A 55,816-nucleotide genomic window follows, 5' to 3' on the forward strand; every position below is an offset into this window, starting at 1 on the left:
GGATGCGCCGCGCGGCGGCGGCGCGGCGCCCGCGCCGGCGGGCGGGGTGGACGTGATCGGACTGGACACGGCAAGCCTCCTGAACGGGCACGGCGGCACGGGGCCGCCGGTTGGGTCACGCGGTCACTTCTTGTAGATCCGCTTGCGGGTCTGTTCGAGTTGCGCGAGCACCGTATCGAGCTGCGCGGGATTCGCGAGGAACTGCTGCATGCCCTTCATCCCCTCGTCGGCCATTTCCTTCGTCATGTCGCGGTCGTAGAACTGCGCGACGCCGCCCTTCGTGTCGGCAAGGATCCGGAAGCCGATGCGCGAGATCGGATCGGCCGGTTCCGGCGACTTGCTGTTGGCCGACAGCGAGCCGAGCCCCTCCGCGAGCTTCGCGCCCATCTCGGGCGTTTCGACGAACGCGAGGAACGTGTGCGCGTCGGCCTTGTTCTTCGCCTTCGTCGGGATGTGCAGCGATTCGACCGGGCCGTCCTCGGCGGTCGGCACCTTCGGGTCGATGATCGGGAAGCGGTAGTAGCCCATTTCCTGCTTCACGTTCGGCGGAAAGCCCGCCGCGATGAAGGTGCCCATCAGCATCATCGCGGCCTTGCCCTGGAACAGGAACGGCTGCGCGCCGTCGAGATCGTAGGACAGCGCGTTGTCGATGAAGTAGCCCGCATCGATCAGCGATTTCCACGTCGTGTAGACCTTCTTCACGCGCGGGTCGGTGTACGGCACGTCGCCGGCCATCAGCTGCTGGTGGAACACGTTGCCGTTCAGGCGCAGGTCGAGATAGTCGAACCAGCCGGCGAGGGTCCACGCATCGCGGCCGCCGATCGCGATCGGCGTGATGCCGGCCGCTTTCAGCTTCTTGCACGCGTCGAGAAACTGGTCCCACGTCTTCGGCTCGTCGGCGATGCCGACCTTGTGGAACAGGTCCTTGCGGTAGAACAGCCCCCACGAGTAGTAGACGGTCGGCGCGGCGTATTGCTTGCCGTTGTACGACGATGCGTCGCGCGTCGATGCGTACATCGTGCCCCAGCCGTTCTTCGTCCAGTCGCCGCTCAGGTCCTCGAACAGCCCGCGCTTCGCGTAGTACGCCATCCGTTCGCCGGCGTGCCAGTTCACGACGTCCGGTGCGACGGTCGTGAGCCATGCGGGGAGCTGCACCTTGTACGCTTCCTCGTCGACGAAGGTCGGCTTCACGTCGATGTCGGGATGGGCCTTGTGGAACGCTTCGATCGTCGACTGCCAGACCGCGCGCTGGCTGGCGCCCTTGAACGCGATGTTGATGGTCAGCGTGCCGGCATCGGCGGGCGCCGTCATGCCGAGCGATGCCAATGCGACAGCGGCGGCCGTGGCGAGCCGGGCGGCGGTGCGAAGGGGGCGATGGGTCATACGTGTCTCCAGTCCTGGGTGTCGTTGTGCGTGACCGGCGCGTCGTGGCGCCGGTGGCGGTTGCTACGAACGGCTTCGATACACGGCCACGTCTTGCGGCCCGACTTGCGCCGTGCCGAGCACGAACGCGGACGGCGGCACCGTGTCGATCGTGTGCGGCGCGTCGCCATAGTTGAAAACGTAGGTCAGGCCGCCGCGCCGGCTCACGCGTACGCCGTCGCCGAGCGGCGCGGGCGCGAGGCCGGCCTCGGCCGCGACGTCGGCGAGCAGCCGGGCGGTGGTCGCGTCGTCGAACAGCGCGGCCCAGTAGTGCAGCGTGCCGTGTGACACGCAGGCCGGGTGACCGTCGGCGAAGCGTGCACGCACGACGTTGCGTGCGTCGTCGCCGTTCAGCTCGACGAGGTCGCGCCAGTGACGCGCATCGCCGGTGAACGCCGCGCCGTCGCGCAGCGTGCCGTCGATCCGCTCGGTCGCGTTCGGCCGCAGCGATTCGACGCGCCACACGCGTATCGGCAGGATCGACGCGAGCGGGCCGGGCGGCAGCGCCGGCGGAATCTGCAGGTCGGCGGTCTTCGAGCCGGTGCGCGGCCCGAACACCGCGTGCGCGCCCGATGCGGCGAGCCGCGACGCGAAATCGTCCGGCACGATCGGCAGCGGCGGCACGACGACGAGCCGGTAGCCGTCGAGCGGCGCATGCGCGGAAACGATGTCGACGTCGAGGCCGAGCGAGCGCAACGCCGAGTAGTACTCGAACGCGAAGCGCGGGTAGTGGAAATCGGCGCCCTGCGGCTGCACTTCGAACAGCCACTTCGCCTCGTAGTCGAACACCAGCGCAACGGGGGCGCGTACCGCGCCGTTCGCGTCGGCATCGGCGTCGAGCACGGCGGCGATCTCCTGTGCGACGCGCTGCGCTTCGCGGCCGCCTTCGTCGAGCCGGTTGTCGGGTGTGTTCAGGCCCGCATGCATCTGTTCCTGCGCGAACGGCGCTTGCCGCCAGCGGAAGTAGGACACGCAGCCGGCGCCGTGCGCGAACGCTTCCCAGCTCCACAGCCGCACCATGCCCGGCAGCGGCGCGGGGTTCCAGTGCGCCCAGTTCACAGGCCCGGGCTGCTGCTCCATCACCCAGAACGGCAGCTTCGACATGCCGCGATAGAGGTCGTGATTGAACGACGCGAAGTCGGGATGGCCGGTGCGCAGCCAGCGCGCTTTCACGTCGGGTGCGAACCATTGCTCCTCGAGTGCGCCGAGCGGATAGCTGTCCCAGGTCGCGATGTCGAGGTCGCGCGCGACTTCGTAGTGATCGAACTCGGTGAACAGCTGCATGAAGTTGTGCGCAACCGGGCGGCCCGGCGAATGCGCGCGGATCACGTCGACCTGCATCCGGTGATAGCGCGCGAGCTCGTCGGACGCGAAGCGCCGGTAGTCGAGGCGATGCGACGGATGGGCTTCGGTCACGGTGCCGACGGGCGCGTCGACTTCGTCGAAATGGCGATACTCCATGCTCCAGAACACGGTGCCCCACGCGCGGTTCAGCGCGTCGATCGTGCCGTAGCGCGCCTTCAGCCACGCCCGGAAGCGCACGAGCGCGGCCGGCGAGTAGCTGACGACGGTCTGGTGGCACCCGAGCTCGTTGTCGGTCTGCCAGTAGCGCACGGCCGGGTGGCGGCCGTAGCGTTCGGCGACCGCGGTGCAGATCTGGCGCGATGCTTCGAGATAGGTCGGCGACGAGAAATCGTAGTGGCGGCGCGAGCCGAACTTGCGCGGCTGGCCGTCCGCGCCGATCGCGAGGATGTCGGGATGGAGGTCGACCAGCCATTTCGGCGGCGTGGCGGTGGGCGTGCACATCACGATTTCGAGGCCGGCCGCGCCGAGCACGTCGACCGCGCGGTCGAGCCAGCCCCAGTCGTATTCGCCGGGCGACGGCTCCATGCGGCTCCACGCGAATTCGGCGATCCGCACCTGCTCAATGCCGAGCGCTTTCATCCGGCGGGCGTCATCCGCCCACATCGATTCCGGCCAGTGTTCCGGGTAGTAGCAGACTCCGAGGCGCATGCCGATCCTTTAAGCGTAGTGATGGACGGGGATATCGGCGCGCGTGGGTACCGCGCGGCCGTCTTCGGTGAACAGGTGGCAGGCCGCGGCCGGCGCGTGCACGTGCACGCGTTCGCCGGTGCGCACCTGCGCGTCGCCGGGCACCTTCGCGATCAGCGGCGCGCCGCCGGGCGGGTCGAGGTGCACGTAGGTCTGCTCGCCGAGGCGTTCGACGAGCACGACGTCGCGCGCGAGCGTCGTCGCGTCGAGCGCGGCGCCGAGCGTCAGGTGTTCGGGGCGGATGCCGAGCGTCACGGCGGCGCCGGCGTTCAGCGCCGAGCCGTCGCGCGGCAGCGTGAAGGTTTCGCCGGACGGCACGAGCGTGACGCTCGTGCGCTGCGCGTCGCACGCGGTCACGGCGGCCGGCAGGAAATTCATCCGCGGCGAGCCGATGAAGCCCGCGACGAAGCGGCTGGCAGGGTGGTGATAGAGGTCGAGCGGCGCGCCGACCTGCGCGATGCTGCCGTGTTGCGCGGTGTCGGCGCCAGCGTGCAACAGCACGATCTTGTCGGCGAGCGTCATCGCCTCGGTCTGGTCGTGCGTCACATAGACGACGCTCGCGCGCTCGAACTGCCGGTGCAGTTTCGCGATCTCGACGCGGGTCTGGCCGCGCAGCGCCGCGTCGAGATTCGACAGCGGTTCGTCGAACAGGAACACGCCGGGCTCGCGCACGATCGCGCGGCCGATCGCGACGCGCTGCCGTTGCCCGCCCGACAGCGCCTTCGGCTTGCGATCGAGCAGCGTGTCGAGCTGCAGGATGCGCGCGGCGTCGCGCACCTTCCGGTCGATCTCGGCCTTCGGCACGCGGGCGAGCTTCAGCCCGAACGCCATGTTCTCGTAGACCGTCATGTGCGGAAACAGCGCGTAGCTCTGGAACACCATCGCGACGCCGCGTTCGGCGGCCGGCACGTCGTCGACACGGCGGCCGTCGATCGACAGCTCGCCCGCGCTCAGATCCTCGAGCCCGGCGATCATCCGCAGCAACGTCGACTTGCCGCATCCGGACGGCCCGAGGAACACGCAGAACTCGTGCGCGCCGATCTCCAGATCGACGTCGCGAATGACCGGCGCGTGATCGCCATAGGCTTTCTGCACGCGCCGCATCGAGATGCTCGCCATTGTCTCCGCTCCATGTTCTAATGCGCTTAAATCGTTGATTAAGCGCTTAATCATCGCGATCAAAAAAAGAGGCGATGCGATCGCGGCCGAGTCGCGCCCGTCGGTCGGGCGGCAGGGTGTGGGGCGATAGTGCGCCGCTTCGGTGAGCGAAGCAAATACTGGATAGACGTCTCATATAGTGAGCAAGCGATGGCAACCCTGGATGAAGTGGCGCGCCGCGCCGGCGTGACGGCCGCGACCGTGTCGAACGTGCTGCGCGACCGCGGCCGGGTGGGCGAGGCGACACGTGCGCGGGTGCTGGAGGCCGTGGCGGCGCTCGGGTATCGGCCGCATCTCGCCGCGCGGGCGCTGGCGGAAGGGCGCGCGCCGACGGTCGCGCTGATGGTGTCGAGCATCGCGAACCCGTTCTATCCGGAGTTCGCGCTGGCGGTCGAGCGTGCGGTGCGGCGCAACGGGCAGTTCCTGATCGTCTGCAATACGAACGAAGATCCGTTGCAAGGGCGTGCGTATCTCGACCAGATTGCTGGCACGATCTCCGAAGGGATTCTCGTGACCAATGCGAACCTGCATCTGCCGGATCTGCTCGACGTGGCGGCGCGCGGCGTGCCGGTCGTGCTGTGTCTGTGGGAGCGGCCGGAGGCGCCGCCCGACGGGTTGCCGTGCGTGGCAATCGATTTCCGCGAGGCGGGGCGGATCGCGACGCGGCATCTGCTCGAATTGGGCCATGAGCACATCGGCGTGATCGTCGGCGGGTCGGCGAGCGGCGTGCAGGCGGCGCGCTACGACGGCTTCGTCGACGTGATGCGCGAAGCGGGGCTCGATGCGTCGATCGTCGCGGCCGAGCCTGATTCGATCGAAGGCGGCGTGCGCGCGGCGGGGTGGTTGCTCGATGCGCATCCGCGGTTGACCGCGCTGGTCGCGACCAACGACCTGCCGGCGATCGGCGCGATGCATGCGGCGGCCGATCGCGGCCGGCGTGTGCCCGATGACCTGTCGATCGTCGGGATCACCGACATTCATCTGGCCAGCGACACGCGGCCCACGCTGACGACCGTTGCGATCCCGACCGCCGAGGCCGCCGGGCTCGCGGTCGAACTGCTCAATGCGCTGCGCGAGGCGGGTGGTCACAGCGACGCGGCATCGCGCGTGCGGACCGCGTCGCTGCCGAGGCTGGTGGTGAGGGGTACGACTGGTCGTGTGGCGGGCGGGGGCGCGACGCCGTCGGTTTGATGCGTGGCGGCGGCGAGTAGGTTGAGGTCGCTGTCGTGATCGTTGCGACCCGGCATCGGGTGGCGCCCGCCTTAGCAAACGGCAAACGGCAAGCGGCAAACGGCAAGCGGCAAGCGGCAAGCGGCAAGCGGCAAGCGGCAAGCGGCAAGCGGCAAGCGGCAATCGACAAACGCACCGCCGTCCTCACCCGCCTTCGACGAGCTGCATCACGATGCTTCTGGCCGATTCCAGATGCGCGACCGTCATCGACCGAGCCGCACGCGCATTGCGTTCGCGGCAGGCCTGCAGGATCTCCTCGTGCTCGACCTGGAACGACGGCGTATCGGCGAGCAGCGTGGCCTGCAGGCGCTCGTACCGTTCGACCTGGCTACGCAGCTCCGCGATCGTCTTCAACTGCCGAGCGTTGCCGCAGCATGAATACAGCAGCGCGTGGAATTCGCGGTTCAGTTCGCCCTGCCGGCGCGGGACGGCCGCATCGCCAAGTAAACGATGGACGAGCTCGGCGCGCGCGAGCGTCTCGTCGTCGAGCCGCTTCACGCTCCGGTAGATCGCGTCGCCTTCGAGCAGCGCGCGCAGATCGTAGATTTCCTGCACGTCCGATGCACTCAGCATGCGCACGACGGCGCCGCGATTCCTGAAGATGTCCAGCAAGCCTTCGCGCTCCAGGCGCTGGATTGCCTCGCGCATTGGAATCCGGCTGATGCCGAACCGGTCGGCCAGGTCGCGCTCGACGAGCCGCTCGCCGGCTTCGAACTCGCCGTTGATGATCATGTCCCGCAACGAGGCGGCGACCGCGTCCGCCGTGGAATCGAGTTTGGCTTCCATGCCTGCTTGTTCCGTCAATTTGGAATAATGGTATACCAAACGGACATCCGGTGCCAAAATGGTGATCGCAGGCGGGCTTCGTCAAACGACATCCGGCCCGGCCGAAGCAACCCACATCAATGGAGAGCGAGATGGCATCTGGCGAACACAAGTATCGCGTCGCAATAGAGTGGACGGGCAATCGCGGCACCGGCACGTCGGGGTATCGCGAGTACGGGCGGGATCATCTGATCCGCGCCGGTTCCAAGCCGGATATTCCCGGTTCGTCGGACCCGGCGTTTCGCGGCGATGCCGCGCGCTGGAATCCGGAAGACCTGCTGCTGGCGTCGGCATCGGCATGCCACAAGCTCTGGTACCTGCATCTGTGCTCGGAAGCGGGTATTCGCGTGCTTGCCTATGTCGACAACGCGGAAGGCACGATGCTCGACGGTGCCGATGAAGGCCGCTTTACGGAAATCGTGCTGCGCCCGCACGTGACGATCCGGGCCGGCGACGATCGCGAGCGGGCAGCACATCTGCATCATGATGCGCACGCGAAGTGCTATATCGCGAACTCGGTCAACTTCCCGATCCGCTGCGAACCGGTGATCGAGTTCGCCGCCGCGTGACGCCGACACCCGCCTGAGTGAAATCGACGATGAAGCTCTTCTACTACCCCAGCAATGCCAGCATGGCGCCGCACATCGTGCTGGAAGAAATCGGCAAGCCGTTCGAACTCGAATTCGTCGACCGCACGCACGACCAGCACAAGTCGCCGGACTACCTCGCGCTCAATCCGAACGGGCTCATCCCGGTGCTGATCGACGGCGACCTGGTGCTGTACGAAGCCGCCGCCATTTGCCTGCATCTCGCCGATACGCATCCCGAGCAGCGACTTGCCCCTGAACTCGGCACGCCGGAGCGCGCGCAGTTCTATAAATGGCTGATGTGGCTCACCAACACGCTCCAGACGACACTGATCGCGTATTTCTATCCGGAGCGCTGGGTCGATGTGGGCAACGCGGCGGGCGCCGCGCAGGTGAAGGCACACGCGGAGGCGAAAATCGCGGCGCTGCTGGATCAGCTCGACCGCCAGTTGGAGACGAGCGGCGGCCCCTGGCTGCTCGGTGCGCACTACACGGTGCTCGATCCGTATGCGCTGATGCTGTGCCGCTGGACGCGCGGCTTTGCCGAGCCGGCGCGGCAGCGTCCGGTACTCGGCGGCTATCTGCAGCGGGTGCTCGCGCGCCCGGCGATCCAGCGGGCGTTGCAGACCGAAGGGCTCGTGCAGCCTTGGGTGTAACGGAGCGTACGCTCTGGTTGAAGGGGTGACTTCCGACAAATCTCGGAAGACCCTTGTGCGCTGTTTATGCCGGCACCTCGCAACAAACCGCCTATGCGGAAGTGGCTAGTTATGTGCCTCTCAATGGCAAAGTGCTGGTAACCAAAGATTTTGTAGTGAACAACGTACTTGATTTGACCGATCCAACTGCTCGCCAAGCTTTAGGGGTGACGTTGGACCAGATCACTCAGTCGAGTCACGGGGGCGCTGCTTATGACGCGACGCAAGCTATTAGCAATTGGGCGAGAGATCAAGGCTATCAAGCTATCTTGGCGCCATCTGCACAGAACCGAAGTGGGGTCAATTTGATTTCATTTAAATCATTGGGTAAGAATTGACATGGAAGATATTCCGAAAGGATGGGATGGATTTGTAGAGTTCATGAGAACGGAATGGATCGACAACGATGTAACGAGAGAGTTGTCTCGTCTTGTTTCAGATTCAGATCTAGCAGTTGCTATTTGGGGGTGTCTGAAGGAAGAGTCCGTCACATGGCTGGATTACAAGGTGCCGGCGTTAAAGAAAAGAAGGCCAATTGACCTTCTAAAATCCGAAAAAGGAAGAGCCGAGATTCGATGGATATTGATCTCGAACCCATGGTGGCCGGCAATGGGAAAGCGTAACGAGCCTAATTGAACGGATGCGCTCAATTACTATGGACAAAAAATGGGCCAAACATTTTTTGCGGGCGCGCTCAAGGAGCGGGTTGATATGAGAGTTAGGTCGGTGTTGAGGGGCCTGCCGCTCGCGATGCTGGCGCTTTTCGCAGCGTGCGAGACCGTACCACCGGATGCGCCACCGCGCCCCCCGCCAAAGCCGGAAATGGAACCCGTATTGCCCTCTTGGTCGAGCACGATCTGGGTTATGGGCTTCTGGAAATGGAGCGGCACCGAATGGGTTTGGATTCCGGGACACCTTGCACCCAAGCCATAAGATCGAACTAACAACACCACATCTATGACAATCCGTACCCCGGCCGTCCTGCTGTCGGTCGCATGGCTGATACCAATGGCAGTGTCGGCGCAAGAAGCTCCCCGTCTCATCGTTCCGGGCAACGACCAACAAACCCGACAGCAGGAAGAGGCACGAGAGCGTGAACGGGTAGTCTCCGCGCCCGGGGTGCGATCGGAAGTGGTGCGAAGTGCTGAGTATCCAACGCTGCCTTCTGAAACGCCTTGCTTTCGGATCGAGCGTTTCGTACTCGAAGTACCCGATGCGCTGCCTGCTTCCCTGAAATCGCAAGGCGCATCGGCATTGCCGATGGATCGTTTCGCATTCGCGCGTGAATGGCTTGGGCACTACGCGGGCGAGTGCGTTGGCAAACAGGGTCTCGATTTGCTCGTCAAAGGCTTGTCGCAAGCGATCCTGGCGCGCGGTTATGTGACGACGCGCGTGCTGCTGCCCGAACAGGATCTGTCGACTGGCACCCTCAAGTTTTCACTGATCCCTGGCGTAATCCGCCATGTGCATTTTGCCGACGAGAAGCTCCGCGGCACGTGGAAAACCGCCTTCCCGACCCGCGACGGCGAACTGCTGAACCTGCGCGACCTCGAACAAGGCCTCGAACAGATGAAGCGCGTATCGAGCCAGGACGTATCGATGCAGATCGTCCCCGCCAACGTTCCCGGCGAAAGCGACGTGGTGCTCGACGTAAAGCGCACTAAACCCTGGACGGTCGTCGCTTCGATCGACAACTCGGGCACGCGCGCGACGGGCCGCCTTCAGGGCAACTTGTCGCTCGGTATCGACAATCCCCTTGGCCTGAACGATATCTTCAACATTGGCGTGAGCCAGGATCTGGAATTCGGCGACAAGCGACTCGGCTCGCATGGCTGGAACGGCTTCTACTCGATCCCGTGGGGCTATTGGACCGCCACACTATCGGCGTACACCAACACGTACTACCAGCAAATCGCTGGCGTGAATCAGACGTTCATCGCGAGCGGCAATTCAAAGACAGTCGATTTCAAGCTGAACCGCGTGCTGTCGCGTAGCCAGAACGACGTGTTCGGTGCGCAGTTTCGCTTGTCGCGCCGGTTCGGGCAAAGCTTCATCGAGGACACGGAAATTCCGCAGCAGCGCCGCAACAACACGTTCGTCGAGTTCGGCCTGACCGATCGCCATTATTTCGGCAATGCGCAGTTCGACGGGACGCTCGCTTACCGGCAGGGTATCGGCGCGTTCGGCGCACAGGACGACAGCCTCGCGGCAGACGGCGGCCCGACCTACCGTTACAAGATGGCCGTCCTCGATGCGAATCTGTCGGTGCCGTTCGCAATCGCGCAGCAGCCGTTCCGCTACGTGACGACGTTCCACGGACAATACACGGGCAACACGCTGTACTACATCGACGATCTGACGATCGGCAGTCGTTACACCGTCCGTGGATTCGACGGGGAGACGATGCTGGCCGCCTCCCGCGGCTTCTATTGGCGCAACGAACTGCAGGCGCCGATCGGCCAAACCGGGCAGGCGGTATACGTGGGCATCGACTACGGCCGCGTATGGGGCCCGCAGCCCGTCACCCTCGTCGGCACGCAGCTAGCGGGCGCAGTGATAGGCGTGAAGGGCAGTGTCGCGACTCGATTGGGCGCCTACGGTTACGACCTGTTTGCCGGAACGCCGATCTACAAGCCATCCGGGTTTCCTACGGCACGCGTGACGGTTGGCTTTCAGGTCACGGCACAGTTCTGATGACCCCCTACGAACTTCCCAACGGAAGAATTTCGATCGAAAGGGCAAGACGCTTCGCGGGCGTCCGGGAATCCGGCACCGTCGTCACAGCGCGACCCCATACACCTCCCGCGCAGCCGCGCGGATCGCGTCGGCCATCACCGCGACGGCCGGCGAATGCAGCCGGTCGGTGCGCGTGATGATCCCGAAATCGTCCATCCGGCAATCCATCTCCAGCGGCAGCAGCGTGACGATCCCGTGCCGCGCGTAGTAGCGCGCGACGTCCTCGGCCAGCACGGCGATCATGTCGCTCTGTTCGAGCAGTTGCGTGATGAACAGCAGCGCGGACGTCTCGACGAGGTTCGCCGGCGGCGCGAGGCTCGCGCGCTGGAACACGAGTTCGAAGCGGTGGCGCAGCACGCTGCCGGCCGGCGGCACGACCCATTCGGCGCGCTGCACGTCCGCGAGCGACAGCGGCGCCTGCGCGAGCAGCGGATGGCCGGGCCGCACGACGGCGGCGACCGATTCGCCGGTCAGTGGCTCGTAGCGCAGCCGCAGCTTGTCGTGTTCGGCGGAGAGCCGGCCGAGCACGATGTCGATCTTTTCTTGCGCGAGATGTTCGAGCAGCACGTTGCTGGTGTCGATCTCGACCGACACGTGCAGGCCCGCGTGGGTGCCCTTCACCGCGGCAACGGCGGGCGGTACGAGCCGCAGGCCCGGTGACGTGATCGCCCCCACCGCCACATGGCCGAGATGGCCGGCCTTCAGCGCGGCCAGCTCCTCGTGCGCCTGGTCGAGGCTGCCGAGCGCCGCACGCGCGTGGCGGATCAGCGCGTCGCCGTAGAGCGTCGGCCGCATCCCGCGCGGCAGGCGCTCGAACAGCACCGCGCCGATCGATTCCTCGAGTTCGCGCAGCAGCTTCGACGCGGCCGGCTGCGTCATGTTCAGCGCGGCCGCCGCGCGGTGAATGCTGCCTTCGTCGGCGAGCGCGACGACCAGCAGAAGCTGGCGCGTCTTCAGGCGGCCACGGTTTCCCCACGGGCTGGCTTCGGGCATCGTACGGGTTTATATCGATATCGGAATCGATATCGTAATCGCCAAAAACGTCATTAGCCAGTTATCAAAATTCTGCCTAGACTGCGCCGGTATCCCGTCACCACAGGACTGACGATGTCGGCAACGAAACCCAGGCTGCGCTCCACCCAATGGTTCGGCACGAACGACAAGAACGGCTTCATGTACCGGAGCTGGATGAAGAACCAGGGCATCCCCGATCACGAGTTCGACGGCCGGCCGATCATCGGCATCTGCAACACGTGGTCCGAACTGACGCCGTGCAACGCGCACTTCCGCAAGCTCGCCGAGCACGTGAAGCGCGGGATCTCCGAGGCGGGCGGCTTCCCGGTCGAGTTCCCGGTGTTCTCGAACGGCGAATCGAACTTGCGCCCGTCGGCGATGCTCACGCGCAACCTCGCGTCGATGGACGTCGAGGAGGCGATCCGCGGCAACCCGATCGACGCGGTCGTGCTGCTCGCCGGCTGCGACAAGACGACGCCCGCGTTGCTGATGGGCGCGGCGAGCTGCGACGTGCCGGCGATCGTCGTGTCCGGCGGCCCGATGCTGAACGGCAAGCTGGAGGGCAAGAACATCGGCTCCGGCACCGCCGTGTGGCAACTGCACGAAGCGCTGAAGGCCGGCGAGATCGATGTCCATCACTTCCTGTCGGCCGAAGCCGGGATGTCGCGCTCGGCCGGCACCTGCAACACGATGGGCACCGCGTCGACGATGGCGTGCATGGCCGAGGCGCTCGGCGTCGCACTGCCGCACAACGCGGCGATTCCGGCCGTCGATTCGCGCCGCTACGTGCTCGCGCACATGTCCGGCATCCGCATCGTCGAGATGGCGCTCGAAGGGCTCGTGCTGTCGAAGATCCTCACGCGGGCGGCGTTCGAGAACGCAATCCGCGCGAATGCGGCGATCGGCGGCTCGACGAATGCGGTGATTCACCTGAAGGCGATCGCCGGCCGCATCGGCGTGCCGCTCGAGCTGGAAGACTGGATGCGCATCGGCCGCGACACGCCGACGATCGTCGACCTGATGCCGTCGGGGCGCTTCCTGATGGAAGAGTTCTATTACGCGGGCGGGCTGCCGGCGGTGCTGCGCCGGCTCGGCGAAGGCGGGCTGCTGCCGAACCCGGACGCGCTGACGGTGAACGGCAAGTCGCTGTGGGACAACGTACGCGAAGCGCCGAACTATGACGACGAGGTGATCCGCCCGCTCGACCGGCCGCTGATCGCGGACGGCGGCATCCGCATCCTGCGCGGCAATCTCGCGCCGCGCGGCGCGGTGCTGAAGCCGTCGGCGGCGAGCCCCGAGCTGCTCAAGCATCGCGGCCGCGCGGTGGTGTTCGAGAACCTCGACCACTACAAGGCGACGATCAACGACGAGGCGCTCGACATCGATGCGAGCTCGGTGATGGTGCTGAAGAACTGCGGGCCGCGCGGTTATCCGGGGATGGCCGAGGTCGGCAACATGGGGCTGCCGCCGAAGCTGCTGCGCCAGGGCGTGAAGGACATGGTGCGGATTTCCGATGCGCGGATGAGCGGCACCGCGTACGGCACGGTCGTGCTGCACGTCGCGCCGGAAGCCGCCGCCGGCGGGCCGCTCGCGGCCGTGCGCAACGGCGACTGGATCGAGCTCGATTGCGAGGCCGGCACGCTGCATCTCGACATTACGGATGACGAACTGCAGCGCCGCCTGTCGGACGTCGATCCGACCGCGGCGCCGGGCGTGGCCGGCCAGCTCGGCAAGGGCGGCTACGCACGGCTGTACATCGATCACGTGCTGCAGGCCGACGAGGGGTGCGACCTCGACTTCCTGGTCGGCACGCGCGGCGCGGAAGTGCCGAGCCATTCGCATTGAGCGGCTGCGCGGCAGCCGGTTGCGGGCTTTCCGGGCCCGCGCAACGTGAAACCGTAAACGCAAGACGGCCGGTCGTCACCGAGGCCGAAGCAGGACGCGAACCATGACATCGAGCAGCACGCCGCGCTATCGCGGCATCTTCCCCGTCGTTCCGACGACGTTTACCGACACCGGCGAACTCGACCTCGCGAGCCAGAAGCGCGCGGTCGATTTCATGATCGACGCGGGCTCGGACGGGCTGTGCATCCTCGCGAACTTCTCCGAGCAGTTCGCGATCACCGACGACGAACGCGACGTGCTCACACGCACGATCCTCGAGCACGTCGCGGGCCGCGTGCCGGTGATCGTCACGACGTCGCATTACAGCACCCAGGTGTGCGCGGCGCGCAGCCTGCGTGCGCAGCAGCTCGGCGCGGCGATGGTGATGGCGATGCCGCCGTATCACGGCGCGACGTTCCGCGTGCCCGAAGCGCGGATCTTCGAGTTCTATGCCCGCGTGTCCGACGCGATCGCGATCCCGATCATGGTCCAGGACGCGCCCGCGAGCGGCACCGCGCTGTCGGCCCCGTTCCTCGCACGGATGGCACGCGAGATCGAGCAGGTCGCGTACTTCAAGATCGAGACGCCGGGCGCCGCGAACAAGTTGCGCGAGCTCATCCGGCTCGGCGGCGATGCAATCGAAGGGCCGTGGGACGGCGAGGAGGCGATCACGCTGCTCGCCGATCTGCACGCGGGCGCGACCGGCGCGATGACGGGCGGCGGGTTTCCGGACGGCATCCGGCCGATCCTCGAAGCGTGGCGCGACGGCAGGCACAACGACGCCTACGCGCGCTACCAGGCATGGCTGCCGCTGATCAACCACGAGAACCGCCAGTCCGGGATCCTCACCGCGAAGGCGCTGATGCGCGAAGGCGGCGTGATCGCGTGCGAGCGGCCGCGGCATCCGATGCCGGAACTGCATCCGGACACGCGCGCGGAACTGCTCGCGATCGCGCACCGGCTCGATCCGCTCGTGCTGCGCTGGGCGCACTGAACGGTCACCGAACGATTCGCGAAGGAGGCATGCACGATGAGTGATCAGGTTTCGCTGGGGGTCGTCGGCATCGGCAAGATTGCGCGCGACCAGCATCTGCCGGCGATCGACGCCGAACCGGGTTTCAGGCTGACCGCGTGCGCGAGCCGTCACGCGGAAGTCACCGGGGTGCGCAACTATCGCGATCTGCGCGCGCTGCTGGCCGCCGAGCGCGAGCTCGACGCCGTGTCGCTGTGCGCGCCGCCTCAGGTGCGCTATGCGCAGGCGCGCGCCGCGCTCGAAGCCGGCAAGCACGTGATGCTCGAAAAGCCGCCGGGTGCGACGCTCGGCGAAGTGGCCGTACTGGAAGCGCTCGCACGCGAGCGCGGCCTCACGCTGTTCGCGACCTGGCATTCGCGCTGCGCGAGCGCCGTGGAGCCGGCCCGCGCGTGGCTTGCGACGCGCGCGATCCGCGCGGTGCAGGTGCGCTGGAAGGAAGACGTGCGGCGCTGGCATCCGGGGCAGCAATGGATCTGGGAGCCGGGCGGCCTCGGCGTGTTCGACCCGGGCATCAACGCGCTGTCGATCGTCACGCGAATCCTGCCGCGCGAACTGGTGCTGCGCGAGGCGACGCTCATCGTGCCGAGCGACGTGCAGACACCGATTGCCGCCGAACTCGATTGCGCGGATACCGACGGCGTGCCGGTGCGCGCGGAATTCGACTGGCGGCATGGCCCGGTCGAGCAATGGGAGATCGCGGTCGATACGGCCGACGGCGTGCTCGCGATCAGCCGCGGCGGTGCGCAATTGTCGATTGCGGGCGAGCCGGTCGAGGTCGGGCCCGAGCGCGAATATCCGGCGCTGTATGCGCACTTCCATGCGCTGATCGCGCGTGGCGAAAGCGACGTCGACGTGCGGCCGCTGCGGCTCGTCGCCGATGCCTTCCTGTTCGGCCGGCGCGTGCAGACCGACGCGTTCGGCCGCTGAACATGCGCGCTTCCGCACGAAGCGCGCGACGAATGATGGATTACGGCACACATCACGGCATCAGCCGATACAAAGGAGACACGACATGAACCGCACGATTCGCCGACATACCTTGCGCGCGCTGCTGGCCGCGCTTTGCATCGCGCCGCTCGGCATGCAGGGCGCCGCGCGCGCCGACGCGCCGCTGAAGATCGGCTTCCTGGTGAAGATGCCCGAGCAGGCCTGGTTCATCAACGAGCAGAACGCGGCCTCCGCGCTCGGCCAGAAGGAGAATTTCTCGGTCGTGAAGATCGGCACGCCCGACGGCGAGAAGGTGCTGGCCGCGATCGACAACCTCGGTTCGCAGGGCGCGCAGGGCTTCGTGATCTGCGCGCCGGACGTGCGCCTCGGCCCGGCGATCGCCGCGCGTGCGAAGCGCTACAACATGAAGTTCGTGACCGTCGACGACCAGCTCGTCGATTCGACCGGCAAGCCGCTGCCGAACGTGCCGCACCTCGGGATGTCGGCGACCAAGATCGGCAACCAGGTCGGCCAGGCCATTTCCGACGAGATGAAGCGGCGCGGCTGGAAGCCTGAGGAAGTCGGCGCGCTGCGGATCACGAACTACGAGCTGCCGACCGCGAAGCTGCGCACCGACGGCGCGACGCAGGCGCTGCTCGCGAACGGTTTCCGCAAGGAGAACATCTTCGATGCGCCGCAGAAAACGACCGACGACGAAGGCGGCTTCAGCGCGGCCGCGCCCGTGCTCGCGCGCCATCCGAACGTGAAGAAGTGGGTGGTCTACGCGCTGAACGAGGAAACCGTGCTCGGCGCGGTGCGCGCGACCGAGCAGCTGCACATCCCGGCGGCCGACGTGATCGGCGTGGGCATCAACGGCGCGGGCGAGGCGTTCGCCGAATTCCAGAAGAAGGAGCCGACCGGCTTCTACGGGACGATCGCCGTCAGCTCGACGAACCACGGCAAGGACAGCACGCAGAACCTCGTCGAATGGATTCGCGACGGCAAGACGCCGCCGGCCGACACGCAGACGAGCGGCAAGCTGATGACGCGTGCGAACTGGCAGGCCGTGCGCGCCGAGCTCGGCATCTAAGGGCACGAGGCGAGAACGCGATGACGACGCAGACGATGACGGTCGTATCCGGCAATGATGGCGGCACCGGCGGCGATGCCGTCGCGTCGCCGCCGGGCGGCCCGCTGCTCGCGCTCGACGGCATCACGGTGACGTTCCCGGGCGTGCGCGCGCTCGACGCCGTGTCGCTGTCGGTGCGCGCGGGCGAAGTGCACGGCCTGATGGGCGAGAACGGCGCGGGGAAGTCGACGCTGCTGAAGGTGCTCTCCGGCGTGAACCAGCCGCAGGCCGGCACGCTGACGCTGAACGGCACGGTGCAGCGCTTCGCGTCGACGCGGGCAGCGCTGGAGGCCGGCATCGCGATCATCTACCAGGAACTGCATCTGGTGCCCGAGCTGACGGTCGCCGAAAACCTGATGCTCGGGCAATTGCCGAGCCGGCTCGGCGTGGTCGACGAACGCACGCTTGCCGCGCGCGCGCTCGATGCGCTGGAGCGGCTCGGCGAGCACATCGATCCGGGTATTCCGGTGAAGTATCTGTCGATCGGCCAGCGCCAGATGATCGAGATCGGCAAGGCGCTGATGCGCGACGCGCGTGTGATCGCGTTCGACGAACCGACGAGTTCGCTGTCCGCGCGCGAAACCACGCAGCTGTTCCGGATCATCCGCGCGCTGCGCGCGGAAGGCCGCGCGATCATCTACGTCACGCACCGGATGGAGGAAGTGTACGAACTGTGCGACCGCGTGACGGTGTTCCGCGACGGCCGCCGCATCGACACGTTCGATTCCGTGACCGATCTCGACCGCGACCGGTTGATCGGCTGCATGGTCGGCCGCTCGATCGAGGACGTGTACGGCTACCGGCCGCGCACGGCCGGCGACGTGCTGATCGAGGCGAAAGGGCTGGCGGGGCCCGGGTTGTCCGAACCCGTGTCGTTCACCGCGCGGCGCGGCGAGATCGTCGGCTTCTTCGGGCTCGTCGGCGCGGGCCGCTCGGAGCTGATGAAGCTGCTGTACGGCGCCGCGCGCCCGAGTGCGGGGCACGTCGAGCTGAACGGGAAGCGGGTTGCATTCGGCAGCCCGCGCGACGCGGTGCGCGCCGGCCTCGCGCTGTGCCCGGAAGACCGCAAACAGGAGGGCATCGTCGCGATCGCGTCGGTGGCCGACAACCTGAACATCAGCGCGCGCCGGCATTTCAGCCCGGCGCGGGTGCTGCTCGACGGGCGGCGCGAACGCGAGCTCGCGCAACGCTACATCGAGCGGCTCGCGATCAAGACCCGCGACGGCGACACGCCGATCGGCGCGCTGTCCGGCGGCAACCAGCAGAAGGTCGTGCTCGCGCGCTGGCTGGCCGAGCGCATCGACGTGTTCCTGATGGACGAGCCGACGCGCGGCATCGACGTCGGTGCGCGCGCGGAAATCTACAACCTGTTCTACGAACTCGCGGAAGCGGGCCGCACGGTGATCCTCGTGTCGAGCGACCTGGCCGAGGTGATCGGCGTGTCGGACCGGATCATCGTGATGAAGGAAGGGCGGATCGCGGGCGAGGTCGCGAAGGCGCAGGCGACGCCCGATGCGCTGATCAAGCTCGCACTGCCGCGCTAGCGCCCCGCAACGATCAACCGGATGCAAACGAAATGAGCCAGGCAATGCAACCCCAACGCACTTCCCCGTCCCCCGATGCCGCCGTCGCACCCGCGCGAGCGCGCGGCGGCGTGTGGCAGCTGATCAACCGCTCCGGCATCGTGATGGTGTTTCTCGTGCTGTTCGCGACGCTGTCGCTGACCGTGCCGGACTTCCTCACGCCGCGCAACATCCAGGGCCTGCTGCTGTCGGTCACGCTGATCGGCTCGATCGCGGTGACGATGATGTTCGTGCTCGCGCTCGGCGAAGTCGACCTGTCGGTCGCGTCGATCGTCGCGTTCTCGGGCGTCGTCGCGTCGACGCTGATCACCGCGACGCACAGCGTCGTGCTCGGCATCGCGGGCGGCGTGCTGGCGGGCGGCGCGGTCGGGCTCGTCAACGGTGTGCTGATCGCGCGCTGGCGGATCAACTCGCTGATCGTCACGCTCGCGATGATGGAAGTCGTGCGCGGGCTCGCCTTCATCACGTCGAACGGCGACGCGGTGATGATCTCCGAGGAACGCTTCTTCGATCTCGGCGGCGGATCGTTCCTCGGCATCTCGTATCCGATCTGGAGCAACATCGTCGGCTTCGTCGTGTTCGGCTTCCTGCTGCGCAAGACGGTATTCGGCAAGAACGTGCTCGCAGTGGGCGGCAACGGCGAGGCCGCGCTGCTCGCGGGGCTGCCGGTGATGCGCATCAAGATCACCGTGTTCGTGCTGCAGGGGCTCGTGACCGGTTTTGCCGGCGTGATGCTCGCGTCGCGGATGAGCCTCGGCGACCCGAAGACGTCGGTCGGCCTCGAGCTCGGCGTGATTTCCGCATGCGTGCTCGGCGGCGTGTCGCTGACGGGCGGCGTCGCGACGATCTCCGGCGTGCTGGTCGGCGTGCTGATCATGGGCTCCGTCCAGGACGCGATGAGCCTGCTGAACGTGCCGACGTTTTACCAATATCTGATACGCGGCGGAATTCTGTTGCTCGCGGTGCTGTTCGACCAGTATCGTCGCAACCAGCGGCGCGCGATGAAGATCTGATTTCGACCACGCGCGGCCGCCTGCATAAACGACGAATATCGGGAGACGGCATGCAACAGACTCATCCGGGCGCGTCGGCGACGCTGCTGGCCGACAGCCGCAACACGCTCGGCGAAGGCGCGACGTGGTGCGACAGAACGCACGCGCTGTACTGGGTTGACATCGAAGGCGCGCAGCTGTGGCGCTGCCGCGCGGACGGTTCCGATCTCATGCAGTGGGCGATGCCCGAACGGCTCGCGTGCTTCGCGCTGACCGACGACCCGGACGTGCTGCTCGTCGGGCTCGCGACGCATCTCGCGTTCTTCGATCTGCGGCGCGGCGCGTTTACTCGGATCGTCGACGTCGAGCCTGAACTGCCGACGCGGCTGAATGACGGGCGCTGCGACGGTTCCGGCGCGTTCGTGTTCGGGATGAAGGACGAAGGCAGCGAGCCGCCGCAAGCGGTCGGCGGGTTCTATCGGCTCAATGCCGATCTCACGCTCGAACGCCTTGCGTTGCCTGCGGCCGCGATTGCGAACAGCATCGGGTTCTCGCCGGACGGCACGAAGATGTACTTTTGCGATTCGCTGGTGCGCGAGATTTTCGTGTGCGATTACCGTGCGGGCGGTGATGTCGCGAACGTGCGGTCGTTCGCGCGGCTGACCGATGCGGACGGCGATCCGGACGGCTCGATCGTCGATCGCGACGGCGGCCTGTGGAACGCACAGTGGGGCGGCCGGCGTGTGGTGCGCTACGGGCCGGACGGTGTCGAGACGGATCGCGTGACCGTACCGACCGCGCAGCCGAGCTGCACGGCGCTCGACGGTGAAGGCCGCCTGTACGTGACGAGCGCGCGCATCGGGTCGAGTGACGATGCGCTGGTCGACGACCCGCATGCGGGTGGCGTGTTCGTCGCGCAGACGCGGCACGCGGGGATGGCGACGGCGCGGTTCGCGGGGACGCCGCGCGGCTGATCGCGTACGGGATGCCGTTCATGGGATGCTGCTGAAGCAGCGGGTTTCGCGTCCAGGCCGGCGGTCCGCCACGCGCGCGCGAGTGCGCAGCGGCTGTCCGGCATGCCTGGAACCGCCGTTCGCCTTCTGACGTGCTGGTAAGATGGCCCGCAATTCCATCCCGCCCGCACCATGAGTTCCGCACCGACCAAACCCGCGAACCCGAAAAACGCCACGAAGCCCGCCGCCCGCTCGACGGGCGACAAGCCGAAGGCGCGCGTGCAGCAGCGCCTGACCTACGTGATCGGCGGTCTCGACCGGCTGCTGCGCCGCCACATGACCGACGCGCTCGCGCCGCTCGGCATCACGCTCGCGCAGTACACGGCGCTGTCGGTGCTCGAGGCGCGCGGCGCATCGTCGAACGCGCAACTGGCCGAGCGCTCGTGGATCACGCCGCAATCGGCGAATGAAGTGATGAGCGTGATGGCCGCCCGCGGCTTCGTCACGCGTGAAGCCGACCCGTCGCACGGCCGCATCATCCTGCTGACGCTGACCGACGAAGGCGCGGCGATGCTGCGTGAATGTGAAGCCGTGCTGCGCCCGCTCGAGGCCCGCATGCTGGGTGACATCTCGGCCGACGACGCCGCGCACGTGCAGCGCGCGCTCGAACTGTTCTCGCGCAACCTGCGCGGCTGACCGCTTCCCCGATTTTCACGATGCGGGTCCGCCCGGCCCGCGTTCGCTTCGTCCGCGCCATCGACGGCCGCCCGACCGCTCCCTGATTTCCCCGCCGCTGTCTCCGCGTTCCGCTCCGGGTTTACACCGGCGCTCGTGCCGCTTGCAATATCAGGTAGCCTGATATTAAATGAAGTCGTCCGCAGCAGGGATGCTGCGCACCGAATCGCACTGGAAACGAACGACAGGAACAGACATGAGCAAGTACGACAACCGCTGGCAGACCGTTGAAGTGAAGGTGGAGGCCGGCATCGCGTGGGTCACGCTGAATCGTCCTGAGAAGCGCAACGCAATGAGCCCGACGCTGAACCGGGAGATGCTGGAAGTGCTCGACGCGGTCGAGTTCGACGATGAAGCGAAGGTGCTGGTGCTGACCGGCGCGGGCGCCGCGTGGACGGCCGGCATGGATCTGAAGGAATATTTCCGCGAGATCGACGGCGGCTCCGACGCGCTGCAGGAAAAAGTGCGCCGCGACGCATCGGAATGGCAATGGCGCCGCCTGCGGATGTACAACAAGCCGACGATCGCGATGGTGAACGGCTGGTGCTTCGGCGGCGGTTTCTCGCCGCTCGTCGCGTGCGACCTCGCGATCGCGGCGGACGAAGCCGTATTCGGGTTGTCGGAGATCAACTGGGGCATCCCGCCGGGCAACCTCGTCAGCAAGGCGATGGCCGACACGGTCGGGCACCGCCGCGCGCTGCACTACATCATGACCGGCGACACGTTCACCGGCGTGGAAGCCGCCGACATGGGCCTCGTGAACAGCAGCGTGCCGCTGGCCGAACTGCGTGAAGCGACGATCGCGCTCGCCGCGCGGCTGATGGACAAGAACCCGGTCGTGCTGCGCGCGGCGAAGCACGGCTTCAAGCGTTCGCGCGAACTCACGTGGGAACAGTGCGAGGATTACCTGTATGCGAAGCTCGACCAGGCGCAGCTGCGTGACCCGGAGCGCGGCCGCGAGCAGGGTCTGAAGCAGTTCCTCGACGACAAGACGATCAAGCCGGGCCTGCAGGCATACAAGCGCTGATAGAAGCGCGGACGCAGCCGCCGGCTTCCCGCCGGCGTAATCGCAAGAGACAGGCAAGGCAGGAGACGACATGACCGACAGACGAATGCTGATCGGCGGCGAGTGGTGCAACGCTCGCGACGGCCGCACTTTCGATCGCTTCAACCCCGCGACGGGCACGCTCGCGTCGCGCGCGCCGGCGGCCGGCATTGCCGACGCCGACGCGGCGATCGACGCCGCGCACCGCGCGTTTCCGGCGTGGTCGGCGCTCGCGCCGACCGAGCGGCGCCGCCGGCTGCTGAAGGCGGCCGACCTGATGGACGCGCGCATCGACGCGTTCATCGCGACCGGCGTGGCCGAAACCGGCGCGACGCCCGGCTGGATCGGCTTCAACGTGACGCTCGCGGCGAACATGCTGCGCGAGGCCGCGTCGATGACGACGCAGATCGCCGGCGACGTGATTCCGTCCGACGTACCGGGCAATCTCGCGCTCGCGATGCGCGTGCCGTGCGGCGTCGTGCTCGGCATCGCGCCGTGGAACGCGCCGGTGATCCTCGGCACGCGAGCGCTGGCGATGCCGCTTGCGTGCGGCAACACGGTCGTGCTGAAGGCGTCCGAAGCGTGCCCGGGCGTGCATGCGCTGATCGGCGCGGTGCTGGACGAAGCGGGGCTCGGCGCGGGCGTGGTCAACGTGATCACGCATGCGGCGGCCGATGCACCCGAACTCGTCGAGCGGCTGATCGCGCATCCGCACGTGAAGCGGATCAACTTCACCGGCTCGACGCATGTCGGGCGTATCATCGCGCGCCACGCGGCGGCCCACCTGAAACCGGTGCTGCTCGAACTCGGCGGCAAGGCGCCCGTGCTCGTGCTGGAGGATGCCGATCTCGACGCGGCCGTCGACGCGATCGCGTTCGGCGCGTTCTTCAACCAGGGGCAGATCTGCATGTCGACCGAGCGCGTGATCGCCGCGCGGCCGATTGCCGATGCACTCGTCGAACGTCTCGCCGCGAAGGCCCGCACGCTGGTCGCGGGCGATCCGCTGGCCGGCCATCCGCTCGGCACGATGGTCGACGCGACGGCTGCCGCTCGCGCGGCATCGCTCGTCGAGGATGCGCGGGCGCAGGGTGCGCAGCTGCCGCTCGGGTGCCGCGTGGAAGGCGCGACGATGCAGCCGGCGATCGTCGACGGCGTGACGCGCGACATGCGCCTGTATCGCGAGGAATCGTTCGCGCCGGTCGTTGCGATCCTGCGTGCGGACAACGACGACGAAGCGGTCGCGCTCGCGAACGACAGCGAGTTCGGCTTGTCGGCGAGTGTGTTCAGCCGCGACATCGCGCGCGCGATGGCGGTCGCACGACGGATCGAATCGGGGATCTGCCACATCAACGGCCCGACCGTGCACGACGAGGCGCAGATGCCGTTCGGCGGCACGAAGGCGAGCGGCTACGGCCGCTTCGGCAGCCGTGCGTCGATCGCCGAATTCACCGAGCTGCGCTGGATCACCGTGCAGACCACGCCGCGGCACTACCCCATATGAGCGAGCCGACGATGAATGATGCGACGCTCGCCAGCGCGCCGGTGAACGACACGAGCGGCGTGCGCTACCGCGCAGCGGCCGTCGCCGTTGGCGCGGCCGAGATTCGCCGCGCGGACGACGGCACCTGGTACCTGCGCTCCCGCGAGCCGCTCGGTGATTACCCGACACGCATCACCGACTGCCTCGTGCGGGGCGCGCAGGCGCATCCCGACCGCGTGCTGGCCGCGCGGCGCGGCGCCGACGGGAACTGGATCGAGATCACCTACGCGCAGATGCTCGAACGCGCCCGCGCGATCGGGCAGGGCCTCGTCGATCTCGGGCTGTCGGCCGAGCGTCCGCTCGCGGTGCTGTCCGGCAACGATCTCGAACACCTGCAGTTGATGTTCGCGGCGATGCTGGCCGGCGTGCCGTACTCGCCGATCTCGCCTGCGTATTCGCTGGTGTCGACCGACTACGGCAAGCTGCGTCACACGCTCGGCGTGCTGAAGCCGGGTGCGGTGTTCGTCGCCGAACGCGCGCCGTTCGCGCGTGCGCTCGACGCCACGTTGCCGGCCGATGTGGCGCTGATCGTCGCGCGCGATGCCGATGTCGACGCCGACGGAAAGGGCCGCGTGGTGCCGCTCTCGCACCTGCTCGCCACCGTCCCGCGCACGATCGACGCGATCCACGCGGCGGTCGGCCCCGACCATCTTGCAAAGATCCTGTTCACGTCCGGTTCGACGAAGCAGCCGAAGGCCGTGCCGACCACGCACCGGATGCTGTGCAGCAACCAGCAGATGCTGCGCCAGACGATGCCCGAACTGACGCGCGAACCGCCGGTGCTGGTCGACTGGCTGCCGTGGAATCACACGTTCGGCGGCAGCCACAACCTCGGCATCGCGCTGTACAACGGCGGCACGCTGTATATCGACGACGGCCGTCCGATGCCTGGCCGCTTCGACGAAACCGTGCGCAACCTGCGCGAGATCGCGCCGACGATCTACTTCAACGTGCCGAAGGGCTGGGAAGAGCTGACCGTCGCGCTCGAACGCGATGCCGAGTTGCGCGCGACGTTCTTCTCGCGCGTGAAGCTGTATTTCTTCGGCGGCGCGGGGCTGTCGCAGGCCGCGTGGGACCGGCTCGACCGCGTGACCGAAGCGCATTGCGGCGAGCGCATCCGGATCATGGCCGGCCTCGGGATGACGGAGGCGTCGCCGTCGTGCCTGTTCACGACCGGGCCGCTGATGCGCGCCGGCTATATCGGGCTGCCCGCGCCCGGCTGCGACGCGAAGCTCGTGCCGTGCGGCGGCAAGCACGAACTGCGCTTCAAGGGGCCCAACGTGATGCGCGGCTACTGGCATGCGGACGTCGATCCGCGCGACGTATTCGACGACGAAGGTTATTACCGCAGCGGCGACGCGGGCGTGTTCGCCGATCCCGAGCGGCCGGAACTCGGGCTGCTCTTCGACGGGCGGCTGACCGAGGATTTCAAGCTGAGCAGCGGCACGTTCGTCAGCGTCGGGCCGTTGCGCGCGAACGCGGTGTCGACCGGCGCGCCGTACGTGCAGGACGTGGTCGTCACCGGGATCAATCGTGACGACATCGGCTTGCTGGTGTTTCCGCGCGTCGATGCCTGCCGTGCGCTGGCGGGGCTGGCCGCCGATGCCTCCGTGGCCGACGTGCTGCGCGCGCCGGCGGTGCGCGCGGCGTTCGCCGCATGGCTGGCCGCGCTGAACCGGAACGCGAGCGGCGGTTCGACGTTCGTCGCGCGAGTCCGGCTGATCGACACGCCGCCGTCGCTCGATCTCGGCGAAGTGACGGACAAGGGTTCGCTGAACCAGGCGGCCGTGCAGAAGCATCGCGCGGCGACGATCGACGCGCTGTACGACCCGGCGCGGCGCGATCCTGACGTGATTTACGCGTAAGCGGCAACAAACGAAGCAAACACGCACAACGACCGGCCGGCCACGATACCGGCAGGCATTGTTGCGGTCGTTTAATCAGGCTGCCTGATAAATGCGACCGTTCGGACGACACCTCGCGCGCCGACCCGCCACTGGCTGGCGGCGCGCGGCGGCCGTTGCATGGCCGACCGATTACAAGACATGGGACTGGAGACACGATGAACACCTACGTTGCGGAAAAATCCACGGTCGCGACCACGCTCGCGCTGTGTTTCGCGATCGCACTTCTCGAAGGGCTCGACCTGCAGTCGGTCGGCGTCGCCGCGCCGCGCATGGCGCGCGAATTCGGGTTGACCGTATCGCAGATGGGCATCGCGTTCAGCGCGGGCACCTTCGGGCTGTTGCCGGGCGCGATGCTCGGCGGGCGGCTCGCCGACCGGATCGGCCGCAAGCGCGTGCTGATCGCATCGGTCGTACTGTTCGGGCTGCTGTCGATCGCCACTGCGCAGGTATCGACGTTCGCGATGCTCGTCGTCGTGCGCGTGTTGACCGGCATCGGCCTCGGCGGCGCGATGCCGAACCTGATCGCGCTGTCGTCCGAAGCGGTCGAGCCGCGCTCGCGCAGCAGCGCGGTGGCGACGATGTACTGCGGGATCCCGTTCGGCGGCGTGATCGCGTCGGTGATCGGCGTGCTGCTCGCCGGCGACACCGAATGGCGGCACATCTTCTACGTCGGCGGCGTGGGGCCGCTGCTGCTCGTGCCGCTGCTCGTGTGGTTCCTGCCGGAATCGCGTGCGTATCTCGACGTAGCGGGCACGCAGGCCGCGCGGTCCAGCGTCGCACGCACGCTGTTCGGCGACGGGCGCACCACGTCGACGGTCGCGCTGTGGGTCAGCTACTTCTGCACGCTGATCGTCCTCTACTTCCTGCTGAACTGGCTGCCGTCGCTGATGGCCTCGCGCGGCCTCGATCGCGCGCACGTCGGCCTCGTGCAGATCGCGTTCAACGTCGGCGCGGGCCTCGGCGCGCTCGGCATCGGCGCGGCGCTCGACCGGATGCGCGCGTCGCGCGTGGTGGGCGGCATGTACGTCGGGATCGTGCTGTCGCTCGCCGCGCTCGCAGCCGCGCCCGGTTTCGCGTCGCTCGCGGCGGCCGCGTTCGCGGCGGGGATGTTCGTCGTCGGCGGGCAGTCGGTGCTGTATGCGCTCGCGGCGATCTACTACCCGACCGCGATGCGCGGCACGGGTGTCGGCGCGGCGGTGGCGGTCGGCCGGCTCGGTTCCGTCGTCGGGCCGCTCGCGGCCGCGACGCTGCTGGCCGCGGGCCGCAGCGCACCGGTCGTGATCGGCGCGAGCATCCCCGTCACGCTCGTCGCGGCCTTCGCTGCATTCGTGCTGATTCGCCGCCCGCAAGCCGGCGACTGACGTTTCGTTTTTATCAATGCGCGCCGTCAGAGCGCGCTTACTCAAGGTCTGGAGACGCAACGCAATGAAGACGAAAACCAGGAACGGCCTGCTGGCCGCCGGCGCGTGCTGCGCACTCGCCGCGCCGGGCGCGCACGCGCAGTCGAGCGTGACGCTGTACGGGATCATCGACACGGGCGTCGAATTCGTGTCGCACGCGAACGCGGCAGGCGACCACGTCGTGCGGATGCCGGGCGTGACGGGCGAGCTGCCGTCGCGCTGGGGGCTGCGCGGCACCGAGGATCTCGGCGGCGGCTATCAGGCGGTGTTCACGCTCGAAAGCGGCTTCAACGTGCGCGGCGGCGATCTCGGGCAGGGCGGCCGGTTGTTCGGGCGCCAGGCGTTCGTGGGGCTGAAGAGCGGCTTCGGCACGCTTGCGTTCGGCCGCCAGTACACGATGACCTATCTCGCGCTGCAGGGCGCGGACATCATCGGTCCCGACATCTACGGGCTCGGCTCGTTCGACGCGTACGTGCCGAACGGCCGCGCCGACAACGCGGTGACCTACGTCGGCGCGTATCGCGGCGTGACGTTCGGCGCCGCGTATTCGTTCGGCCGCGACGGCGCGGGCACCGGCAACTCGCCGGGGCAGGGCACGTGCGCGGGGCAGGTGCCGGGCGACGCGGTGCAGTGTCGCAACTGGTCGGTGATGCTCAAGTACGACAGCGCGTATTTCGGTGCGGCGGCCTCGTACGAGGAACAGCGCGGCGGCACCGGCGCGGCCGCGAACTTCTTCGACGGCGTGGCGCCCGTTCCCTTCACCAGCAGTGGCGGCAAGGACGCGCGCACGCACGTGAGCGCGTATGCGCAGGCGGCCGGCGCGAAGATCGGCGCGGGCTGGATCGGGCGGCGCGTGTCGACCGGTTCGCCGGCCGCGGTGGGTGCGCATTCGGACCTGTTCTTCGTCGGCGCGTCGTATGCGGTGAAGCCCGATTTCATCGTCGACGGCGAAGGCTACCGGATCGTCAACAGCGCGCACGACACGCGCGCGACGATGGCCACGCTGCGCGCGACCTATCTGCTGACCAAGCGCACGGCCGTCTATGCGCAATCGTCGTATCTGTGGAACAGCGCGCATGCGCGCTACTCGGTCAGCGGCGGCGGGCCCGGCACGACGCCCGGCGCGGGGATGGGGCAGCTCGGCGCGATGGTCGGCGTGCGGCACATGTTCTGATTCACCGGCGTGACGAACCGAACGGGAGTTATCTTGAACAGGAAATCTGCATTCCTCTGTGTTGCGCCGCTGTCCGCCGCCGCCCTGCTCGCCGGTTGCGGCGGCGACGATTCGATCAGCGCCGCGCCCACGCACCTGAGCGCCGCGACACCGGCCGCGATGGCGCAGACGTGCGACGCGCTCGCCGCGAAGCTCGCGTATGCGAACACGTCGTTCACGTCGGTGACGACCGCGGCCGCGGGCGCACTCACGGTGGCGGGCAAACCGATCGCCGAGCATTGCGTGATCGAAGGGAAGATGAACGAGCGCGTGAGCACGGTCGACGGCAAGACCTATGCGATCGGCTTCGAGATGCGCTTGCCGAAGGCGTGGAACGGCCGCTTCTTCTACCAGGCGAACGGCGGGCTCGACGGCAACGTCGTGACGGCGACCGGCGAGATCGGTGGCGGCGGGCCGCTGACCGATGCGCTGAACCAGGGCTTCGCGGTGATCAGCTCGGATTCCGGGCACAGCGCCGCGCAGAACCCGCTGTTCGGCCTCGATCCGCAGGCGCGCATCGACTATGGCTACGGCGCGGTCGATGCGCTGACGCCGATGGCGAAGCAGGTGATCCGGCTCGCGTACGGCAAAGCGCCCGACCGCAGCTATTTCGGTGGCTGCTCGAACGGCGGCCGACATGCGATGGTCACGGCGGTGCGTAACCCGGCCGACTACGACGGCATCATCGCGGGCGATCCGGGCTTCCATCTGCCGAAGGCGGCGATCGGCGAGATGTACGGCGCGCAGCAGTTCGCGAAGATCGCATCGGCGACCGGGTCGAACGGGCTGCCGGATATCCGCAGCGGCTTCACCGACGCGGAGCGGCAGTTCGTCGGCGCGAAGATTCTCGAGAAATGCGATGCGCTCGACGGCGCGGCCGACGGGATGGTGCAGGACGTCGCCGCGTGCCAGGCGCACTTCAGCGTCGATACCGATATTCCGACCTGCGCGAACGGCACGCGGACAGGATCGTGCCTGACACCCGCGCAGAAAACCGCGCTGGAGAACGTGTTCACCGGCGCACGCAACAGCGCGGGCACGGCGCTGTACGCGAGCTTTCCGTACGATCCGGGCGTGTCGGGCCCTGGCTGGGCCGCGTGGAAGCAGTCGAATTCCGTCGTGCTCGACCCGGCCGCGATGGCGTTCACGTTCATGACGCCGCCGAAAACCGCCGCGGCGCTCGCGAACCTGCCCGGTTTCGCGCTCGGCTTCGACATGGACAACGATGCGCCGGCGATCTTCGCGACCAGCGGCGTGTACACGCAATCCGCGTGGTCGTTCATGACGCCGCCCGACGAGACCAACCTGTCCGCGCTGAAGGCGCGCGGGGCGAAGCTGCTGGTCTATCACGGCACCGGCGACCCGGTGTTCTCGTTCGACGACACGCGTGACTGGTATGCACGGGTTGCGCAGGCGAACGGCGGCGATGCGTCCGATTTCGCGCGCTTCTATCCGGTGCCGGGGATGAACCACTGCTCGGGCGGGCCGGCGGCCGACCAGTTCGACCTGCTGACGCCGCTCGTGGCCTGGGTCGAGCAGGGGCAGGCGCCCAATGCGGTGGTGGCCACCGCGCGCGATGCGACGAACGCGGTGCCGAATGCGGACGTGCCCGCGTCATGGGGCGCGGGGCGTACGCGGCCGTTGTGCCCGTACCCGCAGGTGGCGCGCTACAACGGGTCAGGCGACCTGAATTCGGCGGCGAGCTTCAGCTGCCGCTGACGTAGCCGTCGATGGGAGGCGGCCGGTGCACTATCGCGCGCCGGGTCGCCTCCTGTGTGCAACCGCTCACTCACTCGCCCGGTTCGACCGGCACCTCGAGCCCGACCTTCACGCGGCTCATGCTCACCAGCGTCTTGAACCGCTTCACGTTGTTGTTCGCGAAGAACAGCTCACGCGTGAGCGCGTTGTACTGATCCATGTTGCGCACGGCCAGGATCAGCACGAAATCCCACTCCCCCGTCACGTAGTAGCACTGCTGGATCTGCGGGCAGCGCTCGAAGGTGCGCTTCATCGCGTCGAGCTGGTCGATCTGCTCGCTTTCGACCTCGACGTTGACGACGATCGTCAGCGGGTGATCGACCTTGTCCGGTGCGACGACGGCCGTGTAGCGCTCGATCACGCCGTCGTCCGCGAGACGCTTCAGGCGCCGGTTCACGGCCGCGGTCGACAGGTTGACGCGCGCGCCGAGTTCGCTTTGCGGCGTCTGCGCGTCGCGCTGGATTTCCATCAGCAGCTTGCGATCGAACGCATCGAGTGGGGTGGTCATGATGGCGCGTGAAGCCTCGAAAGAATGAGAAATTTTTGCGTGACGGCTACCGAATTGGCGATTTTATTGACCCGTGTGCGCAATATTATTTTTCGAACCGGCGGCGCGCGCAACCCGTGCGCGCCCGACCCGAACCGACTCTTGGAGTGCTGCCCGCCATGCTGATCGCCAACCCCCGCGCCTCGCGCACCGCTTATCCCCACGCGCTGCGCCGCGTGATGAACATCGCATCGGCCGACGAAAGCGGCGCGTGGCTGTCGCACTGGCCGCTCGTCGGCAACGCGCGCACGCCGCTGCGCGCGCTGCCGGATCTTGCCGCGCGGCTCGGCGTCGCGAGCGTCAGCGTGAAGGACGAGTCGTGCCGCTCGCCGCTCGGCAGCTTCAAGGCGCTCGGCGCGCCGATCGCGCTGGTGCGGCTCGTGAAGCGCCTGCGACGCACGCAGGATCTCGATCCGCAAGGGCTCGTCACCGGCCGCTACGCGGCGGAGCTGGCCGACCTGACGGTGATCAGCGCGACCGACGGCAATCACGGCCGCGCGCTCGCCGCTGCCGCGCGTGCGATCGGCTGCGGGTGCGTGATCGTGCTGCACGCGAACGTCGACGCCGAGCGCGAACGTGCGATCTCCGCGTACGGCGCGCGGATCGTGCGCATCGAGGGGAACTACGACGAGTCGGTCGTCTGCGCGGCGCAGCTTGCGCAGGCGAACGGCTGGTATGTCGTGTCGGATACGTCGTACGACGGCTACGAAGCGATTCCGCGCGACGTGATGCAGGGCTATGGCGTGATTGCCGCCGAGGCTGCCGCGCAGGCGGCGCAGGACGACGGGCGGCCGTTCACGCACGTGCTGCTGCAGGGCGGCGTGGGCGGCCTCGCCGCGGGTGTCGCGAGTTACCTGTGGGAGCGCGACGGCGTGCAGCGGCCGCATTTCATCGTCGTCGAGCCGCGCCAGGCCGACTGCCTGTACCAGAGTGCGCTCGCGGGGCGCGCGTCCAGGGCGACCGGCAGCGTCGATTCCGTGATGGCCGGGCTCGCGTGCGGTGAGGCGTCGCCGCTCGCGTGGGATTTCCTCGAGATGTGCATCGACTACTTCATGCTGATCGACGATGAAGACGCGGTGCAGGCGATGCGCGGCCTCGCGGCCGGCAGCGTTCGCGATGTGCCGCTCGTGGCCGGCGAATCGGGTGCGGCCGGCGTCGCGGGGCTCGACGTGCTGATGCGCGACCCTGCGCTCGCGCGGCAGGTGGGGCTCGATGCGCACTCGCGCGTGCTGGCGATCAATACGGAAGGCGCGACGGCGCCCTCCGTGTACCGGAACTGCGTCGGCGAGACGGCCGACGCCGTGCTCGCGCGGCAGCGCGCCTGGCTGGACCGCGCGGCAGTGGCGGCCTGAGCGACATCCCGACTGACTACGATCGACCACGACTGACGAGGCCAACGCCATGGACGCAACCGAAGAAAGCACGCTGCAGGGGCAACTGAAGACCTGGCGCCGCCATCTGCACCAGCATCCGGAGACGGGGTTCGAAGAGGTGAACACGTCGGACTACGTTGCACGCATCCTGACGACGCTCGGGCTCGACGTGCATCGCGGGATCGGCGGCACGGGGCTCGTCGCGAACCTGACGGCCGGTACCGGCAAGCGCGCGATCGGCATCCGCGCGGACATGGACGCGCTGAACATCGCCGAGCACGCGCCCGGCCGCGAACATGCGTCGCGCACGCCCGGCAAGATGCATGCGTGCGGGCACGACGGCCACATGTCGATGGTGCTCGGCGCCGCGCGGCTGCTGGCCGAGCGCAAGGATTTCGACGGCACCGTGCGTTTCATCTTCCAGCCCGCCGAGGAGCATGGCCGTGGCGCGAAGGCGATGATGGCCGACGGGCTGTTCGAGCGCTTTCCGGTCGACGCGATCTTCGGCGCGCACAACATGCCGGGGATGCGCGCGGGCACGTTCTCGACGCGCGCGGGCGGCATCATGGCGAGCGAGGACAATTTCGTGATCCGAATCGATGGGCGCGGCACGCACGCGGCGCGCCCGCACATGGGCATCGATCCGATCGTGATCGGCGCGCAGGTCGTGCTCGCGCTGCAGACGATCGTGTCGCGCAATCTCGATCCGGGCCAGCAGGCCGTGATCTCGTGCACGGAGTTCATCACCGACGGGCTGCGCAACGTGCTGCCGTCGACGGTGACGATCAAGGGCGATACGCGCAGCTATTCGCGTGACGTGCAGGCGCTGCTGGCCACGCGGATGCGCGAGATCAGCGAAGGGATCTGCCGCACGCACGGCGCGACCTGCGCGTTCGAGTACACGCACGAGTTCGCGCCGACGGTGAATTCGCCGGAGTGGGTCGACACGGCCGTGCGGGCCGCGGCGCAGGTGGCGGGTGCGGAGAACGTGGACGCGAACGTCCAGCCGATGATGATCTCGGAAGACTTCGGCGCGTTCCTGCAGGCGGTGCCCGGCAATTTCGTCTTCATCGGCAACGGGGAGGCTGCCGGGCGCGGCGGCGTGCCGCTGCATAACGCGGGCTACGACTTCAACGACGAGATCCTGTCGATCGGCGCGCGGTATTTCGCGGAAGTGGCGCGGCAGGCGTTGCAGGTGGCATAGCGCGTCGCTGCGCGATTCGCATGCAACGTGAAACGGCTCGCAGGGCGGCGAGCCGTTTCACCGTCGAGCGACGCAAACGACACCGCCCGCAACGCATCGCGGCCATACGCGTGCGACGTGCATCCCGCCGCGCATGTCACGCCATCACACCAGTTCGCCGAGACACGCGTCGAACTGCGCGACGAGCCGATCGACATCATCGGCCGTCGTCTGCGGACACACGAGCATCATGTTGTGGAACGGCGTGATCAGCACGCCGCGATTCAGCAGGTACAGGTGCACGATGTGTTCGAGCTCGCTGTCGAGCTGCGCGCCGGCGAGCGTCCCGTTGCGCGGCGGCACGGGCGCGAACTGGAACTCGGTGCGCGCGCCGATGCGCGTCACGCACCACGGCAGCCCGTGCTTCGCGATCGCCTGTTCGAGCCCGGTCGCCAGCCGCGCGGCGAGTTCGAACATGTGCGCATACGCCGCGTCGGTCGCCACTTCGGCGAGCGTTGCACGCATCGCATGCATCGCGAGCATGTTTGCGGTGAGCGTCGTGCCGATCCCCGAATGGCCGGGCGGCGCATTCAGCTTCGCCTGCTTCGCGCGTTCGGCACATTCCGCGCTGAACCCGTACACCGCGCACGGCACGCCGCCCGCGATCGGCTTGCCGACTACCAGCATGTCCGGCTCGAGATCGTGCGCGACCGCGTAGCCGCCCGGGCCGCTGCTGATCGTGTGCGTTTCGTCGATCACGAGCAGCGTGCCGTAGCGGCGCGTCAGTTCGCGTGCCGCCTCCCAGAAGCCCGGATCGGGCAGCACCATCCCGATGTTCGTCATCGCGGGCTCGGCGAGCACGCAGGCGACATCGCCGTCTTTCAGCGCCGCTTCGAGCGCGGCGAGGTCGTTGAATTCGACGACGCGCGTGTTCGCGAGCAGGTCGTACGACTGCCCGAGCAGGCTGTCGCGCTGCACGGGGCGGCCATCGACGAGATCGACGAACACGTCGTCGACGGTGCCGTGATAGCAGCCGTTGAACACCACGATCGTCTTGCGGCCGGTGGCCGCGCGCGCCCAGCGCAGCACGAAGCGGTTCGCGTCGCTCGCGCTCAATGCGAACTGCCAGACCGGCAGCCTGAAGCGGCGCGCGAGTTCGCGCGACACCCACGTGGCGTCCTCGCTCGGCAGCATCGTCGTGTAGCCGCGCGTGGCCTGCTCGACGAGTGCACGCGCGACGGGTTCGGGCGCATGGCCGAACATCGCGCCGGTGTCGCCGAGGCAGAAGTCCACGTAGCGATGGCCGTCGACGTCGGTGAACGTCGCGCCGCGTGCTTCCTTCACGTACAGCGAGAACGGCGTCGACCAGTCCTGCATCCAGTGCAACGGCACGCCGAACAGCAAGTGCTCCGACGCTTCCGCGGACAGGGCGCGGGAGATCGGCATGGCTTCGGTGAATGCACGGCGCTCGCGATCGAACAGTGCGCGGGCGCGGATGAGGTCGACTCCGTGGCGGGAAGGCAAAGGCAACTCCTGGGCTGTGAAGGTACGGAAACGATAGCGCGGGCGGTGGGGGGATGAACAGGGGCGGAATTACGGAGGCGGATGGGCGCCCGCCGGATAGTCGAGCAATGGGCGAGCGTGCTTTATTTGATTTGGAGATGGCACTGGTAAATGGAAACCGAAAAGAATCGTGAAGGTTTCCATGGATTTTTAATGGGCTTTTCGCGACCTATCGTGATTGTGTGCCGTAGCGCGAGGGAGGCGCCCAAGCAGGCCGGAATGGGCTGACAGGCGAATCCGTTACGCGATGCGATGGCATTCGGCCGACGCGATCGCGCACGCATACGGCAGGGCATATCGAATTCCACGGGGATATTGCCGGTGAATTTCGGGATAAAGGAATTCCGGATTTTGGGGCGATGGCGGAATCGGGTGCTCGCATATCAACCATTCGAAACGCGGAACGACACCATGAAGATCGGAAAACAGCTGGCTGCACTCGTCGCGTGCGGTGCATTGGCCGGCATCGCTCACGCAGGCCCGGCGTCGCCGCAGGCGGTCGTCAAGAAGATCACGCTGACCGCGTATATCGGCGACAGCCTGTTCGTGTCGAATCCGGACAACGCCGCGTACGGCGTGGTCGAACTGAACGCGACGGACGCCCGGCAGCAGACGTTTGCCGCGGCGCTGCCGATTCGCGTCCGCACGACGAATCCCGATATCAACGTCACGCTGCTGCAGCCGCTGCGACTGTCGAACGGCCACGACGATCTGGTCAACGCGAAGGTTCTGCTGACGGGTAATGCGGGCGATGCGGAAATCGCGTCCGATGGCGCTCGTATGCTCACGCTGGCCAAGCCCGCGCACGACGGCTTTGACGGCTACGACGAAACCCGCACGCTGAAGATCAGTGCAAAAGCGCCGGCCAGCGGCGGGGCAGCGTCGGCCAACGGGCCTTATCGCGGCGATCTGGTGCTGATGTTCGAGCCGGTTGCTTCGGCGGGACGCGAGCCAGTGACGGGGGCAGTCGCGGTGGCCGGCGAGTAGGCGTTCGCCTCGGCTGACGACGTCGGCCGGGGGATTTCTAGTTGAAGTTTTTGCGCATAAACATACGACAACATATCTCAAAGACCCTCGACTCGAATGTGAGTGTGCGCACACATCTGGGCCATTGATTCAGTAAAAACAGGTAAGCGACAAATGCATGCAGGGCGTCGATCACGCCTGGACTGAGCTTGATGGTACGACGACGTATAAATCGTGATCCACGCGTCCGGCGTGTTCGATTCGCGCCCGGCGTTTCTCGCGGAGATCGACGCGTGCTGCCACGAAGGCGGCGGCCGGGTCGTCGTGCCGTCCGGCAACGGCTATTGCGCTGGGCCGATCGTGCTGCGGAGCATCGTCACGTTCCACCTGAGACGTGACGATCGCCGGGCAGGCCGTCAACACGACGATTACAGACAAGCGGTAACGTGGCGCGTGGACGAGAAGAGCGTTCGCGCTCGCTCGGTCGATGCGCGCGAACACCGGCTCGAACGCGTTAACCGAGCGTCTTGACCATGTGGTGTTCGTCGTAGAAGCGGCCATTGACGCACATCGAGCGCGGTTCCGTACCGAACCGCACGAACCCCTGCGATGCATACAGCCGCTCCGCGGTGGCGTTGACCTCGTTCACGCACAGCATCAGTTGCTTGCAGTCCCATTCCTGCGCCGCGTGCGCGGTCGCGCTTTCGAGCAGCGTTTGCGCGATGCCTTGCCCGCGATACGCGGGATCGACGAACACGCCCCAGATCGTCGCCTTGTGCGCGATCTTCACGCGCGCATCGCGGCGTACGCCCGTGATGCCGACGAGCGTATCGCCGTCGAACGCGCCGAACACTGCGCGTTCACGAGTCGGCGTGATGCGCGTCGCGAATTCGTCGACCGGCACCTGCGATTCTTCGTCGAGCGTCGGCAGGAAGGAGGTGGGAGCGGTGTCGACCGCACGCAGGCGAACGGTCTGGAAACGGGCGGCGTCGGCCGCATCGAGCAGGCGGGTGGTGATCGTCATCGGGGGCGTTCCGGTTGAAGGTCGTGCATGCCGGCGCGAGCCGCTGGGGCCGCAGGATGCATCACCCTTATCGTAATAGGAATCCCGGTGTCGCGTGGCGGCGTTCGACACCGCCGCGTGATCGAATGCAGATCGCCAGATCGTCAGATCGCGTCGCGCGGCCGCCTGCCATCGCCGTCGACGCAGCACGCGAGCACCTCGGCATCGGTGTCGCCGAGGCTCAGGTACACGTGCCCGACCGCGCTGTCGAAATACAGGCTGTCGCCGGCGCCGAGCCGGTATGCATGGCCGTTCTCGAAACGCAGCTCCAGCTCGCCGCTCAGCACGAACACGAACTCCTCGCCGCTGTGCCGGATGTAGTCGGCGAAGTCCGACAGCTTGCGCGCATGGATCCGCCCGCGCACGGGCACCATCCGCTTGCCGGTCAGGTCGTTCGCGAGCATCCCATACGCATAGTTCGGCGTGTCGTACACCATCTGCTGGCCGGCCGGCGTGAACGACGGGGTCATCGCGCCGGCCGGCGCGGGTCGGCCGAACATCGTGTCGAAGTCGAGCGCGAGCGCATGCGTAAGCGCCGCGAACTTGTCGTAGGTGAGCGCGATGTCGCCGCGCTCGGCCTTCGAAATCGTCGACACCGCGATACCGGAGCGCTCGGATAGTTGCGCGAGCGTCAGGCCGCGCGACTTGCGCGCGTCGCGCAGCCGCGCGCCGACCGTCTGGTGGTCGAGCTGCGGCGCAGCGTCGGTGGGCGGCGGAACGGGGACGGTGGATTTGGGCATGCGGATACGGGGCGCGACGGACGTGGCGTGAATACGGGTTTTGTCGTATACGAGAATAAATTTTCTCGTATATGATAATTTTCGTCGAAATCGCCGACGGTGGGCGTGACGGCCACTCTAGCATCGGACGGCGCGAAACTCGCGGGGCCGGTGCGGCCGGCGTGAACGACACGTGTGCGCATCGGCGCAGCTCGCCCGTGCGGCGGTTGCCCGACGATTCCGCACACGGCAGCGGCTTTCCCAGCCATTTATTTTCCCGGCCGGTCGCGGCCGGCCCCGCGAAGGTGCAAACCCTCATGTCCAGTGAAATCAAACGTCTGCAGACCGGCGCACGCATGAGCCAGGTCGTGATCGCGAACGGCTTCGTCCACCTGGCCGGCCAGGTGCCCGATACGGCCGGCGCGCCGATCGCCGTCCAGGCGACCGAAATCCTCACGCGCATCGATGCGTTGCTCGCATCCGCCGGCGTCGACAAGACGCGCGTGCTGACGGCTAACGTGTGGCTCAGCGATGCCGCGCACTTCGACGCGTTCAATGCGGTGTGGGACGCCTGGGTGCCGGCCGGCCACGCGCCGACCCGCGCGTGCGTGCAGGCGTTGCTGATGAAGCCCGGTCTCGACGTCGAGATCGCCGTGACCGCGCTCGCCTGACGCCGGCACCACCCGCCCGAGGAATTCCCGATGACATACGACACGCTCGTCCTGGGCGGCGGCATGATCGGCGTGTCCGTCGCCGTTCATCTGCAACAGCGCGGCCTGTCGGTCGCGCTCGTCGACCGCCAGGCGCCCGGCAACGAGACATCGCTCGGCAATGCCGGGCTGATCCAGCGCGAAGGCGTGTATCCGTATGCGTTTCCGCGCGGCTTCGGCACGCTGCTGAAATACGCGTGCAACCGCTCGCCCGACGTCCGCTATCACGTCGGCGCGCTGCCGAAACTGATTCCGTTCCTGTACCGCTACTGGCGCAACTCGCATCCGGCGCGCCATGCGGAGATCGCGCGCGCGTATGCGCCGCTGATCGAACACTGCGTGACCGAGCATCGCGCGCTGATCGACGCGGCCGGCGCCGGCGCATTGCTGCGCGAAGGCGGCTGGCTGAAGGTGTTCCGCACGGCCGCGACGCGCGATGCCGAAACGCGCGATGCCGAGCGCTGGCGCGCCGAATACGGCGTGACCTTCGACGCGCTCGATGCGGCCGCGCTGCGCGACGCCGAGCCGAACCTGAGCCGCGCGCTGGTCGGCGCGCTGCGCTACACGGGCTCCGATTCGATCAGCGATCCGAATGCACTCGTGACCGCGTATGCGCGCCACTTCGAGCAACTCGGCGGCCGCATCCTGACCGGCGATGCGCTGACGCTGTCCGCCGCGAACGGCTGGCGCGTCGACACCGCGCAAGGCCCGGTCGACGCGCGCGCGGCGGTCGTCGCGCTCGGGCCGTGGTCGGACCTGCTGTGCGAACGGCTCGGCTACACGCTGCCGCTCGCGGTCAAGCGCGGCTATCACATGCACTATGCAGCGCAGCCGGGCGCGCGGCTGAACGGGCCCGTGCTCGATGCCGACAGCGGCTTCCTGATCACGCCGATGACGCGCGGCATCCGCCTGACGACCGGTGTCGAGCTCGGGCTTTGCGATACGCCGCCGACGCCCACCCAGCTCGATGCCGTCGAACCGGTCGCGCGCGAGCTGTTTCCGCTCGGCGCACGCGTCGACGGCACGCCGTGGCTCGGCCGCCGGCCGTGCACGCCCGACATGCTGCCCGTCATTGGGCCGGCGCCGCGCCACCGCGATCTGTGGTTCGCGTTCGGGCATGCGCATCACGGCTTCACGCTCGGCCCCGTGACCGGCCGGCTGGTCGCCGACCTGATGACCGGCACGCAGCCGTTCGTCGACCCGGCGCCGTTTCGCGTCGAACGCTTTCTGCACGGCCGCTGAACCGGCGACCGTGCGCAGCAGCAGGGCGGCCGGCACACGACGCCGGCCGCTCCATCCAGCGGCCGGCCGATCCGGCTCGCCGCGACGATCAACGACTGGAGACAACATGCAACAGCACACGATGCGGCGCGAACTCGGCGCGCGCCAGATTTCGTTCATGGCCCTCGGCATGGCCATCGGCGTCGGCCTGTTCCTCGGCTCGGCGTCCGCGATCAAGGCGGCCGGGCCCGGCGCGCTCGTCGCCTACCTGATCGGCGGCGCGATGATCTTCCTGATCATGCGCGCGCTCGGCGAGATGGCCGTGCACCGGCCGGTGTCCGGCTCGTTCGGTGCGTATGCGTTCGAATACGTCGGGCCGTTCGCCGGCTACGTGGTCGGCTGGAGCTACTGGCTGCTGATGGTCGGCGTCGGCGTCGCGGAGACGACCGCCATCGGCATCTACATGGGCTTCTGGTTTCCGGATGTGCCGCAGTGGCTGTGGGTCGTATCGGCGATCGCCGCGATCTCGGCGTTCAACCTGCTCAACGTGAAGGTGTACGGCGAACTGGAATTCTGGTTCGCGATCGTGAAGGTCGTGACGATCGTGCTGATGATCGCGGGTGGCGCGCTGATCGTGTTCACCGGGATCGGCCATGGCGGCGAGCCCGTCGGCCTGTCGAACCTGTGGCGCCACGGCGGTGTGTTTCCGCATGGCGTGCTTGGGGTCGTGAGCGCGCTGCCGATCGTCGCGTATTCGTTCGCGGGCGTCGAGATGATCGGCCTCACGGCCGGCGAGGCGCGCGAGCCGCAGAAGATGATTCCGCGCGCGATCAACTCGGTGCTGTGGCGCATCCTGATCTTCTACGTCGGCGCGCTGTTCATCATCATGGCGCTGTACCCGTGGCACGAGCTTGGCGAGCATGGCAGCCCGTTCGTGACGACGTTCGAATCGCTCGGGCTGCGGCAGGCGGCCGGCATCGTCAACTTCGTGGTGGTGACGGCCGCGTTGTCGAGCTTCAACTGCATCGTGTTCAGCGGCGCGCGCATGCTGTCGAGCATGGCCGGCAATGGTCTCGCGCCCGCATCGTTCGCGGCGCTGAGCGCGAGCGGGTCGCCGTCGCGTGCGGTGCGGGCGACTGTGCTGTTCATGTCGGTCGGCGTGGTGCTGAACTATGTGATTCCCGCGCGCGTGTTCGGCTGGCTGATGTCGTTCCTGTCGTTCGACGTGGCGGTGATCTGGGCGATGATCGTGCTGACCCACATGCGGTTCCGGCGCGCGCTGGCCGCACGCGGCGAGACGGTGGCGTTCCGTATGCCGTATGCGTCGGTCACGTCGTGGATCTGCCTCGTGTTCGTCGCGTTCGTGTTCGTGATGCTCGGCGTCGATCCGTCGACGCGCGGGTCGCTGTATGCCGGCGCGGCGGTGATGGCGTTGATGGCGATCATCTACCGGCGTTCGCGGCACCTGCAGGCGGCTGCGCGGTCGACACGTGTCGGACTCGGCGTCGAACGTGTGTGACGGCGATGCGCGGGGCGCGGCTATTGGTGCGGGGCAGAGGTTGTGCGACGGGGCGCACTGAAGGCGAGTGCGTCGCGCTGCGGAAGTGTCGGCGGCGCATCATGCGCGCCGCGCGGGCACGAAGAATGAGGGGGGACGTGAAGCAGGCGCGCCGTCGCGCCGAACCGGTGCCCGACGTCGAGCGCACGACGATGCGCCCGATCAGGTCAGGCGCACCGCATCCGAATCAATAACGCGCGAGCTGATTGCCGTTGATCTGCACGCGATCGCCCGGACGCAGGTTGCCCGGCGACTGCACGTCGAACGAGCGCATCGAGCCGTCGCTGACCTGCACGTCGATCCGGTAGCTGCTCGGGCCTTGTGCGGCGCCCATCTGCTGGCCGATCTGGTTGCCGGCCACCGCACCGCCGAGCGCACCGATCACGGTGGCCGCATCGCGGCCGTGACCGCGGCCGAACTGGTTGCCCACCAGGCCGCCGACCAGCGCACCGACGACGGTGCCGGCGACGCCCGACGGGCCGACCGAGCCGTTGACCGGCTGGATGTTCGTGACCGTGCCGTACTGCGTGCCGTAGCCGTTGCCGTATTGCTGCTGATTGCCGTACTGGTCATACGGCTGCGACCCGTATTGCTGCTGGTTGCCATACTGATCGTACGGTTGCGGCGCCTGGTTCGGATACGGCTGTTGCTGCTGCACGTAGCCCGGTTGAGAATACGCGGGCTGTGCATAGCCGGGCGTTGCGTATTGCTGTTGCTGCGGATACCCCGGCTGCGTGCCGTAGTAACCCGGCGCGACGCAGGCGGTCAGCGGAAGCGCCGCGACGGCGACGAGCGAGGCGAACAGAACGGTCTTCGTGGAAGGCATGCGCATCATGATGTTTCCTGCATCGGCAACGGGTTCGCCGACGAATGCCGGGACGGGTGGCGAACTCGGCGTGAGTATAAGGAATGGCCGAAGGCGCGTCCGGTGCGGCCGGGTAACAACGTGTAAAGTCTGTTGCCGCGTAAATCGCCGCCCCGGCGGGGCGCGGAAGCGACGCCCGGCAAGGGCGCGACACGGCTTCCGGAGGCCCGTATTCCGGCGATGCAGATGCTGCGCGGCCATCGGCTTCTTCGCCAGTTTCCCCGCGATCCCGCCCCATCGCCATGCCAGGCCCGGCGGCCGCGCGCGCGGCGCATCGCGAAATCGAATGCGCGGCATCGCGACATTTAATTGGCCTCGGGCGACGGCGTCCGATATCGTGGCCGGATTCCCTGCCAACGGTCGCGCCGTGCCGGCTGCGGTGCCTTCCCCTGTCCGCGCCGGTGACGTGTCGCGACCGCCCCACATTCCGAGCCATGACCGATCGTATCTTCATCAACGCCGTCGACGCCGGCGGCCAGCCCATCCACCTCGTCGTCCGTGACGGCCGCTTTGCCGCGATCGGCGCCGATTGCGCCCCCGCACCCGGCGCGGAAACGATCGACCTCGACGGTCGCGTCGTGCTGCCCGGCTTCGTCGACGGCCACATCCATCTCGACAAGAGCTTCGTTGGCGATCGCTGGGTGCCGCACGAACCGGTCGGCACGCTGCGCGAGCGGCTCGCGGTCGAGAAGCGGCAGCTCGCGGGCGCGCCGCCAATCGTCGAGCGCGCGAATGCGCTGATCGCGCAGGCCGCCGCATTCGGCACGGTCGCGATGCGCAGCCACGTCGACGTCGATGCAACCACGGGCCTGTCGAACCTGCGGGCCGTGATGGCCGCGCGCGAGCAATGGCGCGGGATCGTCGATATCGAACTCGTCGCGTTTCCGCAGGCGGGCGTTGTGTCGTGCCCCGGCACCGCCGAGATTCTCGATGCGGCCGTGCGCGAAGGCGCGGACGTGGTCGGCGGGATCGACCCGACGACGCTCGACGGCGATGCGGACGGCCAGCTCGACATCGTGTTCGGCATCGCCGAGAAGCGCGGCGCGAAGATCGACATCCACCTGCACGAGCCCGGTGAAACGGGCATCGCGCAGCTGCTGCGGATCGCGGCGCGCACGCGCGCGGCGGGGCTCGGCGGTCGTGTGAACGTGAGCCATGCGTATGCGCTCGGCCAGGTGAGCGATGACGACGTGCAGCGCACGGCGGCGGCATTGGCCGAAGCCGGCGTGTCGATCCTGACGAATGCGCCGGGCGACTGCGCGTTTCCGCCGGTGCAAGCGCTGCGCGACGCGGGCGTGCACGTGTTCGCGGGCAACGACAACATCCGCGACGCATGGTGGCCGTACGGCAACGGCGACATGCTGCAGCGCGCGATGATGGTCGGCTACCGGTCGGGCTTCTACACCGACGCAGCGCTCGGTATCGCGCTCGACATGGCGACTCACGCCGGCGCGCGCGTGATCGGAAAGGATAACTACGGAATTGCAGTCGGCTGCGATGCGACGTTCGTCGCGGTGCGTGCGCCGAATGCGGCGGCGGCCGTCGCGGGCGTGCCGGCCGAGCGCTGGGTGTTCCGTCGCGGTGAAAGCGACACCGGCGCGCCGTTCGCTCCCGCGCTGCGCTTCACGCGCTGACCGACCCGACCGACGGCACGGCACGCGCCGTGCCCGCTTGACGCTGACCGCACTGACTGCACTGACCGACCCCATCGGAACCGACATGACGAACCTGCTGATCCGCAACGTCCGCCCGAGCGCCGACACCGCGCTCGACATCCTGATCGAAGGCGATCGCATCGCGCGCATCGGCCCGTCGCTCGACGCGCCCGCCGGCTGCGCGATCGAGGACGGCGCGGGCGCGCTCGCGCTGCCTGGCCTCGTCGAAGGCCACACGCACCTCGACAAGACGCACTGGGGGATGCCGTGGTATCGCAACCAGGTCGGGCCGCGCCTCGTCGACCGCATCGAGAACGAGCGCCACTATCGCGCGACGAGCGGCCATGACGCCGGCGCCGCGTCGCTCGCGCTGGCGCGTGCGTTCCTCGCGGCCGGCACGACGCGCATCCGTACCCACGTCGACATCGATACCGAAGCCGGGCTGCGGCATCTGCACGGCGTGCTCGCGACGCGCGAGACGCTGCGCGGGGAAGTCGAAATCCAGATCGTCGCGTTTCCGCAATCGGGCGTGCTCAAGCGGCCGGGCACCGATGCGCTGCTGTCCGACGCGCTCGCCGCCGGCGCCGATCTGCTCGGCGGGCTCGACCCGTGCGCGATCGAAGGCGATCCGGTCGAGGCGGTGGACGTGCTGTTCGCAATCGCCGAGCGCCACGGTCGCGGGCTCGACCTTCATCTGCACGAGCGCGGATCGATGGGCGCGTACTCGCTCGACCTGATCCTGCAGCGCACGGCTACGCGCGGCATGCAGGGCAAGGTGACGATCAGCCACGGGTTCTGTCTCGGCGATATCGCCGAACGCGAGCGCGATGCGCTGCTCGCGCGGATGGCCGAACTCGGCGTCGGACTCGTCACGACCGCGCCGGCGGCGGTGCCCGTGCCGCCGGTGGCCGCGTGCCGCGCGGCGGGCGTGACGGTCATCGGCGGCAACGACGGCGTGCGCGACACGTGGACGCCGTACGGGTCGCCCGACATGCTCGAACGCGCGATGCTGATCGGCATGCGCAACGATTTCCGCCGCGACGATGCGCTCGAAGTCGCGCTCGACTGCGTGACGCACGGCGCGGCGCGTGGTTGCGGCTTCGACGGTTACGGGCTGCAGCCGGGCAGCCGCGCGGACGTCGTGCTCGTCGACGCGCTGACGTTCGCCGAGGCTGTGGTCGCACGGCCGGTGCGGCGGCTCGTCGTGTCGTCGGGGAAGATCGTCGCGCGCAACGGCGCACTGGTCTGAGGGAAGCGTGAGCACAGCGTCGCCCCGGTATGATCCGGTTTTCAGCGGGATTTCCCGGGAGACGACGATGCGACGCACGACAGCGGCACGGGCCGCACGATGGATGGCGGCGGCCCTGTTCGCCGTGACCACCGCGCACGCGGTTGCGGCCGGGCCAACGGACGCGCAGCAGGAAGCCAACCGGCGGACCGTGCTCGCGTTCTACGAAAAAGGCCTGAACGAGAAGGATGCCGACGCCGCGCTCGCGTACGTCGGTGATCGCTACGTGCAGCACAACCCGAACGCAGCCGACGGCCGCGACGGCTTCCGCAAGTTCGTCGCATTCCTGCGCGACAAATATCCGCAGTCGCACAGCGAGATCAAGCGCTCGTTCGTCGACGGCGACTACGTGATCCTGCACGTGCACGCGGTGCGTGAACCCGGCACGCGCGGCAGCGCGATCATGGACATCTTCAAGCTCGAGAACGGCAAGATCGTCGAGCACTGGGACGTCAATCAACCCGTGCCCGAACAGGCCGCGAACGGGAACACGATGTTCTGACTGGGGCCCGGTGCGCGGGCGTGTCGACGCGCCCGCGATCTCGCCGCATCGGCCGTGCGGGCGGCGTCCTTCACATTCCCGCTTGCTGCCTACTCCTCCAACTCCAGCATCGTCGCGAGCGCCTTCGTCAGTTCGCTGACCATCGGGTCGGCCGTCGGCCGATGCAGGATCGCGATGTCCATGTGCTCGATCGGCGCGAAGCCCTGCTTCGCGGTCAGCACGACGTGCTCGTCCGTCACCACGCGCGCGGGCAGCACGCTGATGCCGAGCCCGTCCGCGACGGCGGCCTGGATGCCGCTCAGGCTCGACGTCGTGAAGCTGATCCGCCAGCGGCGGCCGCGCTCCTCGATCGCCTTGATCATGTCGTCGCGATAGAGCCCGCGCGGCGGAAACACGACGATCGGCACCGGGTCGAGATCGATCGTCGGATGCTTCGCGCTGTCGATCCAGCGCAGCTTCTCGGGCCAGCGCACGACGGCCTCGCGGCTGTCGCGCCGCTGCTTGATCAGCACGAGATCGAGCTCGCCGCGGTCGTATGCCGCGCTGATGTCGCGGCTCAACCCGCACGTCACTTCGAGCTTCACCTGCGGATGCGCGCGCTTGAACGCCGCGAGCGCATGCGTCGTGCGGCCTGCCGCGAAATCGTCGGGCACGCCGAGCCGGATCGTCAGCGCGACCGTCGCGCCCGACAACGCTTCGAGCATCTCGTCGTTCAGCGCGATCATGCGCCGCGCATAGCTGAGCACCGTCACGCCCGCGTCGGTCGGCCGCACGTCACGCGTGCCGCGGTCGAGCAGGCGGTGCCCGGCGATTTCCTCGAGCCGGCGCACCTTCTGGCTGACCGTCGACTGCGTCGAATGCAGGCGCGCGGACGCCGTCGTGAAGCTGCCGCAGTCGGCGACCATCACGAGTGCGCGCAGCAGGTCGAGGTCGAACAGGAGTCTATTCATTTCTGCACTTTTGCGGATTCGAACATTTCATTTCCAAATGCGTGCGACGACTTTTAACATGGCCGGACGCCGCGGGCAATCGCGGTTTCGCCGGACGCGGAGCGGCATTTCGTGGGCTGTTGAGGCGTCTGGCGCATATTCCAGTGGCGGTATAGGGCGCATTGCTGGAGCGGTCTGAACCGCGCTTGGAAAGTGCTGCGTCAATCGCCTGTGTAGACGTCGCCGTTAGCGAATATCCGGGGAAACACGCTGTATGTCGGATGCACATTGCACAGGGTAAACACGCAAAAATCACCGTTTTAGCTGTAGACCAGCCACTGCACTAGCCTTCAGGTTCGCGTCCGCCTTCACCGCCTTTCTATTCCCGCTGTACCCGCTTGCGCTCAAAAATTGAGCGGTCTAGACTGCAACGCAGTTTCATCGAAGTCCCTGTCTTTCGCGCACCGCTCCCCACCGGACGCCGGCGTTCGCCCGCCGCGTCGAGACCTACAAGGACGCACCATGAACCGCACTGCAAAGCTTCTCGTTACCGCGCTGGCGTTCGCGCCGCTCGTGTCGTTCGCGCAGGACACGTCGACGATCCGCTGGGGCATCGACCCCACCTATCCGCCGTTCGAGGCGAAGCAGCCCGACGGCTCGCTCGCCGGCTTCGACATCGACCTGCGCAATGCGATCTGCGAGCAACTGCATGCGAAGTGCGTGTGGGTCGAGCAGGGTTTCGACGGGATGATTCCGGCGCTGCGCGCGCGCAAGTTCGACGTGATCATGTCCGCGATGACGGCCACCGACGAGCGGCTCAAGCAGATCGACTTCTCGAACAAGCTGTATGCGTCGCCGGGCGCGCTCGTCGCGCCGGTCGGCTCGACGCTGCTGCCGACCGCCGCGTCGCTCGCGGGCAAGCGCGTCGGGATCGACCAGGGCACGACGCAGGAGGCGTACGCGAAGGCCGAATGGGCGACCAAGGGCGTGACGATCGTCTCGTACCAGAACCAGGACCAGGTGTACCAGGATCTCGTCAATGGCCGCCTCGACGCGACCTTCCAGGACAAGACGCAGGCCGGCTACTCGTTCCTGAAAACGCCGCGCGGCAAGGGCTACGCGTTCGCGGGCCCCGACGTGACCGACGTTCGGATCACCGGCTACGGCGTCGCGATGGGCGTGCGCAAGGGCGATGAAGCGATGAAGAAGCGGCTGAACGACGCGATCGTCGCGATCCGCGCGAACGGCACGTACCAGAAGATCGCCGCGAAATATTTCGACTTCGACATCTACGGCGCGAAGCAGCAACTGACGTCCGCACCGTGAATCAGTGATTCCGTGATTCATTCCATCGACAGGCACACCATGACGAGTATCCAGGATCGCGTCGCGCAAGCCGTGACGCCCGAACTGATCGCCGCGTTCCGCGAGGAAGGGGCGGTCTGCATCAAGGGCATCTTCTCGCCCGACGAAGTCGCCGCGCTGCGCGCCGGCATCGACGCGAATCTCGCGCAGCCCAGCGAGCGCGCGAAAGTCGCGAGCCGGCCCGATGATCCGGGCTGGTTCTTCGAGGATTTCTGCAACTGGCAGCACAACGACGCGTATCGCGACTTCATCGTGCGCTCGCCGGCGCCGTCCGTCGCGGCCGCGCTGATGGGCACCGACACCGTGCGGCTGCATCACGACCACCTGCTCGTGAAGGAGCCCGGCACGCGACAGCGCACGCCGTGGCACCAGGACCAGCCGTACTACAACATCGAAGGCGACGACAACGTCAGCATGTGGATTCCGGTCGATCCGGTGCCGCTCGAATCGACGCTGGAATTCGTCGCAGGCTCGCATCTCGGGCCGTGGCTGATGCCGCGCACGTTCATGGACAAGGAAGCGAAGTGGTTCCCGGAAGGCAGCCTCGCGGATCTGCCGGACATCGAAGGCGACCGCGCGGCGTTTCCGATCCGCCACTGGGCGCTCGAGCCCGGCGACATGGTGTGCTTCCGGATGCTCACGCTGCACGCGTCGGGCGGGACGCAGCACCGTCGGCGCGCGTTCTCGATCCGGTTCGTCGGCGACGATATCCGTCACGCGCCGCGTCGCTGGAAGACGTCACCCGATTTCCCCGGGCTCGCCGAGCAGCTGCCCGATGGCGCGCCGCTCGATCATCCGCTGTTTCCGGTCGTGTGGTCGCGTGGCGCGGGGCAGGCCCGCGCGATCTGACGCGGGCGGGTGTGCATGACGAACGCGGCGGCCGTTTCCTGACGAAACGGCCGCCGCGCGCTTTTGTACGTTGGGAAAGGGATCAGGTCGGGTGGCGTCCTGCGCCCGGCTTGAAGCGCGAGCCGAGCCGGTAGCGGTTGCCCGGATGCAGGAAGTGCACGAACGTGACGGGCTGCCCGTTCGTCCAGGTGCGGCGCGTGAGCGTGAGGCACGGCTCGTCGGCGCGCATGTCGAGCAGCCGGGCCTGTTCACCGGTCGGCAGCGACGCATCGACCACGTGCTCGATTTCCAGTTCGTAGTGCGACACGTTGTTGAACAGGTACTCGGACGGCGGCTCGACCTGGAAATCCTGGTCGATGAACCCGGGCGCGGCGGCCGGGTTCACGTAACGATCCTCGAGCTGGATCGGGCGGCCGTTTTCCTCGTGCACGCACACCACGTGAAACACTGGCGTGTTGACCGGCAGGCCGAACGCGGCCGCGACGTCGAACGACGCGGGCTCGCTCGACTGGCTCAGCACGCGGCAGCGATATTCGTGCCCGCGCGCGCGGATTTCGTCGCGGATGTGCGCGATCATCAGCAGGTTCGACTGCGGCTTTACTTCGGCGACGAACGTGCCGACGCCCGCGATGCGCTTCAGCACGCCTTCCTCGGTCAGCTCGCGCAATGCACGGTTGACCGTCATGCGCGCGACGCCGAACTGGGCGGCGAGATCGAGCTCGGACGGGATGCGATCCCCGGGGCGCCAGTCGCCCGCTTCGACGTTCTGGCGAACGAGCGTCTTGATCTGCTGGAACGGTGCGGTGGCCTTCGTGACCATCGGGGATCCTTGCGCGAAGAGGTGACGATGCTAGTCGTCGTGACTGACGATGACCAGGATCTCCGCCTGCGCGGTGCCGAGGCTGCGCGTGCGGTGGGGGATGAGTGCGTTGAAATAGACTGAATCGCCGGCCTTGAGTTGCACCGTCTCGTTCGGAAATTCGATTTCGACGCGACCCTTGTGCACGAACAGGAATTCCTCGCCTTCGTGCTCGCGGAACGTCGACGCGACGAATTCGTGCGGCGGATGCACGACGAACGGCAACATCTTCTTCGGCGCGACGCCGGCCGCGATGCTTTCGAAGCGGTGTGCCTGGCTGTCGGCTGCCGCGCCCATCGCCGTGCGCTCGCCGGCGCGCGTGACCGTGATCAGCTCGCGGTTGTGACTTTCCGAGAACAACTGCTCGACGTCGACATTCAGTGCCTTCGACAGCTTCAGCGCGACCGCGATCGACGGCACGCTCAGGCCGCGCTCGACTTTCGACAGGTAGCTCTTGGTGAGGCCCGTCTCGTCGGCCAGCACGTCGAGCGTCCAGCCCTTCTGTTTTCTGAGCAGCTTCAGGCGAATCGTCATGGGGCGCCAGGTGTCCTTCGAAAAACCGATTGTAACGCATGACACAAAGTGTCCTGTGGTGTATCGTGTGTCATGTTTCTCCGGGAAAGCGGCCGCGGACGGCGCGACCGACCCGATCCATTCAGGAGGTGAACATGGCGGAAACGCTGAATCTGACGAAGGAGGCACTGGTCGTGCTGGCGGAGCGGCGTCTGGACAACGCGGTGGGCGACAGCGGCTGGTCCGCGCGGCAGAAGCTCGCGCTTACGTGCCGGATCCTGTTCGACGCCGGTCACGATTCGGGCCTGGCCGGGCAGATCACCTGCCGCGCGGGCGACGCAGGCACGTACTACACGCAGCGGCTCGGGCTCGGTTTCGACGAGATCTCGGCGGCGAACCTGCTGCGCGTCAACGAGGATCTCGACGTCGTCGACGGCGAGGGCATTCCGAATCCGGCCAACCGGTTCCATACGTGGATCTACCGCGAGCGCCCGGACGTGAACTGCATCATCCATACCCATCCGGCGCATGTCGCGGCGCTGTCGATGCTCGAGCAGCCGCTCGTCGTGTCGCACATGGATACCTGCCCGCTGTACGACGACTGCGCGTTCCTGAAGGACTGGCCCGGCGTGCCGGTCGGCAACGAGGAGGGCGAGATCATCTCGAAGGCGCTCGGCAGCAAGCGCGCGATCCTGCTGTCGCATCACGGCCAGCTCGTGGTCGGCAAGACGATCGAGGAAGCGTGCATCCTCGCGCTGCTGATCGAGCGCGCCGCGAAGCTGCAGCTGCTCGCGATGGCGGCCGGCGAGATCAAGCCGGTGCCGCCGGCGCTGGCGCGCGAAGCGCACGACTGGATATCGAAACCGAAGCGCGATGCGGTGACGTTCGACTACTACGCACGCCGGGCATTGCGGACGCATCAGGATTGCGTCGCATGAGCGGGCAATTCGTCGTTCTCGTATCAGATCATCATTGAGGAATACCTATCGTGTCCATCCTGTTGAAAGGCATCATTGCCTACCCGGTTACGCCGTTCTCCGCTGACGGCGGCGTCGACCTTAAAACGCTTGAAGCGCTGATCGAGCGCCTGATTACCGACGGCGTCCACGCGATCGCCCCGCTGGGCAGCACCGGCGAAAGCGCGTACCTGTCCGACGCCGAATGGGAGGCGGTCGCCACCGCGTCGATTCGCGCGGTGCGCCGGCGCGTGCCGACCGTCGTCGGCATTTCCGATCTCACGACGGCGGGCGCGGTGCGCCGCGCGCGCTTTGCCGAACAGGCCGGCGCCGATGCGGTGATGGTGCTGCCGGTGTCGTACTGGAAGCTCGCCAACGACGAGATCGTCGCGCACTATCGTGCGATCGGCGCAGCCATCGGCATTCCGATCATGCTGTACAACAACCCGGCGACGAGCGGCGTCGACATGTCGCCGGACCTGATCGCAACGATCTGCCGGACCGTCGACAACGTGACGATGGTGAAGGAGAGCACCGGCGACATCGGGCGGATGCACCGGCTCGCGCAGCTGAGCGACGGCGCGATTCCGTTCTACAACGGCAGCAATCCGATGGCGCTCGCCGCGCTCGCGGCGGGCGCGGCCGGATGGTGCACGGCCGCGCCGAACCTGAATGCGGCGTTGCCGCTGGCGTTGTTCGACGCGATGCAGGCGGGCGACCTGGCGCGCGCGAGGACGGTCTTTCATGCGCAGCTGCCGCTGCTGCAGTTCATCGTCAGCGGCGGATTGCCGGTGACCGTGAAGGCCGGGTTGCGCCTGCGCGGCTTCGATGCCGGCGAACCGAGGAAGCCGCTGATGCCGCTCGGCGACGCGCGCACGCGCGAACTCGAACGCCTGCTCGCGGCGCTGCCCGACGGTGTGACGACATGAGCGAAGCGGCACGGCCGGCGATCTCGATCGCCATCGGTACGGTGCGGGTCGGCAAGCGCCGGCCGCTGGCCGGCACGCCGCACGCCAGCGCGATCGACAAGCAGCCGGTCGGCGCGCGTCTGTGGCTGGGCATGCTCGGCTTCGCCGGCGACGAGCAGGCCGATGCGCGCCATCACGGCGGGCCTGACAAGGCGGTGCACCACTATGCGCACGATCACTATGCGTGGTGGTCCGCGCAGATCGGCGTGCGCGACGTGCTTGTGCAACCGGGCGCGTTCGGCGAGAACCTGTCGACGCACGGCGTGACCGAGCGCGACGTGTGTCTCGGCGACGTGTTCACGCTGGGCGGCGCCGTGCTTCAGGTGTCGCAGTCGCGGCAGCCGTGCTGGAAGCTGAACGCGCGCTTCGATCATCCGCAGATGGCCGCGCTCGTGCAGCAAAGCGGCCGGACCGGCTGGTACTACCGCGTGCTGCAGGAAGGCTGGGTGGAGTCGGGTGACGTGCTGGCGCTGCATGAACGCCGCTACCCGCAATGGCCGCTGTCGACCGTGCTCGACGTGCTGTATCGGCGCACGCTCGACATGGCCGCGCTCGATGCGCTGTGCGACGTCCCGAACCTGCCGCCCGGCTGGCGCACGATGCTCGAACGGCGCCGGACGGAGCGGCAGGTCGAAGACTGGACGAAGCGGCTCGAAGGACGATGAAGGAGCCGCGTGCCGCGTGACTCAGTGGCTCGGCAGTTCCCGCACGTCGGCGGTGGGCACCGAGCCGAACGCATCGCTCAGCGCATAGCCGATCAGTTGTCGCGCGGCCGCCTCGGGCGTCGCGAGTGCGCCGCTCGCCTTCAGCTGGTCGAATTTCTCGCGCATCGGGAAGTTGTCTTCGCTGGTCGAGCGGATCGTCGCCTGCATGCCCGTATCGACGACGCCCGGTGCGACGCTGCAGATCCGCAGCGCGCGGTTCGCGTCCAGCGTGACTGCGCGCGCATGGTGATCGAGTGCCGCCTTGGTCGCGCAGTAGACGCTCCAGCCCGCGTACGCGTTGCGTGCCGCGCCGCTCGATACGTGCAGGATCCGGCATTCGGTCGTGGCCGATGCCGCTTGCGCGAGCGCGGCCGACAGCATCAGCGGCGCCGCGACGTTCACGCCGACCGCGCGCGCGACGATCGCAGGGTCTTGCGCAGCGAGCGGGCCGATCGGGTCGACGATGCCCGCGTTGTTGAACAGCAGCACGATCGACGCGCCGTCGACGAAACGGCGCAGCGTGTCGCCGGCCAACCAGGCCGCGACGGCCGCCGTGTCGGACAGGTCGAGTTCGATTTCGGCGAAGCGGTCGCCGGCTTGCGACGCGAGCGACGGATGGCGGCTGCGCGACACGCCGAGTACGGCGACGCCTTCCAGCAGCAGTTGTTCGGCGAGCGACGCGCCGAGGCCGCGCGTGTGTCCGGTGACGATGGCACGCACGTGCGGGGCGGGAGAGGATGCGGTCATGGTGGTGAGCGGTTCGAAGGGGTGAACGGGATGAGCGGCGTCGACGAGCGGTGCGCATGCGTGATGGCATGGCGTGCGTGACGGGCGATGCGTGACGTGGTGCGCGAAGGCGGTCGCGCGGCGCCGCGGGCGTCAGGGTGACGCATATCGTAGCGCCCACCAGCGCGTCGCGCAAACGCCGCGGTGCGCAAGAACGCGGAATCCGCGTCGCGGCACCGCATCCATCGCCTCACGGCACCGGCCAGCCGACAGGTCGGATGAAAGCCGGCTGCGGCAAGTGCGCGCGCCGGCACGCCGTGCGGCGTCGGGCCACGCGACGCGAGCTATCATATGGCTCGCCCGTGCGCGATGCCGGACGGGCAGCGACCGTTCCCTTCACCTGCTGCACGCTGCGACACCACTCATGAACACCACGCCGGTTACGCCCACGCCACGCGCCCTTCGCGAACTCACACCCCTCGAGGCCCGCATTCTCGGTGTGCTCGTCGAGAAACAGCACACGGTGCCGGACACCTATCCGCTGTCGCTGAATGCGCTGACCGCGGGCTGCAACCAGAAAACCGCGCGCTCGCCGGTGATGAACGTCAGCGAGGATGAGGTCACGACCGCGCTCGACGGGCTGAAGCACCTGAGCCTCGTGATGGAAGGCAGCAGCAGCCGTGTTCCCCGTTTCGAGCACAACGTGAACCGCGTGCTCGGCATTCCGAGCCAGGCGATCGCGCTGCTGACGATCCTGCTGCTGCGCGGCCCGCAGACGGCCGCCGAACTGCGCCTGAACAGCGCACGCCTGCACGGTTTCGCGGATATCTCGTCGGTCGAGGCGTTCCTCGACGAACTCGCGGCGCGTGCGCAGCCGCTCGTCGTCCGGCTGCCGCGTGCGCCGGGCGCGCGCGAGAACCGCTGGATGCACCTGATGTGCGGCGAAGTGAACATGGCCGACTTCGCGAGCGCGGAGGCCGGCGGCGCGGATTCCGTGCCGCCTTCCGAATTCGAAGCGCTGAAGGCCGAACAGAAGCGCCTCGCGGATGAAGTGGCGCGGCTGAATGCGCTGGTTCTGCGGATGGCCGGCGAACTGGGCATCGACGTCGACGCGCAAGGCGCGTCCTGACATCAGCGGCTGCGGTGCGTGTGCATCGCCCGGCCCCGTCGCCACGCGGCCGGGCCGGTGCGCGATGCGGGCACCGCCACGTTACTTCAGCTTGACGCCGGGCACGAGATAGTGGGAACCGCCCGGTTTCAGGATCGGCGCGAGCGCCGCAAACGGCACATCGAGTTGGGGCCCGAGACAGGCGCCCGCCGCGTGACCGATTCCGGATACGACGAACGACAGCTTGCCGGGCGCATCGAGTTCGAACGCCAGATACTCGGGGAACACGTCGGCGCACGACAGCCACTCGCCTTCGCCGTCCGTTACTTGCCGACTGTGTGTCGCCTTGTCACGTAACCGCGTAATGAAGCTCACCAGCGCGGGGCTCGTTTCCGGGTCGCCGTCCTTGCCCGCCGCAGTCGCGTCGATCACGCGATTCCAGTCGAGATACGCGCCGCGCAGCAGGTCGAACGTGACCGGATGGTAGTGATTGTTCGGATGGGCGCCGCCGCAGAACGTACTGCCCGATTCCACGATGCCGAGTGCCGCAGGTGACAGCCACGTGACCTTCACCTGTTCGTCGTCGAAGCCGCCGAGCGAACCGGCGGCCGGCCCGTCGTCGGAATAGCGGGTCGACGCGCATTCGAGCGCGGCGAGATCGATCTGCCAGTGCTGCTGTTCGAGCAGACGGTTGACCCGTGCCATGACCGCCGGATTGGGATGGCGGCTCAGACGCGGATACATGAGCTTCGTGCGCGGGTCGCGCCACATCCGGTACGCGACGGTGCCGTCGCCGATCTCGGGGCCGGCCGGCTGCGCGTGTCCGGCAAGCTTCAGCGTGGCATAAGGCGCCTGCCGCATGTCGATGGCCATGCCGCTTGCGATACCGCTGCCGACGCCGCCGGCGATGCTGTTGGTGATCGCTTCGACGGAGCCGGGCGCAACCGCGTCGGGATCGTATTCCGCAACGCGGCGCAGCGTGAAGCTGCGTGACTTGCCGGAGCGCGCATCGGTCCAGCGGCCTCGGTAGCCGGCCTTGTCCCGCGTGCCCTGCCAGGTGGCCGCGGCATGATCGAAATCGGCTTGCTGGCCGAATCCCAATGGCGTGCGGGCATCGTCCGGCAACTGCGTTCGCACGAGCGGTTCGACCAGTTGCGCGGGCGTGCCGTGCAGCGGAATATCGACGCCGTGCTGCGTATAGAAGTAGCGGCCCGAGAGTGAACCATCCGCAGCCGGGCGATTGTCGAGTTCCATCACGACGGCGCCGGCGCCTTGCAGCGTTCCTTCGTAGACCGTGCGCGGGGCGGCATCGACGAAGCCCGCGCGCAGCGCGATCAGCACCAGCACCATCTGGATCAGCGGGCGCATCACCAGCGGCACCCGGTCTGTTCGGACGCGTCGCCGTCCGACTTGAAGCAGTACACCTCGGTGGAGACCTTGGCGAACGCGGGCAGCGACGCGCAAAGCAGCAGGGCGGCAAAAGATTTTTTCATGATGGGCCGTGGAAGGATGAAATGCGGCATCAACCGAGCACGATTCGCGTCGCGCCCGCATCGACGAGCCGGAACAGCAGATCCTCGACGGCCGTCTCGGGCGCGGAGCCAAGATCCGCATTGACGCGCCACCCCTGTTCCGTGCGAACCGGTTCCGACAGGTAGTGAGCGATGCCGTGCAGGCCGTCTTCGGCCGGCGTGTTCTCGTCGTCGACGTCGAACCACGCGAAGAACCACGCCTTGAACGCCTCGGCGGCCGCGCTTTCGTCGAGACCGTCGGCCTCGATCGCGGCCCAGTCCCACACGAACGGGCGG

The 55,816-nt window shown here is 67.6% G+C and carries 54 protein-coding genes (1 of these 54 cut by a window edge); 37 read left to right on the top strand and 17 right to left on the bottom strand.

Annotation, left to right across the window (positions count from 1 at the left end; translation table 11 throughout):
* Positions 1 to 123 precede the first annotated feature (123 nt).
* The 3 genes from F3J15_RS16725 to ugpC form a co-directional block, all read right to left on the bottom strand.
* Positions 124 to 1,383, bottom strand: a complete 1,260-nt coding sequence (locus F3J15_RS16725; RefSeq protein ID WP_069252782.1) for an extracellular solute-binding protein — start codon at positions 1,381 to 1,383, stop codon at positions 124 to 126.
* A 63-nt stretch (positions 1,384 to 1,446) separates the two neighbouring features.
* Positions 1,447 to 3,435, bottom strand: a complete 1,989-nt coding sequence (locus F3J15_RS16730; RefSeq protein ID WP_166892672.1) for a beta-galactosidase — start codon at positions 3,433 to 3,435, stop codon at positions 1,447 to 1,449.
* Positions 3,436 to 3,444: 9 nt separating this feature from the next.
* A complete protein-coding gene (gene ugpC, locus F3J15_RS16735) occupies positions 3,445 to 4,593 on the bottom strand; it encodes a sn-glycerol-3-phosphate ABC transporter ATP-binding protein UgpC (protein ID WP_166892675.1) in 1,149 nt (382 codons plus the stop codon).
* A gap of 189 nt (positions 4,594 to 4,782) precedes the next feature.
* Here ugpC and F3J15_RS16740 point away from each other — a divergent pair, with 189 nt between their 5' ends.
* A complete protein-coding gene (locus tag F3J15_RS16740) occupies positions 4,783 to 5,823 on the top strand; it encodes a LacI family DNA-binding transcriptional regulator (protein WP_166892678.1) in 1,041 nt (346 codons plus the stop codon).
* Positions 5,824 to 6,006: 183 nt separating this feature from the next.
* On the opposite strand, the gene F3J15_RS16745 is transcribed toward F3J15_RS16740, so the two are convergent.
* Positions 6,007 to 6,648 (bottom strand): GntR family transcriptional regulator, encoded by a 642-nt coding sequence (locus F3J15_RS16745; protein WP_166892681.1) that lies wholly within the window; start codon positions 6,646 to 6,648, stop codon positions 6,007 to 6,009.
* 131 nt (positions 6,649 to 6,779) lie between these two features.
* On the opposite strand from F3J15_RS16745, the gene F3J15_RS16750 reads away from it, so the two are divergent.
* The 6 genes from F3J15_RS16750 to F3J15_RS16775 all read left to right on the top strand — a co-directional run bounded on the left by F3J15_RS16750 (position 6,780) and on the right by F3J15_RS16775 (position 10,663).
* Positions 6,780 to 7,256, top strand: coding sequence for an OsmC family protein (locus tag F3J15_RS16750; protein ID WP_166892684.1), 477 nt, complete (start codon positions 6,780 to 6,782; stop codon positions 7,254 to 7,256).
* 29 nt (positions 7,257 to 7,285) lie between these two features.
* Complete coding sequence (locus F3J15_RS16755) at positions 7,286 to 7,930, top strand: glutathione S-transferase family protein (RefSeq protein ID WP_166892688.1); 645 nt, start codon at positions 7,286 to 7,288, stop codon at positions 7,928 to 7,930.
* A gap of 53 nt (positions 7,931 to 7,983) precedes the next feature.
* Positions 7,984 to 8,307 carry an RES family NAD+ phosphorylase gene (locus F3J15_RS16760; RefSeq protein ID WP_166892692.1) on the top strand — a complete coding sequence of 108 codons (324 nt, stop codon included), beginning with the start codon at positions 7,984 to 7,986 and terminating at the stop codon, positions 8,305 to 8,307.
* A gap of 1 nt (position 8,308) precedes the next feature.
* Entirely contained in the window at positions 8,309 to 8,605 is a 297-nt protein-coding gene (locus F3J15_RS16765) for an antitoxin Xre/MbcA/ParS toxin-binding domain-containing protein (protein WP_166892696.1), read from the top strand.
* Positions 8,606 to 8,719: 114 nt separating this feature from the next.
* On the top strand, positions 8,720 to 8,902 hold the full coding sequence (bcpO, locus tag F3J15_RS16770; protein ID WP_240159183.1) for a CDI system lipoprotein BcpO: 183 nt from the start codon (positions 8,720 to 8,722) through the stop codon (positions 8,900 to 8,902).
* Between the two features lie 24 nt (positions 8,903 to 8,926).
* Positions 8,927 to 10,663, top strand: coding sequence for a ShlB/FhaC/HecB family hemolysin secretion/activation protein (locus tag F3J15_RS16775; RefSeq protein WP_166892699.1), 1,737 nt, complete (start codon positions 8,927 to 8,929; stop codon positions 10,661 to 10,663).
* 84 nt (positions 10,664 to 10,747) lie between these two features.
* On the opposite strand, the gene F3J15_RS16780 is transcribed toward F3J15_RS16775, so the two are convergent.
* Positions 10,748 to 11,698, bottom strand: coding sequence for a LysR substrate-binding domain-containing protein (locus F3J15_RS16780; RefSeq protein ID WP_166892702.1), 951 nt, complete (start codon positions 11,696 to 11,698; stop codon positions 10,748 to 10,750).
* A 114-nt stretch (positions 11,699 to 11,812) separates the two neighbouring features.
* Between F3J15_RS16780 and F3J15_RS16785 the strand changes: the two genes are divergently transcribed.
* From F3J15_RS16785 to F3J15_RS16850, 14 genes are all read left to right on the top strand, one after another.
* Complete coding sequence (locus F3J15_RS16785; RefSeq protein ID WP_069252773.1) at positions 11,813 to 13,564, top strand: IlvD/Edd family dehydratase; 1,752 nt, start codon at positions 11,813 to 11,815, stop codon at positions 13,562 to 13,564.
* A gap of 103 nt (positions 13,565 to 13,667) precedes the next feature.
* Complete coding sequence (locus tag F3J15_RS16790) at positions 13,668 to 14,597, top strand: dihydrodipicolinate synthase family protein (RefSeq protein ID WP_166892704.1); 930 nt, start codon at positions 13,668 to 13,670, stop codon at positions 14,595 to 14,597.
* Positions 14,598 to 14,633: 36 nt separating this feature from the next.
* Positions 14,634 to 15,563 carry a Gfo/Idh/MocA family oxidoreductase gene (locus tag F3J15_RS16795; RefSeq protein WP_069252771.1) on the top strand — a complete coding sequence of 310 codons (930 nt, stop codon included), beginning with the start codon at positions 14,634 to 14,636 and terminating at the stop codon, positions 15,561 to 15,563.
* Between the two features lie 85 nt (positions 15,564 to 15,648).
* On the top strand, positions 15,649 to 16,653 hold the full coding sequence (locus tag F3J15_RS16800) for an ABC transporter L-arabinose-binding periplasmic protein (protein WP_039340378.1): 1,005 nt from the start codon (positions 15,649 to 15,651) through the stop codon (positions 16,651 to 16,653).
* Positions 16,654 to 16,673: 20 nt separating this feature from the next.
* Positions 16,674 to 18,236, top strand: a complete 1,563-nt coding sequence (araG, locus tag F3J15_RS16805) for an L-arabinose ABC transporter ATP-binding protein AraG (protein WP_166892707.1) — start codon at positions 16,674 to 16,676, stop codon at positions 18,234 to 18,236.
* 32 nt (positions 18,237 to 18,268) lie between these two features.
* Positions 18,269 to 19,288 carry an L-arabinose ABC transporter permease AraH gene (gene araH / locus F3J15_RS16810; RefSeq protein ID WP_089475916.1) on the top strand — a complete coding sequence of 340 codons (1,020 nt, stop codon included), beginning with the start codon at positions 18,269 to 18,271 and terminating at the stop codon, positions 19,286 to 19,288.
* Positions 19,289 to 19,338: 50 nt separating this feature from the next.
* Complete coding sequence (locus tag F3J15_RS16815) at positions 19,339 to 20,241, top strand: SMP-30/gluconolactonase/LRE family protein (protein WP_166892710.1); 903 nt, start codon at positions 19,339 to 19,341, stop codon at positions 20,239 to 20,241.
* Between the two features lie 171 nt (positions 20,242 to 20,412).
* On the top strand, positions 20,413 to 20,916 hold the full coding sequence (locus F3J15_RS16820) for a MarR family winged helix-turn-helix transcriptional regulator (protein WP_166892713.1): 504 nt from the start codon (positions 20,413 to 20,415) through the stop codon (positions 20,914 to 20,916).
* Positions 20,917 to 21,151: 235 nt separating this feature from the next.
* Positions 21,152 to 21,982, top strand: a complete 831-nt coding sequence (locus F3J15_RS16825) for a p-hydroxycinnamoyl CoA hydratase/lyase (protein WP_166892715.1) — start codon at positions 21,152 to 21,154, stop codon at positions 21,980 to 21,982.
* Positions 21,983 to 22,052: 70 nt separating this feature from the next.
* Entirely contained in the window at positions 22,053 to 23,501 is a 1,449-nt protein-coding gene (locus F3J15_RS16830; RefSeq protein ID WP_166892718.1) for an aldehyde dehydrogenase, read from the top strand.
* Complete coding sequence (locus F3J15_RS16835; RefSeq protein WP_166892721.1) at positions 23,498 to 25,405, top strand: feruloyl-CoA synthase; 1,908 nt, start codon at positions 23,498 to 23,500, stop codon at positions 25,403 to 25,405. Before F3J15_RS16830 ends, F3J15_RS16835 begins: the two co-directional genes overlap by 4 nt.
* Before the next feature lie 197 nt (positions 25,406 to 25,602).
* A complete protein-coding gene (gene mhpT, locus F3J15_RS16840; protein WP_166892723.1) occupies positions 25,603 to 26,808 on the top strand; it encodes a 3-(3-hydroxy-phenyl)propionate transporter MhpT in 1,206 nt (401 codons plus the stop codon).
* 64 nt (positions 26,809 to 26,872) lie between these two features.
* Positions 26,873 to 28,021, top strand: a complete 1,149-nt coding sequence (locus F3J15_RS16845) for a porin (protein ID WP_166892726.1) — start codon at positions 26,873 to 26,875, stop codon at positions 28,019 to 28,021.
* Between the two features lie 33 nt (positions 28,022 to 28,054).
* Complete coding sequence (locus F3J15_RS16850) at positions 28,055 to 29,779, top strand: tannase/feruloyl esterase family alpha/beta hydrolase (RefSeq protein WP_166892730.1); 1,725 nt, start codon at positions 28,055 to 28,057, stop codon at positions 29,777 to 29,779.
* Positions 29,780 to 29,849: 70 nt separating this feature from the next.
* On the opposite strand, the gene F3J15_RS16855 is transcribed toward F3J15_RS16850, so the two are convergent.
* On the bottom strand, positions 29,850 to 30,326 hold the full coding sequence (locus F3J15_RS16855; RefSeq protein WP_039340400.1) for an Lrp/AsnC family transcriptional regulator: 477 nt from the start codon (positions 30,324 to 30,326) through the stop codon (positions 29,850 to 29,852).
* Between the two features lie 158 nt (positions 30,327 to 30,484).
* Between F3J15_RS16855 and F3J15_RS16860 the strand changes: the two genes are divergently transcribed.
* Positions 30,485 to 31,717 (top strand): diaminopropionate ammonia-lyase, encoded by a 1,233-nt coding sequence (locus F3J15_RS16860; protein ID WP_089448680.1) that lies wholly within the window; start codon positions 30,485 to 30,487, stop codon positions 31,715 to 31,717.
* A 49-nt stretch (positions 31,718 to 31,766) separates the two neighbouring features.
* Complete coding sequence (locus F3J15_RS16865; protein WP_166892733.1) at positions 31,767 to 32,942, top strand: M20 aminoacylase family protein; 1,176 nt, start codon at positions 31,767 to 31,769, stop codon at positions 32,940 to 32,942.
* A 144-nt stretch (positions 32,943 to 33,086) separates the two neighbouring features.
* Here the strand turns inward: F3J15_RS16865 and F3J15_RS16870 are convergent, their stop codons facing one another.
* Positions 33,087 to 34,445 carry an aspartate aminotransferase family protein gene (locus tag F3J15_RS16870; RefSeq protein ID WP_166892736.1) on the bottom strand — a complete coding sequence of 453 codons (1,359 nt, stop codon included), beginning with the start codon at positions 34,443 to 34,445 and terminating at the stop codon, positions 33,087 to 33,089.
* Positions 34,446 to 34,895: 450 nt separating this feature from the next.
* On the opposite strand from F3J15_RS16870, the gene F3J15_RS16875 reads away from it, so the two are divergent.
* Positions 34,896 to 35,471 (top strand): hypothetical protein, encoded by a 576-nt coding sequence (locus F3J15_RS16875; RefSeq protein ID WP_166892739.1) that lies wholly within the window; start codon positions 34,896 to 34,898, stop codon positions 35,469 to 35,471.
* A gap of 231 nt (positions 35,472 to 35,702) precedes the next feature.
* Positions 35,703 to 35,981, top strand: a complete 279-nt coding sequence (locus tag F3J15_RS16880) for a hypothetical protein (protein ID WP_166892669.1) — start codon at positions 35,703 to 35,705, stop codon at positions 35,979 to 35,981.
* Here F3J15_RS16880 and F3J15_RS16885 read toward each other — a convergent pair.
* The gene (locus F3J15_RS16885) at positions 35,965 to 36,474 is read right to left on the bottom strand and encodes a GNAT family N-acetyltransferase (RefSeq protein WP_166892741.1); all 510 of its coding nucleotides are present in this window, start codon (positions 36,472 to 36,474) and stop codon (positions 35,965 to 35,967) included. The two genes, F3J15_RS16880 and F3J15_RS16885, sit on opposite strands and share 17 nt — an antisense overlap.
* Before the next feature lie 143 nt (positions 36,475 to 36,617).
* Positions 36,618 to 37,253, bottom strand: coding sequence for an XRE family transcriptional regulator (locus tag F3J15_RS16890; RefSeq protein ID WP_166892744.1), 636 nt, complete (start codon positions 37,251 to 37,253; stop codon positions 36,618 to 36,620).
* A 296-nt stretch (positions 37,254 to 37,549) separates the two neighbouring features.
* Between F3J15_RS16890 and F3J15_RS16895 the strand changes: the two genes are divergently transcribed.
* The 3 genes from F3J15_RS16895 to F3J15_RS16905 all read left to right on the top strand — a co-directional run bounded on the left by F3J15_RS16895 (position 37,550) and on the right by F3J15_RS16905 (position 40,682).
* Positions 37,550 to 37,903, top strand: coding sequence for a RidA family protein (locus F3J15_RS16895; RefSeq protein ID WP_043186509.1), 354 nt, complete (start codon positions 37,550 to 37,552; stop codon positions 37,901 to 37,903).
* Between the two features lie 30 nt (positions 37,904 to 37,933).
* Positions 37,934 to 39,184 (top strand): FAD-binding oxidoreductase, encoded by a 1,251-nt coding sequence (locus F3J15_RS16900; RefSeq protein ID WP_166892747.1) that lies wholly within the window; start codon positions 37,934 to 37,936, stop codon positions 39,182 to 39,184.
* Between the two features lie 106 nt (positions 39,185 to 39,290).
* Positions 39,291 to 40,682, top strand: coding sequence for an amino acid permease (locus tag F3J15_RS16905; RefSeq protein ID WP_089433510.1), 1,392 nt, complete (start codon positions 39,291 to 39,293; stop codon positions 40,680 to 40,682).
* Positions 40,683 to 40,908: 226 nt separating this feature from the next.
* On the opposite strand, the gene F3J15_RS16910 is transcribed toward F3J15_RS16905, so the two are convergent.
* Complete coding sequence (locus tag F3J15_RS16910; protein WP_166892750.1) at positions 40,909 to 41,556, bottom strand: glycine zipper 2TM domain-containing protein; 648 nt, start codon at positions 41,554 to 41,556, stop codon at positions 40,909 to 40,911.
* A gap of 464 nt (positions 41,557 to 42,020) precedes the next feature.
* Here F3J15_RS16910 and F3J15_RS16915 point away from each other — a divergent pair, with 464 nt between their 5' ends.
* The 3 genes from F3J15_RS16915 (at position 42,021) to F3J15_RS16925 (ending at position 45,031) form a co-directional block, all read left to right on the top strand.
* Complete coding sequence (locus tag F3J15_RS16915; protein ID WP_166892753.1) at positions 42,021 to 43,220, top strand: amidohydrolase family protein; 1,200 nt, start codon at positions 42,021 to 42,023, stop codon at positions 43,218 to 43,220.
* Between the two features lie 85 nt (positions 43,221 to 43,305).
* Positions 43,306 to 44,490 carry an amidohydrolase family protein gene (locus F3J15_RS16920; protein ID WP_166892755.1) on the top strand — a complete coding sequence of 395 codons (1,185 nt, stop codon included), beginning with the start codon at positions 43,306 to 43,308 and terminating at the stop codon, positions 44,488 to 44,490.
* A gap of 67 nt (positions 44,491 to 44,557) precedes the next feature.
* Positions 44,558 to 45,031, top strand: a complete 474-nt coding sequence (locus F3J15_RS16925) for a nuclear transport factor 2 family protein (protein WP_089484770.1) — start codon at positions 44,558 to 44,560, stop codon at positions 45,029 to 45,031.
* 89 nt (positions 45,032 to 45,120) lie between these two features.
* Here the strand turns inward: F3J15_RS16925 and F3J15_RS16930 are convergent, their stop codons facing one another.
* Positions 45,121 to 45,981: a LysR family transcriptional regulator gene (locus tag F3J15_RS16930; protein ID WP_166892758.1), complete on the bottom strand. Its 861-nt coding sequence runs from the start codon at positions 45,979 to 45,981 to the stop codon at positions 45,121 to 45,123.
* A gap of 501 nt (positions 45,982 to 46,482) precedes the next feature.
* Between F3J15_RS16930 and F3J15_RS16935 the strand changes: the two genes are divergently transcribed.
* Both F3J15_RS16935 and F3J15_RS16940 read left to right on the top strand, forming a co-directional pair.
* Entirely contained in the window at positions 46,483 to 47,286 is an 804-nt protein-coding gene (locus tag F3J15_RS16935) for an ABC transporter substrate-binding protein (RefSeq protein WP_166892759.1), read from the top strand.
* A 39-nt stretch (positions 47,287 to 47,325) separates the two neighbouring features.
* On the top strand, positions 47,326 to 48,174 hold the full coding sequence (locus tag F3J15_RS16940) for a phytanoyl-CoA dioxygenase family protein (RefSeq protein WP_166892762.1): 849 nt from the start codon (positions 47,326 to 47,328) through the stop codon (positions 48,172 to 48,174).
* A gap of 82 nt (positions 48,175 to 48,256) precedes the next feature.
* On the opposite strand, the gene hutC is transcribed toward F3J15_RS16940, so the two are convergent.
* Together hutC and F3J15_RS16950 are read right to left on the bottom strand one after the other, a co-directional pair.
* A complete protein-coding gene (hutC, locus tag F3J15_RS16945) occupies positions 48,257 to 48,994 on the bottom strand; it encodes a histidine utilization repressor (RefSeq protein ID WP_166892765.1) in 738 nt (245 codons plus the stop codon).
* Between the two features lie 30 nt (positions 48,995 to 49,024).
* Positions 49,025 to 49,567 (bottom strand): XRE family transcriptional regulator, encoded by a 543-nt coding sequence (locus F3J15_RS16950; RefSeq protein WP_039340426.1) that lies wholly within the window; start codon positions 49,565 to 49,567, stop codon positions 49,025 to 49,027.
* 134 nt (positions 49,568 to 49,701) lie between these two features.
* Between F3J15_RS16950 and F3J15_RS16955 the strand changes: the two genes are divergently transcribed.
* Genes F3J15_RS16955 through F3J15_RS16965 form a run of 3 tightly spaced genes read left to right on the top strand, consistent with a single transcriptional unit; the run spans position 49,702 to position 52,135 of the window.
* A complete protein-coding gene (locus tag F3J15_RS16955) occupies positions 49,702 to 50,484 on the top strand; it encodes an aldolase (protein ID WP_166892768.1) in 783 nt (260 codons plus the stop codon).
* A 50-nt stretch (positions 50,485 to 50,534) separates the two neighbouring features.
* On the top strand, positions 50,535 to 51,431 hold the full coding sequence (locus tag F3J15_RS16960; RefSeq protein ID WP_166892771.1) for a dihydrodipicolinate synthase family protein: 897 nt from the start codon (positions 50,535 to 50,537) through the stop codon (positions 51,429 to 51,431).
* Positions 51,428 to 52,135: an MOSC domain-containing protein gene (locus F3J15_RS16965; protein WP_166892775.1), complete on the top strand. Its 708-nt coding sequence runs from the start codon at positions 51,428 to 51,430 to the stop codon at positions 52,133 to 52,135. The genes F3J15_RS16960 and F3J15_RS16965 overlap by 4 nt, the downstream gene beginning before the upstream one ends.
* 21 nt (positions 52,136 to 52,156) lie before the next feature.
* Here the strand turns inward: F3J15_RS16965 and F3J15_RS16970 are convergent, their stop codons facing one another.
* Positions 52,157 to 52,921, bottom strand: coding sequence for an SDR family oxidoreductase (locus F3J15_RS16970; protein WP_166892778.1), 765 nt, complete (start codon positions 52,919 to 52,921; stop codon positions 52,157 to 52,159).
* Positions 52,922 to 53,324: 403 nt separating this feature from the next.
* Here F3J15_RS16970 and F3J15_RS16975 point away from each other — a divergent pair, with 403 nt between their 5' ends.
* Positions 53,325 to 54,029, top strand: coding sequence for a YceH family protein (locus F3J15_RS16975; RefSeq protein ID WP_166892781.1), 705 nt, complete (start codon positions 53,325 to 53,327; stop codon positions 54,027 to 54,029).
* Between the two features lie 81 nt (positions 54,030 to 54,110).
* Here F3J15_RS16975 and F3J15_RS16980 read toward each other — a convergent pair whose 3' ends face one another.
* The 3 genes in view from F3J15_RS16980 to F3J15_RS16985 are tightly spaced (at most 29 nt apart) and all read right to left on the bottom strand, a layout consistent with a single transcriptional unit that may run on beyond the window.
* Complete coding sequence (locus tag F3J15_RS16980) at positions 54,111 to 55,376, bottom strand: DUF4163 domain-containing protein (RefSeq protein ID WP_166892814.1); 1,266 nt, start codon at positions 55,374 to 55,376, stop codon at positions 54,111 to 54,113.
* Positions 55,376 to 55,501, bottom strand: coding sequence for a hypothetical protein (locus F3J15_RS38115; RefSeq protein WP_256990380.1), 126 nt, complete (start codon positions 55,499 to 55,501; stop codon positions 55,376 to 55,378). Before F3J15_RS38115 ends, F3J15_RS16980 begins: the two co-directional genes overlap by 1 nt.
* A gap of 29 nt (positions 55,502 to 55,530) precedes the next feature.
* Positions 55,531 to 55,816, bottom strand: the 3' portion of a protein-coding gene (locus F3J15_RS16985; RefSeq protein ID WP_166892784.1) for a hypothetical protein. It continues 269 nt past the right edge of the window; the window shows 286 of its 555 coding nt (coding positions 270-555); the start codon falls outside the window, past its right edge; the stop codon is at positions 55,531 to 55,533.

Source organism: Burkholderia sp. Ap-955 (assembly GCF_011753045.1).
Taxonomy (GTDB): Bacteria; Pseudomonadota; Gammaproteobacteria; order Burkholderiales; family Burkholderiaceae; genus Burkholderia; species Burkholderia lata_D.

Coding starts and splice junctions, on each gene's coding strand:
- F3J15_RS16725 (WP_069252782.1), bottom strand. CDS start 1,383: ATGACCCATCGCCCCCTTCGCACCGCCGCCCGGCTCGCCACGGCCGCC.
- F3J15_RS16730 (WP_166892672.1), bottom strand. CDS start 3,435: ATGCGCCTCGGAGTCTGCTACTACCCGGAACACTGGCCGGAATCGATG.
- ugpC (WP_166892675.1), bottom strand. CDS start 4,593: ATGGCGAGCATCTCGATGCGGCGCGTGCAGAAAGCCTATGGCGATCAC.
- F3J15_RS16740 (WP_166892678.1), top strand. CDS start 4,783: ATGGCAACCCTGGATGAAGTGGCGCGCCGCGCCGGCGTGACGGCCGCG.
- F3J15_RS16745 (WP_166892681.1), bottom strand. CDS start 6,648: ATGGAAGCCAAACTCGATTCCACGGCGGACGCGGTCGCCGCCTCGTTG.
- F3J15_RS16750 (WP_166892684.1), top strand. CDS start 6,780: ATGGCATCTGGCGAACACAAGTATCGCGTCGCAATAGAGTGGACGGGC.
- F3J15_RS16755 (WP_166892688.1), top strand. CDS start 7,286: ATGAAGCTCTTCTACTACCCCAGCAATGCCAGCATGGCGCCGCACATC.
- F3J15_RS16765 (WP_166892696.1), top strand. CDS start 8,309: ATGGAAGATATTCCGAAAGGATGGGATGGATTTGTAGAGTTCATGAGA.
- bcpO (WP_240159183.1), top strand. CDS start 8,720: ATGCTGGCGCTTTTCGCAGCGTGCGAGACCGTACCACCGGATGCGCCA.
- F3J15_RS16775 (WP_166892699.1), top strand. CDS start 8,927: ATGACAATCCGTACCCCGGCCGTCCTGCTGTCGGTCGCATGGCTGATA.
- F3J15_RS16780 (WP_166892702.1), bottom strand. CDS start 11,698: ATGCCCGAAGCCAGCCCGTGGGGAAACCGTGGCCGCCTGAAGACGCGC.
- F3J15_RS16785 (WP_069252773.1), top strand. CDS start 11,813: ATGTCGGCAACGAAACCCAGGCTGCGCTCCACCCAATGGTTCGGCACG.
- F3J15_RS16790 (WP_166892704.1), top strand. CDS start 13,668: ATGACATCGAGCAGCACGCCGCGCTATCGCGGCATCTTCCCCGTCGTT.
- F3J15_RS16795 (WP_069252771.1), top strand. CDS start 14,634: ATGAGTGATCAGGTTTCGCTGGGGGTCGTCGGCATCGGCAAGATTGCG.
- F3J15_RS16800 (WP_039340378.1), top strand. CDS start 15,649: ATGAACCGCACGATTCGCCGACATACCTTGCGCGCGCTGCTGGCCGCG.
- araG (WP_166892707.1), top strand. CDS start 16,674: ATGACGACGCAGACGATGACGGTCGTATCCGGCAATGATGGCGGCACC.
- araH (WP_089475916.1), top strand. CDS start 18,269: ATGAGCCAGGCAATGCAACCCCAACGCACTTCCCCGTCCCCCGATGCC.
- F3J15_RS16815 (WP_166892710.1), top strand. CDS start 19,339: ATGCAACAGACTCATCCGGGCGCGTCGGCGACGCTGCTGGCCGACAGC.
- F3J15_RS16820 (WP_166892713.1), top strand. CDS start 20,413: ATGAGTTCCGCACCGACCAAACCCGCGAACCCGAAAAACGCCACGAAG.
- F3J15_RS16825 (WP_166892715.1), top strand. CDS start 21,152: ATGAGCAAGTACGACAACCGCTGGCAGACCGTTGAAGTGAAGGTGGAG.
- F3J15_RS16830 (WP_166892718.1), top strand. CDS start 22,053: ATGACCGACAGACGAATGCTGATCGGCGGCGAGTGGTGCAACGCTCGC.
- F3J15_RS16835 (WP_166892721.1), top strand. CDS start 23,498: ATGAGCGAGCCGACGATGAATGATGCGACGCTCGCCAGCGCGCCGGTG.
- mhpT (WP_166892723.1), top strand. CDS start 25,603: ATGAACACCTACGTTGCGGAAAAATCCACGGTCGCGACCACGCTCGCG.
- F3J15_RS16845 (WP_166892726.1), top strand. CDS start 26,873: ATGAAGACGAAAACCAGGAACGGCCTGCTGGCCGCCGGCGCGTGCTGC.
- F3J15_RS16855 (WP_039340400.1), bottom strand. CDS start 30,326: ATGACCACCCCACTCGATGCGTTCGATCGCAAGCTGCTGATGGAAATC.
- F3J15_RS16860 (WP_089448680.1), top strand. CDS start 30,485: ATGCTGATCGCCAACCCCCGCGCCTCGCGCACCGCTTATCCCCACGCG.
- F3J15_RS16865 (WP_166892733.1), top strand. CDS start 31,767: ATGGACGCAACCGAAGAAAGCACGCTGCAGGGGCAACTGAAGACCTGG.
- F3J15_RS16875 (WP_166892739.1), top strand. CDS start 34,896: ATGAAGATCGGAAAACAGCTGGCTGCACTCGTCGCGTGCGGTGCATTG.
- F3J15_RS16885 (WP_166892741.1), bottom strand. CDS start 36,474: ATGACGATCACCACCCGCCTGCTCGATGCGGCCGACGCCGCCCGTTTC.
- F3J15_RS16890 (WP_166892744.1), bottom strand. CDS start 37,253: ATGCCCAAATCCACCGTCCCCGTTCCGCCGCCCACCGACGCTGCGCCG.
- F3J15_RS16895 (WP_043186509.1), top strand. CDS start 37,550: ATGTCCAGTGAAATCAAACGTCTGCAGACCGGCGCACGCATGAGCCAG.
- F3J15_RS16900 (WP_166892747.1), top strand. CDS start 37,934: ATGACATACGACACGCTCGTCCTGGGCGGCGGCATGATCGGCGTGTCC.
- F3J15_RS16905 (WP_089433510.1), top strand. CDS start 39,291: ATGCAACAGCACACGATGCGGCGCGAACTCGGCGCGCGCCAGATTTCG.
- F3J15_RS16910 (WP_166892750.1), bottom strand. CDS start 41,556: ATGATGCGCATGCCTTCCACGAAGACCGTTCTGTTCGCCTCGCTCGTC.
- F3J15_RS16915 (WP_166892753.1), top strand. CDS start 42,021: ATGACCGATCGTATCTTCATCAACGCCGTCGACGCCGGCGGCCAGCCC.
- F3J15_RS16920 (WP_166892755.1), top strand. CDS start 43,306: ATGACGAACCTGCTGATCCGCAACGTCCGCCCGAGCGCCGACACCGCG.
- F3J15_RS16925 (WP_089484770.1), top strand. CDS start 44,558: ATGCGACGCACGACAGCGGCACGGGCCGCACGATGGATGGCGGCGGCC.
- F3J15_RS16930 (WP_166892758.1), bottom strand. CDS start 45,981: ATGAATAGACTCCTGTTCGACCTCGACCTGCTGCGCGCACTCGTGATG.
- F3J15_RS16935 (WP_166892759.1), top strand. CDS start 46,483: ATGAACCGCACTGCAAAGCTTCTCGTTACCGCGCTGGCGTTCGCGCCG.
- F3J15_RS16940 (WP_166892762.1), top strand. CDS start 47,326: ATGACGAGTATCCAGGATCGCGTCGCGCAAGCCGTGACGCCCGAACTG.
- hutC (WP_166892765.1), bottom strand. CDS start 48,994: ATGGTCACGAAGGCCACCGCACCGTTCCAGCAGATCAAGACGCTCGTT.
- F3J15_RS16950 (WP_039340426.1), bottom strand. CDS start 49,567: ATGACGATTCGCCTGAAGCTGCTCAGAAAACAGAAGGGCTGGACGCTC.
- F3J15_RS16955 (WP_166892768.1), top strand. CDS start 49,702: ATGGCGGAAACGCTGAATCTGACGAAGGAGGCACTGGTCGTGCTGGCG.
- F3J15_RS16965 (WP_166892775.1), top strand. CDS start 51,428: ATGAGCGAAGCGGCACGGCCGGCGATCTCGATCGCCATCGGTACGGTG.
- F3J15_RS16970 (WP_166892778.1), bottom strand. CDS start 52,921: ATGACCGCATCCTCTCCCGCCCCGCACGTGCGTGCCATCGTCACCGGA.
- F3J15_RS16975 (WP_166892781.1), top strand. CDS start 53,325: ATGAACACCACGCCGGTTACGCCCACGCCACGCGCCCTTCGCGAACTC.
- F3J15_RS16980 (WP_166892814.1), bottom strand. CDS start 55,376: ATGCGCCCGCTGATCCAGATGGTGCTGGTGCTGATCGCGCTGCGCGCG.
- F3J15_RS38115 (WP_256990380.1), bottom strand. CDS start 55,501: ATGAAAAAATCTTTTGCCGCCCTGCTGCTTTGCGCGTCGCTGCCCGCG.